53 protein-coding genes and 1 riboswitch are annotated in these 55,411 nt (G+C 56.8%); of the genes, 5 read left to right on the forward strand and 48 right to left on the reverse strand.

Translation table 11 applies throughout. The features are described from left to right. Positions 1-453: 453 nt before the first annotated feature. On the reverse strand, positions 454-1,002 hold the full coding sequence (locus CDO73_RS21960; protein ID WP_088490673.1) for a hypothetical protein: 549 nt from the start codon (positions 1,000-1,002) through the stop codon (positions 454-456). A gap of 102 nt (positions 1,003-1,104) precedes the next feature. Between CDO73_RS21960 and CDO73_RS21965 the strand changes: the two genes are divergently transcribed. Next, positions 1,105-1,698 carry a TetR/AcrR family transcriptional regulator gene (locus CDO73_RS21965; protein WP_088490674.1) on the forward strand — a complete coding sequence of 198 codons (594 nt, stop codon included), beginning with the start codon at positions 1,105-1,107 and terminating at the stop codon, positions 1,696-1,698. Positions 1,699-1,798: 100 nt separating this feature from the next. Here CDO73_RS21965 and lysS read toward each other — a convergent pair whose 3' ends face one another. The 10 genes from lysS to cysK all read right to left on the reverse strand — a co-directional run bounded on the left by lysS (position 1,799) and on the right by cysK (position 12,050). Beyond that, positions 1,799-3,310 (reverse strand): lysine--tRNA ligase, encoded by a 1,512-nt coding sequence (gene lysS, locus CDO73_RS21970; RefSeq protein ID WP_088490675.1) that lies wholly within the window; start codon positions 3,308-3,310, stop codon positions 1,799-1,801. A gap of 223 nt (positions 3,311-3,533) precedes the next feature. Continuing rightward, positions 3,534-4,010, reverse strand: coding sequence for a transcription elongation factor GreA (gene greA / locus CDO73_RS21975; RefSeq protein ID WP_088490676.1), 477 nt, complete (start codon positions 4,008-4,010; stop codon positions 3,534-3,536). Positions 4,011-4,495: 485 nt separating this feature from the next. Then, a complete protein-coding gene (gene dusB / locus CDO73_RS21980; protein ID WP_088490677.1) occupies positions 4,496-5,488 on the reverse strand; it encodes a tRNA dihydrouridine synthase DusB in 993 nt (330 codons plus the stop codon). A gap of 87 nt (positions 5,489-5,575) precedes the next feature. Then, entirely contained in the window at positions 5,576-6,100 is a 525-nt protein-coding gene (folK, locus tag CDO73_RS21985) for a 2-amino-4-hydroxy-6-hydroxymethyldihydropteridine diphosphokinase (protein ID WP_088490717.1), read from the reverse strand. 8 nt (positions 6,101-6,108) lie between these two features. After that, complete coding sequence (folB, locus tag CDO73_RS21990) at positions 6,109-6,483, reverse strand: dihydroneopterin aldolase (protein ID WP_088490678.1); 375 nt, start codon at positions 6,481-6,483, stop codon at positions 6,109-6,111. Between the two features lie 133 nt (positions 6,484-6,616). Further along, complete coding sequence (gene folP, locus CDO73_RS21995; RefSeq protein ID WP_088490679.1) at positions 6,617-7,483, reverse strand: dihydropteroate synthase; 867 nt, start codon at positions 7,481-7,483, stop codon at positions 6,617-6,619. Positions 7,484-7,486: 3 nt separating this feature from the next. After that, positions 7,487-8,413 carry an aminotransferase class IV gene (locus tag CDO73_RS22000; protein ID WP_088490680.1) on the reverse strand — a complete coding sequence of 309 codons (927 nt, stop codon included), beginning with the start codon at positions 8,411-8,413 and terminating at the stop codon, positions 7,487-7,489. Beyond that, positions 8,410-9,006: an aminodeoxychorismate/anthranilate synthase component II gene (pabA, locus tag CDO73_RS22005; protein ID WP_088490681.1), complete on the reverse strand. Its 597-nt coding sequence runs from the start codon at positions 9,004-9,006 to the stop codon at positions 8,410-8,412. The genes CDO73_RS22000 and pabA overlap by 4 nt, the downstream gene beginning before the upstream one ends. Then, positions 9,003-10,760, reverse strand: coding sequence for an anthranilate synthase component I family protein (locus CDO73_RS22010; RefSeq protein ID WP_088490682.1), 1,758 nt, complete (start codon positions 10,758-10,760; stop codon positions 9,003-9,005). Before CDO73_RS22010 ends, pabA begins: the two co-directional genes overlap by 4 nt. Positions 10,761-11,111: 351 nt before the next feature. Then, the gene (gene cysK, locus CDO73_RS22015) at positions 11,112-12,050 is read right to left on the reverse strand and encodes a cysteine synthase A (protein ID WP_088490683.1); all 939 of its coding nucleotides are present in this window, start codon (positions 12,048-12,050) and stop codon (positions 11,112-11,114) included. A 423-nt stretch (positions 12,051-12,473) separates the two neighbouring features. Here cysK and CDO73_RS26860 point away from each other — a divergent pair, with 423 nt between their 5' ends. Continuing rightward, positions 12,474-12,626: a hypothetical protein gene (locus tag CDO73_RS26860; RefSeq protein ID WP_179218790.1), complete on the forward strand. Its 153-nt coding sequence runs from the start codon at positions 12,474-12,476 to the stop codon at positions 12,624-12,626. Positions 12,627-12,778: 152 nt separating this feature from the next. On the opposite strand, the gene hslO is transcribed toward CDO73_RS26860, so the two are convergent. From hslO to pth, 15 genes are all read right to left on the reverse strand, one after another. Then, a complete protein-coding gene (hslO, locus tag CDO73_RS22020; RefSeq protein WP_088490684.1) occupies positions 12,779-13,708 on the reverse strand; it encodes an Hsp33 family molecular chaperone HslO in 930 nt (309 codons plus the stop codon). A gap of 123 nt (positions 13,709-13,831) precedes the next feature. After that, positions 13,832-14,608 carry a type III pantothenate kinase gene (locus CDO73_RS22025; protein ID WP_088490718.1) on the reverse strand — a complete coding sequence of 259 codons (777 nt, stop codon included), beginning with the start codon at positions 14,606-14,608 and terminating at the stop codon, positions 13,832-13,834. Between the two features lie 265 nt (positions 14,609-14,873). Beyond that, positions 14,874-16,907: an ATP-dependent zinc metalloprotease FtsH gene (gene ftsH / locus CDO73_RS22030; protein ID WP_088490685.1), complete on the reverse strand. Its 2,034-nt coding sequence runs from the start codon at positions 16,905-16,907 to the stop codon at positions 14,874-14,876. A gap of 234 nt (positions 16,908-17,141) precedes the next feature. Beyond that, on the reverse strand, positions 17,142-17,681 hold the full coding sequence (gene hpt, locus CDO73_RS22035; RefSeq protein WP_088490686.1) for a hypoxanthine phosphoribosyltransferase: 540 nt from the start codon (positions 17,679-17,681) through the stop codon (positions 17,142-17,144). Between the two features lie 56 nt (positions 17,682-17,737). After that, on the reverse strand, positions 17,738-19,171 hold the full coding sequence (gene tilS / locus CDO73_RS22040) for a tRNA lysidine(34) synthetase TilS (protein WP_088490687.1): 1,434 nt from the start codon (positions 19,169-19,171) through the stop codon (positions 17,738-17,740). A gap of 48 nt (positions 19,172-19,219) precedes the next feature. Further along, positions 19,220-20,158 carry a protein kinase domain-containing protein gene (locus CDO73_RS22045; protein WP_179218791.1) on the reverse strand — a complete coding sequence of 313 codons (939 nt, stop codon included), beginning with the start codon at positions 20,156-20,158 and terminating at the stop codon, positions 19,220-19,222. A gap of 317 nt (positions 20,159-20,475) precedes the next feature. After that, the gene (locus CDO73_RS22050; RefSeq protein WP_088490689.1) at positions 20,476-21,021 is read right to left on the reverse strand and encodes a S1 domain-containing RNA-binding protein; all 546 of its coding nucleotides are present in this window, start codon (positions 21,019-21,021) and stop codon (positions 20,476-20,478) included. Between the two features lie 126 nt (positions 21,022-21,147). Then, a complete protein-coding gene (locus CDO73_RS26560) occupies positions 21,148-21,537 on the reverse strand; it encodes an FtsB family cell division protein (protein ID WP_143536169.1) in 390 nt (129 codons plus the stop codon). 304 nt (positions 21,538-21,841) lie between these two features. Further along, a complete protein-coding gene (locus tag CDO73_RS22060) occupies positions 21,842-22,120 on the reverse strand; it encodes an RNA-binding S4 domain-containing protein (protein ID WP_088490690.1) in 279 nt (92 codons plus the stop codon). A gap of 2 nt (positions 22,121-22,122) precedes the next feature. After that, a complete protein-coding gene (locus CDO73_RS22065) occupies positions 22,123-22,395 on the reverse strand; it encodes an HU family DNA-binding protein (protein WP_088490691.1) in 273 nt (90 codons plus the stop codon). Between the two features lie 284 nt (positions 22,396-22,679). After that, the gene (gene yabN / locus CDO73_RS22070; protein WP_088490692.1) at positions 22,680-24,158 is read right to left on the reverse strand and encodes a bifunctional methyltransferase/pyrophosphohydrolase YabN; all 1,479 of its coding nucleotides are present in this window, start codon (positions 24,156-24,158) and stop codon (positions 22,680-22,682) included. 193 nt (positions 24,159-24,351) lie between these two features. Next, entirely contained in the window at positions 24,352-26,175 is a 1,824-nt protein-coding gene (locus CDO73_RS22075; RefSeq protein ID WP_088490693.1) for a putative polysaccharide biosynthesis protein, read from the reverse strand. Positions 26,176-26,301: 126 nt separating this feature from the next. After that, a complete protein-coding gene (locus CDO73_RS22080) occupies positions 26,302-27,414 on the reverse strand; it encodes a peptidylprolyl isomerase (RefSeq protein WP_088490694.1) in 1,113 nt (370 codons plus the stop codon). After that, a complete protein-coding gene (gene mfd / locus CDO73_RS22085; protein ID WP_088490695.1) occupies positions 27,395-30,928 on the reverse strand; it encodes a transcription-repair coupling factor in 3,534 nt (1,177 codons plus the stop codon). Before mfd ends, CDO73_RS22080 begins: the two co-directional genes overlap by 20 nt. A gap of 90 nt (positions 30,929-31,018) precedes the next feature. After that, positions 31,019-31,579: an aminoacyl-tRNA hydrolase gene (gene pth / locus CDO73_RS22090; protein WP_088490696.1), complete on the reverse strand. Its 561-nt coding sequence runs from the start codon at positions 31,577-31,579 to the stop codon at positions 31,019-31,021. Between the two features lie 136 nt (positions 31,580-31,715). Between pth and CDO73_RS22095 the strand changes: the two genes are divergently transcribed. Then, positions 31,716-31,916 carry a hypothetical protein gene (locus tag CDO73_RS22095; RefSeq protein WP_088490697.1) on the forward strand — a complete coding sequence of 67 codons (201 nt, stop codon included), beginning with the start codon at positions 31,716-31,718 and terminating at the stop codon, positions 31,914-31,916. Between the two features lie 143 nt (positions 31,917-32,059). Here the strand turns inward: CDO73_RS22095 and CDO73_RS22100 are convergent, their stop codons facing one another. The 11 genes from CDO73_RS22100 to CDO73_RS22150 all read right to left on the reverse strand — a co-directional run bounded on the left by CDO73_RS22100 (position 32,060) and on the right by CDO73_RS22150 (position 43,870). Next, positions 32,060-33,010 (reverse strand): ribose-phosphate diphosphokinase, encoded by a 951-nt coding sequence (locus CDO73_RS22100; protein WP_088490698.1) that lies wholly within the window; start codon positions 33,008-33,010, stop codon positions 32,060-32,062. A gap of 165 nt (positions 33,011-33,175) precedes the next feature. After that, the gene (gene glmU / locus CDO73_RS22105; RefSeq protein WP_179218792.1) at positions 33,176-34,567 is read right to left on the reverse strand and encodes a bifunctional UDP-N-acetylglucosamine diphosphorylase/glucosamine-1-phosphate N-acetyltransferase GlmU; all 1,392 of its coding nucleotides are present in this window, start codon (positions 34,565-34,567) and stop codon (positions 33,176-33,178) included. A gap of 310 nt (positions 34,568-34,877) precedes the next feature. Continuing rightward, positions 34,878-35,174 (reverse strand): septation regulator SpoVG, encoded by a 297-nt coding sequence (gene spoVG / locus CDO73_RS22110; protein WP_087801430.1) that lies wholly within the window; start codon positions 35,172-35,174, stop codon positions 34,878-34,880. Positions 35,175-35,463: 289 nt separating this feature from the next. After that, positions 35,464-36,312: a pur operon repressor gene (gene purR / locus CDO73_RS22115; protein ID WP_088490700.1), complete on the reverse strand. Its 849-nt coding sequence runs from the start codon at positions 36,310-36,312 to the stop codon at positions 35,464-35,466. A 107-nt stretch (positions 36,313-36,419) separates the two neighbouring features. Further along, positions 36,420-37,274, reverse strand: a complete 855-nt coding sequence (gene ispE / locus CDO73_RS22120) for a 4-(cytidine 5'-diphospho)-2-C-methyl-D-erythritol kinase (RefSeq protein ID WP_088490701.1) — start codon at positions 37,272-37,274, stop codon at positions 36,420-36,422. A 165-nt stretch (positions 37,275-37,439) separates the two neighbouring features. Continuing rightward, complete coding sequence (locus CDO73_RS22125) at positions 37,440-37,718, reverse strand: Veg family protein (protein ID WP_087801424.1); 279 nt, start codon at positions 37,716-37,718, stop codon at positions 37,440-37,442. Positions 37,719-37,854: 136 nt separating this feature from the next. Continuing rightward, positions 37,855-38,739 (reverse strand): 16S rRNA (adenine(1518)-N(6)/adenine(1519)-N(6))-dimethyltransferase RsmA, encoded by an 885-nt coding sequence (gene rsmA, locus CDO73_RS22130; protein WP_088490702.1) that lies wholly within the window; start codon positions 38,737-38,739, stop codon positions 37,855-37,857. Positions 38,740-38,743: 4 nt separating this feature from the next. Beyond that, entirely contained in the window at positions 38,744-39,289 is a 546-nt protein-coding gene (gene rnmV / locus CDO73_RS22135; protein ID WP_088490703.1) for a ribonuclease M5, read from the reverse strand. A 167-nt stretch (positions 39,290-39,456) separates the two neighbouring features. Further along, entirely contained in the window at positions 39,457-40,899 is a 1,443-nt protein-coding gene (locus CDO73_RS22140) for a ubiquitin-like domain-containing protein (protein WP_179218793.1), read from the reverse strand. Positions 40,900-41,227: 328 nt separating this feature from the next. After that, positions 41,228-41,461: riboswitch (cyclic di-AMP (ydaO/yuaA leader) on the reverse strand. 200 nt (positions 41,462-41,661) lie between these two features. Further along, a complete protein-coding gene (locus CDO73_RS22145; RefSeq protein ID WP_088490705.1) occupies positions 41,662-42,429 on the reverse strand; it encodes a TatD family hydrolase in 768 nt (255 codons plus the stop codon). 139 nt (positions 42,430-42,568) lie between these two features. Further along, positions 42,569-43,870 (reverse strand): HD domain-containing protein, encoded by a 1,302-nt coding sequence (locus tag CDO73_RS22150; protein WP_088490706.1) that lies wholly within the window; start codon positions 43,868-43,870, stop codon positions 42,569-42,571. Positions 43,871-44,172: 302 nt separating this feature from the next. On the opposite strand from CDO73_RS22150, the gene CDO73_RS22155 reads away from it, so the two are divergent. Continuing rightward, positions 44,173-44,427, forward strand: a complete 255-nt coding sequence (locus tag CDO73_RS22155; RefSeq protein WP_037286055.1) for an AbrB/MazE/SpoVT family DNA-binding domain-containing protein — start codon at positions 44,173-44,175, stop codon at positions 44,425-44,427. 392 nt (positions 44,428-44,819) lie between these two features. On the opposite strand, the gene rsmI is transcribed toward CDO73_RS22155, so the two are convergent. From rsmI to CDO73_RS22200, 9 genes are all read right to left on the reverse strand, one after another. Continuing rightward, positions 44,820-45,701, reverse strand: a complete 882-nt coding sequence (gene rsmI / locus CDO73_RS22160) for a 16S rRNA (cytidine(1402)-2'-O)-methyltransferase (protein ID WP_088490707.1) — start codon at positions 45,699-45,701, stop codon at positions 44,820-44,822. Between the two features lies 1 nt (position 45,702). Continuing rightward, complete coding sequence (locus tag CDO73_RS22165) at positions 45,703-46,467, reverse strand: tRNA1(Val) (adenine(37)-N6)-methyltransferase (protein ID WP_088490708.1); 765 nt, start codon at positions 46,465-46,467, stop codon at positions 45,703-45,705. A gap of 107 nt (positions 46,468-46,574) precedes the next feature. Further along, positions 46,575-46,955: a DNA replication initiation control protein YabA gene (yabA, locus tag CDO73_RS22170; RefSeq protein ID WP_088490709.1), complete on the reverse strand. Its 381-nt coding sequence runs from the start codon at positions 46,953-46,955 to the stop codon at positions 46,575-46,577. Between the two features lie 32 nt (positions 46,956-46,987). Further along, on the reverse strand, positions 46,988-47,788 hold the full coding sequence (locus tag CDO73_RS22175; protein ID WP_088490710.1) for a PSP1 domain-containing protein: 801 nt from the start codon (positions 47,786-47,788) through the stop codon (positions 46,988-46,990). 65 nt (positions 47,789-47,853) lie between these two features. Further along, positions 47,854-48,834, reverse strand: coding sequence for a DNA polymerase III subunit delta' (gene holB / locus CDO73_RS22180; RefSeq protein ID WP_088490711.1), 981 nt, complete (start codon positions 48,832-48,834; stop codon positions 47,854-47,856). A gap of 132 nt (positions 48,835-48,966) precedes the next feature. Next, the gene (locus CDO73_RS22185; RefSeq protein WP_088490712.1) at positions 48,967-49,410 is read right to left on the reverse strand and encodes a YaaR family protein; all 444 of its coding nucleotides are present in this window, start codon (positions 49,408-49,410) and stop codon (positions 48,967-48,969) included. A 176-nt stretch (positions 49,411-49,586) separates the two neighbouring features. Next, entirely contained in the window at positions 49,587-49,916 is a 330-nt protein-coding gene (locus tag CDO73_RS22190) for a cyclic-di-AMP receptor (protein WP_037286068.1), read from the reverse strand. Between the two features lie 76 nt (positions 49,917-49,992). After that, positions 49,993-50,658: a dTMP kinase gene (tmk, locus tag CDO73_RS22195; protein WP_088490713.1), complete on the reverse strand. Its 666-nt coding sequence runs from the start codon at positions 50,656-50,658 to the stop codon at positions 49,993-49,995. A gap of 19 nt (positions 50,659-50,677) precedes the next feature. Continuing rightward, the gene (locus CDO73_RS22200; RefSeq protein WP_088490714.1) at positions 50,678-52,366 is read right to left on the reverse strand and encodes an aminotransferase class I/II-fold pyridoxal phosphate-dependent enzyme; all 1,689 of its coding nucleotides are present in this window, start codon (positions 52,364-52,366) and stop codon (positions 50,678-50,680) included. A gap of 200 nt (positions 52,367-52,566) precedes the next feature. Here CDO73_RS22200 and CDO73_RS22205 point away from each other — a divergent pair, with 200 nt between their 5' ends. Beyond that, positions 52,567-53,097 carry a hypothetical protein gene (locus CDO73_RS22205; protein ID WP_088490715.1) on the forward strand — a complete coding sequence of 177 codons (531 nt, stop codon included), beginning with the start codon at positions 52,567-52,569 and terminating at the stop codon, positions 53,095-53,097. 93 nt (positions 53,098-53,190) lie between these two features. Here the strand turns inward: CDO73_RS22205 and CDO73_RS22210 are convergent, their stop codons facing one another. Together CDO73_RS22210 and CDO73_RS22215 are read right to left on the reverse strand one after the other, a co-directional pair. Then, positions 53,191-53,589 (reverse strand): hypothetical protein, encoded by a 399-nt coding sequence (locus CDO73_RS22210; protein ID WP_088490716.1) that lies wholly within the window; start codon positions 53,587-53,589, stop codon positions 53,191-53,193. A gap of 405 nt (positions 53,590-53,994) precedes the next feature. Next, positions 53,995-55,194 carry a DUF4272 domain-containing protein gene (locus tag CDO73_RS22215; protein ID WP_256972810.1) on the reverse strand — a complete coding sequence of 400 codons (1,200 nt, stop codon included), beginning with the start codon at positions 55,192-55,194 and terminating at the stop codon, positions 53,995-53,997. Positions 55,195-55,411: the final 217 nt, after the last annotated feature.

Raw genomic sequence — 55,411 nt, forward strand, 5'->3', positions numbered from 1 at the left:
TCCATTAAAGTTGCGACCCGAAGGCCGGCTTATCAAGAAAGCACCATGTGCTCGTTTAAAACGTGGCGAGAATTTTCATTCTCTATATTCTCACGATAATCTTCATCATCGCGACTCACTTACTGTTCAGTTTTCAAGGAGCAAACTGTGTTTCTCTTGTTTCCGCCGCTCAGTTTTTCTCGCAGCAGCAACTCTTATATATTAGCATGTTCGTTTTCGTTTTGCAAGTCTTTTTTGAAATCTTTTTTCAGGCTCTTTCGAACCGTTCATCCGATTTCCTTTTTCGACTCGCTCGCTTTTTCGAACTGCACCGGCGCTCTCTCAAGGCCGTTCCTAGAATATATCATGCTGAGATGAAGAAAGCAAGCACTTTTTCCAAACTTATTCGATCACGCCAAAACGGACGTCGATAATCGCTTATCCGCAGTATCCCGTACGCTTTGGCATATCGGCTTATGCTTTCCCCATCTCTTTAGACTTTCTCGGCCATAACGTATAGCTGAAGCTTATAACGAAGTCGATCCCGAGTATGAACGCCCAACGAACGATCCATGACTTCAACGCCTCCGATCTCTCCGCGTCTCCGATCAATAGAATCATCCCGATCAACAAAACGCTGCCGACGACCCAAGCCAACAAATGTCTATACCACCCGTTTCTTTGCGCCGCGGCGTGCGCTCGGCCCGTTCTGGGTTGGGATACGGGTTCGGGCCCTCCAGCGAAACGATACGCGAACCTTTCGTCCGCCCACTTGATCATCCGATGTCCGAACGCTACGGTGGCTCCGATATAGACGGCAGCGAGACCATGCATGAAATTGGCTTCGGTACCCTGACGAATATCCAGAACGGTGGCGCCCAATAAGACCAGGTCGACGACGGGCGTCAATAGAAGCAGTACGGCTCCCGCTTTTTTCTTCTTCCATACATATCGCGTCATCAATCCCGCCAGCACGATCACCCAGAATCCGACTTCGCATATGACGATTAACCAACCGATCAATTCGACCCCTCCTTTTTAATACACTCGTATTATATAGGTCATGTTAACACAACTGTACCAAAAAGAAAACCTTTAAAAGTACGACCGTGCTATAATCGAGATATGCCAAAAATCGTCGATCACGAACAACAAAAAATCAAAGTCGCCGAAGCCGCTTGGAGAGTCATCCGACAATCCGGGATCGAAAACGCTTCGGTGCGCAACGTCGCTCAGGAGGCCGGCATCTCGCCGGGGTCGATGCGTCATTACTTTTCCACGCAATCCGAGCTGTTTCTGTTCTCCATGAATTTGGTCTCCGAAAGGGCCAATGCACGAATCGCCGCGTTATCTTTCGACCGCCCCATGCCGGAAGTCGTTCGAGACATGATGCGGGAGCTGCTTCCTCTCAATGAAGAAAAGCGTTCCGAGATGGAAGTCTGGCTTGCCTTCATGTCGAGGTCGATCTGGGATGCCGCGCTGCATGATCTGGCCAACCGCGTATACGAAGAAATGAATCAAGGAATGATCCGCACCGTCGCCGCTCTGGCGGAGCAGGGGTTGGTGAGAAAAGAGCTGGACGCCGAGGAAGAAGGACGGCGCATGCAGGTATTCGTCGACGGGATCGCGCTGCACGGGCTGCTCTATCCCGAACGCATGACGCCGGAATACATGGAACGACTGCTTGATCAGTATTTGGAGGAACTTTATCGAAAATGAACGGAACGGCTCGGAATTCGAATGACGCAGAAGCAGCAAAAAAAAGAGAAGGTGCGAAATGCACCTTCTCTTTTGTCTATCCCGAAAAGACTCGGACGTTCTACAGATTCCGCATATGCGGGAACAGCAGCACGTCGCGGATCGACGGAGCGTCGGTCAGCAGCATGACCAGACGGTCGATGCCGATCCCCAGACCGCCCGTAGGCGGCATGCCGAACTCCAGCGCGCGAATGAAGTCTTCGTCCATCTCGTGCGCTTCGTCGTTGCCCTGCTCTTTCTCCTGAAGTTGGGCTTCGAAACGTTCGCGTTGATCGATCGGGTCGTTCAGCTCGCTGAACGCGTTCGCATGCTCGCGCGCCACGATGAACAGCTCGAACCGGTCGGTAAAGCGCGGGTCCTGCTCGTTCTTTTTGGCAAGCGGAGAGATCTCGAGCGGGTGTCCCGTCACGAAGGTCGGCTGAATCAGCGTTTCTTCGACGAACTGCTCGAAGAAGGCGTTCAGGATGTGGCCGAACGTCATATGCTTCTCGACCGGAACTTTATGCTCCTTCGCCAGCGCGTGCGCTTCTTCGTCGGTCATCCGAACGCCGAAGTCCACGCCCGTTACTTCCTTGACCGCGTCGACCATCGATACTCTACGCCACTGCGGCGCGAGATCGATTTGCTGTCCTTGATACTCGATTGTCGTCGTACCGAGGACTTCCTGCGCGATATGCGACACCATGTTCTCGACCAGACTCATGATATCTTTGTAGTCGGCATAGGCTTCGTACAGCTCGATCATCGTGAATTCCGGGTTGTGGCGAGTCGACGTGCCTTCGTTGCGATAGACGCGGCCGATCTCGTAGACTTTCTCCAGACCGCCCACGATCAGGCGCTTCAGATGCAGCTCGATCGCGATCCGCATGTAGAGCTCCATATCGAGCGCGTTATGGTGCGTGATGAACGGACGCGCGGCAGCGCCGCCCGCGATGGAATGCAGCGTCGGCGTCTCGACTTCGAGATAGCCGAGCGAATCCAGATAACGGCGCATCGATTGAATGATCTTCGAACGCAAAATGAACGTCTGCTGCACTTCGGGATTCACGATCATATCGACGTAACGTTGGCGGTAGCGCAGCTCGACGTCTTTGAGACCGTGATATTTGTCCGGCAGCGGCTGCAGCGACTTGGTCAGAACCGTAAGTTCCGCGACTTTGACCGTCGTCTCGCCGGTCTTCGTCTTGAATACCGTTCCGCGCACGCCGACGATATCGCCGAGGTCGAGAATGGTAAAGGCATCGTACTGTTCTTCCGGAACGCTGTCTTTGCGTACATATAATTGAATACGGCCGGTCAGATCTTGAATATGCGCGAAGCTGGCTTTGCCCATAGCCCGTTTGGCCATGATGCGACCCGCCAATGTCACTTCGATCGCTTTCTCTTCCAGCTCTTCTTTGTCCATCGTATCGTATTTGGCAAGGATGCCCTTGGCCGTTTCGTTACGCTCGAACTTGGCGCCGAACGGATCGATGCCCAGCTCTTTCAGTTCACCCAGTTTCTCCCGGCGTACCTTGAGCAGTTCGCTCAATTCGATTTCCTGGTTTTCCTGGTTTGTATTTTCTTCAGACACGTGTGTTTCAGCTCCTGTCCTTGGCGATCGCCTGCGTTGTCTTGCCGTGCCGGCCCCGCTTATCGTCAACCTATATTATCGTTCCAATCCGTCCGGTTCGTCAACCGCGAAACCCGTCTGTTTGCCGAAGAAAACCGCACCGGGCGCGTATTCGGACATAAAAAAGCTTCCGCTGCCGCTCCGAAGAAGATCGAAGAGGCAGCAGGAAGCCTATAGCCTGCTTTTATTTTTTGATGTCGAGAATTTTGTATTGCATGACGCCGGCCGGAACGTTCACGTCGACCGTCGCTCCTTTGGACTTGCCGAGCAGCGCGCTGCCTACCGGACTCTCGTTGGAAATGCGGTATTCCAACGGATTCGACTCCGCCGAGCCGACGATCGTGTATTCGACTTCGTCGCCGAATTCCAGATCTTTGACCAATACCGTCGAACCTACGCTTACGGCATCCGTACCGATATCGTCGCTGTTGATGATCCGCGCGTTGCGCAGCATTTTCTCCAACGTGATAATGCGGCCTTCGATGAAGGCTTGTTCGTTCTTGGCGTCTTCGTACTCGGAGTTCTCGCTGATATCTCCGTAGCCGATCGCGACTTTGATCCGCTCCGCGACTTCGCGGCGCTTCACGGATTTCAGGTTCTCCAGCTCGTCTTCCAGCTTCTTCAGCCCGTCCTGGGTGAGAATGACCTCTTTATCGCTCATCTGTACCGATTCTCCTGTCATGTGAATAGTAGATTTTCGCACTCTCACATCCGGTTAATTACGAAATCCCTGTAAAGACGGCAACGGCAAAATAGAAACGACCACGCCTTAAACGCAATAGACGTGTTCCGCTTCTCGTTTTAAGAAATATAGTGACGTGCGGCCAGAGCCAAAGCCGTTATATCTCCAAGAACGTGGCGCGCAATCCGCTTATCTTGTTAAAGACTGCCCGAGACAAACAACCGGGCACCGTTCGCGTCTATCTTATGCCGCATCCAGGCAAAGCGTGAATATTCCGCATTTTGGAATTTATGCTGCTGAGGCGAATTTTATACTGACAAATTATAGGTTAAGCCTTACGAAAAGTCAATGCGTTTCCTTGCCCGATTGTAAACGTTTTATTTGGAAGAAAAAGGGCCGTCTAAACGGCCTCTTTTTCGTCGAAATCCTGCGAATTAACACGAAAAATGTTCCACGGGGAGCAATCAGGCTTCGGCGGCGGCGTACTGCGGCAGATTCGCAATGTAATCGTCCAGAATGCGCACCATCTCGTCGCGGCGCGTTCCTTCCATAATGGTATCTTTGATTCGCGCCGAACCTTTGAGTCCTTTGAGATACCAGGCCAAGTGCTTGCGCATCTCGCGCACCGCCACGTCTTCGCCGCGAAGCGCGATCAAGCGGTCCATATGCAGCACCGCGATCCGGATCTTCTCTTCCGGCGACGGATCTTCCACGAGCTCGCCGGTCTCCAGATAATGAATCGTGCTGTACAGCATCCACGGATTGCCGAGCGCGCCGCGTCCGATCATGACGCCGTCGCAGCCGGTCGTATCGAGCATGCGCTGCGCGTCTTCCGGCGTGGCGACGTCGCCGTTGCCGATGACCGGAATCTTGACCGATTCTTTGGCCAGCTTGATCCAGCTCCAATCGGCGGTGCCGGTATAGAGCTGTTCGCGGGTACGTCCGTGCACGCTGATCGCGCTCGCGCCCGCCGCTTCGGCGGCTTTGGCGTTCTGCTCGATAAAGATATGTTCGCTGTCCCAACCGATGCGCATCTTGACGGTGACCGGCTTCTGCACGGCGGCGGTCACTGCGGACACCATCTCGTAGATCTTGTCGGGGTTCAGCAGCCAACGGGCGCCGGCGTCGCATTTCGTGACTTTGGGAACCGGGCAGCCCATGTTGATGTCGATAATGTCGGCGTTGGTCTCCTGATCCACCACTTTGGCCGCTTCGACCAACGATTCCCGATTGCCGCCGAAAATTTGCAGGCTGAGCGGTTTCTCGCGTTCGTCGACGAACAGCATCTCGCGCGTGCGCTTGTTGCCGTGAAGAATGGCTTTGTCGCTGACCATCTCGGCGCAGACCAAACCCGTGCCGAACTCTTTGGCGATCAGGCGGAAAGCGGGATTGCAGACGCCGGCCATCGGAGCCAGCACCACGCGGTTTTTCAATTCGATATTGCCGATCTTCAGCATGGAAAAATCACCTCTTGGATGTGAAAAGTATCGCGCCGAAGCCCGGCATGGAGCCGCAAGCGCAGGACGCGGGATGTTTGCGGCGGGTCAAGGGAACAACGGAGGACCGAAACGAACGATGCCCGAAGCTTCGCCCAATTCGATCAACGAATCGTCTACCAGCGTCCGAAGACCCGAAGGTTCTTGTTCCGGCACGATATCGGCCAGCGGGATCAAGACGAAGAAGCGTTCGTGCATCCGCGGATGCGGCAGCGTCAAAGCTTCGCTGGCGATCGTCAGCCCTTCCATCCAGAGCAGGTCCAGATCGGCCGTGCGCGGACCGAAACGAATGTCTCTTACCCGGCCGAGCCGATCTTCGATATCCTGCATCGCTTCGAGCAGCTTATGCGGAGCAAGCGACGTGCCTACGGCCGCGGCCATATTCAGAAAAGGCGGCTGATCCGCGTAACCGACCGGATCGGTCTCGTATAAGTCGGAAACGCGCAGCACTTCGATCTCCGCATGGGCGTTCAACATCCGCAGCGCTTCGCGCAGCGTCTCTTCGCGCCGGCCGAGATTGGCCCCTAAAGCAATATAAGCCTCTGATCGCTCAGAGGTTGAATTCGAAGTCATGTCCGGAGTCATGTAAGGTCTCTCTTTCTGCTTCGCCGAATCTCCACCGTTACGCCTTCGAAATGAATATCGAACGGAGGATGCGGCTTGGTTACGCGTACCGTCGCCGCGTCCACCCTAGTATACGTGCCGAGCACCGCGGATGCAATACGCTCGGCCAGCGCTTCGATCAATCGAACGGACTCGCCTTCGACCACGCTTTTGACCGTCTCGTGCACTTCGGCATAATTGACGGCCTGCTCGAGATCGTCGGTCAGGCCCGCGGCCGACAAATCCATTTCCAATTCCAATCCCACATAGAACCGCTGACCCAACCGGCGTTCTTCTTCGAATACGCCGTGGCGTCCGTAATACTCCATGCGCGAGATGATCATTTTGTCCATAACTTAGATTCCGCCTTTTGATTAAAAGTCCGGCCGCCGCGCGGGGCAGGCAGCCGGCCGATAGGTTGACCAGTGTCGGTTGCGGCTGCCGATGCATCCGATCGAACGCGTTTTTCGGCAAACAGCGAAAAGATTACATCAGCGCCGTATAAGAACGGCCCGGTTCCGCGTACAGCATCGCGTCGCACATGGCGACGGTGCGTTTGATCGAAGCGACGTCGTGCACGCGCACGATCTGGCAGCCTTCGGCGATGCCGAAAGCGACGGTCGCCGCCGTGCCTTCCGTGACTTCGTTTACCGGAAGATCGAGCACTTCGCGGATAAAACGCTTGCGCGAAGTCCCGAGCAGCACCGGGAAACCGAGTTCGACCAAGCGGTCCAACTGCGTCATGAGCCGAAGATTCTCCTCGCCGTTCTTGGCGAAGCCGATGCCCGGATCGAGAATGATATGTTCGTCTTTGACTCCGGCGGCGCGCGCGATCTGCACGCTCTCCATCAGATCGGCGGCGACGTCGGCAAGCAGATCCGTGTAGTTCGAGTCCGGCCGATTATGCGTCAAAACGACCGGACACCCGGCTTCGGCGGCGACCTCGGCCATGCGGGTATCCGCTTTGCAGCCCCATACGTCGTTGATGATATGCGCGCCGGCCGCCAGCGACAGCCGGGCGACTTCGGCTTTGTATGTATCGACGGAGATCGGAATGCCGGGCAGTTCGCGCCGCAGCGCTTCGATGACCGGAATGACGCGCGACAACTCTTCGTCGAGCGAGACCGGATCGGCTCCCGGACGCGTCGATTCGCCTCCGATATCGATCAGATCGGCTCCGGCCAATACCATCTCGCGCGCATGGCGCACCGCGGAATCCGCGTCGATATAACGGCCTCCGTCCGAGAACGAATCGGGCGTCGTGTTCAGAATCCCCATAATTCGAGTCGCCCGCCCCAGATCGAGGCGGACGTCTCCCCAAGCGTAATGCCGAATATGAAGGGTTGGCTTCATGGTTCAGTTCTCCGTTTCTCTCGTGTAATGGCGGTAGTCTAAGATCAAAGCGGCGGTCAGCGGTCCGGGACGGCCTTCGCCTATAACCTGCTCCGTTCCGTCCGGCTGCCGCAGCAGGCGAACCGGAACGATCTCTTGGACCGATCCGGTCAGGAAAATCTCGTCCGCCCGCTGCAAGTCTTCCGGCGTATAGAACCCTTCTTCGGTCGGAATGCCGGCGCGCTCCGCCAGTTCCAACACGAAGGCGCGGGTGATGCCGGGCAGGATGCCCGTCTCGACGGACGGCGTATGCAGCCTGCCTCCGGCTGCGAAAAAGAGATTGCTGACGATGCCTTCGGCGACGAAACCTTCCCGGGTCAGCATGAGCCCTTCGGCGCCGGCCGCCCCGGGAATGCCGCCGAGTTCGCGGCGGCCGAGGATGCCGTTCATATAGTGGAGCGATTTCAGACGCTCCGCGCCTTCGGGCGTGTTGCGGCGGGTGCGCAGCACCTGAAGCGCGCGCCCTTCGGTATGCCAGAAGGCCGGCGGTTCCGGGACGGCCTTGACGTAGACGATGCGGCGCGGCCGCTCGTAAAGTCCGGCCGGCAGGCCCAGCTCGCCTTCGCCGGCGGTCAGCGTCAAGCGGACATAGCCGTCGGCGAGGCCGTTCGCCGCCAGCAGAGCGGCGATCTCCGCGCGAAGCGCGGCGGGATCGAGATCGTACGCGATCCCGAGCTCCCGCGCGCCGCGGGCCATCCGTTCCAGATGTCGGTCCAAAAGGAACGGTTCGCCGCCGTACGTGCGGAAGGTCTCGAACAGGCCCATGCCGTACATCAGTCCGTGATCCATCACGGACACGACGGCGCGGGCTTGTTCCACGATCTCGCCGTCCAAGCCGAGATAGCCGCCCGCAGGGCGCGGCGCTTCGGCTTCGGAAGCGCGGCCGGTCATGACCGCGCCTCCGCCGCGTAGACTTCACGGCCGCGACTCAAGAAGCGAGCCAGCATTCGGTGACCGTATTCGGTCACGATCGATTCCGGATGGAACTGCACGCCTTCGATCGGATACTCCCGATGGCGCAGTCCCATAATCTCGCCTTCGGCCGTCCAAGCCGTGATCTCCAAGCAGTCGGGCAGACTGTCCCGCTCGACGATCAAGGAGTGGTAACGCGCCGCCGTCAACGGCGAAGGCAGTTCTTCGAATACGGACGTTCCGTCGTGCAGCACCGGCGAAGTCTTGCCGTGCATCAAGCGCTGCGCGCGAACGACGCGGCCGCCGAAAGCTTGGCCGATCGCCTGATGGCCCAGACAGACGCCGAGAATCGGGATTTCGCTTTTGAACGTTCGAATGACGTCAAGGGTGATTCCCGCTTCGTTCGGCGTGCATGGGCCCGGAGACAACAGCAGATGATCGGGTGCCAGTTCCCGGATCTGTTCGAGGTCGATCTCGTCGTTGCGCCGCACGATCACTTCTTCGCCGAGCTCGCCCAGATACTGCACCAGATTATAGGTAAACGAATCATAGTTGTCGATGACCAGAATCAATAGGTTTTTCCCTCCTCCGCTTGCTCGGCGGCAGAAGCCGCGGCACGCTCCGCGCACCAGACGGCACGGCCTACGGAGCGGGCTTTGTTATGGCATTCCCGATACTCCCGATACGGGTCGGAATCGATGACGATTCCCGCTCCCGCCTGCATATGACCGACGCCGCTTTGCACGACGAGGGTACGGATAATAATGTTCAATTCCATATTCCCGCCGTAGTCGATCCAGCCCATCGAGCCGGTATAAGGCCCTCGGCGCACCGGTTCCAGCTCTTCGACGATCTGCATGGTGCGTACCTTCGGCGCGCCGGTGATCGTTCCGCCGGGAAATACGCCGGCGATCACGTCGTACGCGGATTTGCCGGGCGCGAGATCGGCTTCGACTTGAGAGACCAAATGCATGACGTGCGCGTAGCGCTCGATGGTCATCAGTTCCGGCACGGTAACGGAACCGTAAGCGGCGACCCGTCCCAAGTCGTTGCGCTGAAGATCGACCAGCATGATATGCTCGGCCCGTTCTTTGTCGCTGCCCGTCAGTTCTTCGGCCATGCGCCGGTCTTCTTCGCCGTTCGCGCCCCGTCTGCGCGTTCCGGCGATCGGACGCGCGGCCAATCGGCCGTCTTCGAGCCGAACGAGCAGTTCCGGAGAACCGGACACCAACTGAAAATCCGGAAAACGCAGGAAGCCCATATACGGCGAAGGATTCACGAGGCGCATCCATTCGTAGATCTCTTCCGGCGGCGCGGTCAGTTTCCGCTGCTTGCGCAGCGACAGATTGACCTGAAACACGTCGCCGCTGCGAATATATTCTTGGATGCTGCGCACGGCATCTTCGAAAGCTTCCTGCCCGAACGCCGTGGCGAAACCGTCCACGTCGCTGCGTCCGGCCATATGTTCTTCCGCTTCGGCCGCGATCTCGCCCTGCCGCTCCCGGCTCCAAGGCAGCGCGGCGCGCTCGAACTCCCGCCAGCGCGCAAGCATGCGCCGCGCTTCTTCCGCGGCCTGCGCATAAGCCGCGTCCAGCCCCGCTCCGGCGCGCGAAGCCGCCTGCGCCTCTTGCGAACCGTCAGCCCCCGGCGCGAACTCGCCGGCCGGTACGGACACCGAGCAGTACACCGTCTGCTCCTGATGATCCAGTATCCACAGGCGCCTTAGCCGCATGAAGGCGTAATCCGGCAGCCCGTCCTTGGCCAGATCGTCGTCGGCCAGCGCCGGCAGCCTCTCCAGCGAACGCGCGACATCGTACGCGAGAAAGCCCACCGCGCCGCCGCAGAACTTCGGCGCGCCGGGAACGCGGGGCGCCCGGTGCGGCTCCATCCAGCCGCGAAGAGCGTCGAGCGGCGAAGCTTCGAACCGCCGCTCGGCGCCGTGCCTGATCGAAGCGGCTTCGCCCGCTCCCGACGGCGATTCATGCGAATCGCCGTTCGAACCTGCCGCCTGTTCGCGTTCCGCGCGGGCATAAGCCGCGCCCTGCCCCGCTTCGCCGGCTGCTCCCGCGAAGTCCGTCACCGATCCTTCTCCGCCGGTTCCGCGAATCACCGATTCGGCTTCCAAGCCGAGAAACGTGTAGCGGCCTTCTTTGCCGCTCTCCAACACGAAAGCGTACGGCGAAGCTTCCTTCCAAGCTTGAAGCCAAGATTCCGGCCGCCTCTCCAAACGATCGCGCAGAATATAAGGAAAACGGGTATGCTTCTGCCCGTTCTCCGGTTCCGCCCACTGCGCCCACTGCGCGCGGGATGTTAATATTTCGCTCAAGCTGCCGCACTCCTTCCCGCCTGCTCGGGCACGTCGCCCGGCTCCCGCGAAGCGCGTCCGTTCGAATGACGGACCCCCGCTTCGTCAGGCCGTATACGCTTTGCGCCGCGATTTTGGACAACGTAACCTTTCAAATTTTCAGTATCGATTTTTGTCCATTATACGCTGTAGCTTTTCAATCGGATAGCGCAAAAATAGACGGGAAACAGATAAAACCGCCGAGTCCGTCCAAACCATGCCATTCTCCGTCCGTGTTTTCCGCCTCCGGCGTCTGACGCGCAAAAAGCCCCCGCCGATGCGATTGCACGGGAGGGGGCTGTTCGAAGTTCGGTTCGATCGCAAGATCGACGATTAAGATTCGAAGTTGTAAAGCGGCGTGCTGAGGTAACGTTCGCCGTTGCTCGGCACGATCACGACGATGCGTTTGCCCGGACCGAGGTCTTTGGCGATCTTGAGAGCCGCGAAGACCGCCGCGCCCGAAGAGATGCCGGACAGAATGCCTTCTTCTTTGGCGACCGCGCGAGCCGTCTCGAACGCTTCGTCGTTCTCGACATGGATGATCTCGTCATAGATGTTCTGGTTTAGGATCTCCGGAACGAAGTTCGCGCCGATGCCTTGGATCTTATGCGGACCCGGTTTGCCGCCGGCCAGAATCGGGGAAGCCGCCGGTTCGACCGCATAGATTTTCACTTCCGGGAAATTGGACTTGAGCACTTCGCCCGCTCCGGAGATCGTGCCGCCCGTACCGATACCCGCAACGAAAGCGTCCAGCGAACCGCCGATCGATTGAATCGCTTCGACGATCTCCGGCCCCGTCGTTTCGCGATGGATCTTCACGTTCGCTTCGTTCTTGAACTGTTCGGCCATGAAGTAGTCCGGATTTTCTTTGAGCAGTTCTTCCGCTTTGCGTACCGCGCCGTTCATGCCTTCCGCTCCCGGCGTCAGTACCAGTTCCGCTCCGTAGGCGCGCAGCAGGTTGCGGCGTTCCAAGCTCATCGTTTCCGGCATGACGATAACCGACTTGTATCCTTTTGCCGCCGCGACCATGGCCAAGCCGATGCCCGTGTTGCCGCTTGTCGCTTCGATGATCGTACCGCCCGGCTTCAGACGTCCGTCCGCTTCAGCGGCTTCGACCATGCTGATCGCGATCCGGTCCTTGACGCTCGCGCCCGGATTCTGGTATTCCAATTTGACGTAAATCTCCGCGCTGCCTTCCGGCACGATTCGGTTCAAACGGACGAGCGGCGTGCCTCCGATCAGATCGGTGATGCTGTTAACGACTTTGGCCATGGTAAATCCTCCTTCGGAAGTGGGTAAACTGCGGCGTATGCGTCCGTAACGAGCGAGTGGTTCCGTCCGTCGGGCGCGTCGCCAGAAAAGGAAAAGCGGCACCGGCGCTGCTTACCGTACGAGCCGCAAGATTAGCCGAGCGACGTCTGCGGTCCGCTGCCGAACAAGCGCCGTTGCTCACTTAATCCGAGTAGAAAAGTAGGTTTTTAACTTCCTTTATCTTAGCAAATCCCTACGCCTGCTGTCAACGAACGCGGAGCGCGCGCGAACCGCGATATTGAGCAGCGAAACCGGCGCGGTCGGGCGAACGTCGATCTTGCCCGACCCGTTTCGGATTTCGGAGATCGGGTAATTTGAAAATAAGCTCAACCGTTATCAACCCTAAAGGTAATTTATCCGTACATTATGAAGGAGGACGACATCATGAAACGGAAAAACACACTGCTTGGAGTCGCTGTAGGTCTGGGAGCCGCTTATCTGCTGCGGAACAAGGATTCGCGCGGCAAGTTGATGAATCAGCTGCAATCGATGGGAAGAAGCAAGGACGACAAAGCCAGCAACAGCACGGTGATCTGACCGTCGCCGGCGCTGCTCCGACAAAAGCCGTTAAATATTCGAACGATAAACGAAAAAGCCCTTTCCGACAGGTCGATCCAGAGGCTTCTGCCTCGTGACGCTGCCTACCGGAAAGCGGCTTTTTTGCTGTGCTTCTTATCTGACTGCGCTTCTTATTTGCGAGTCTGTTCCAAAATATGTTCCAGATCTTCGCGTTCGAACTGATAAGCCTCGTTGCAGAAATGGCAGACGACTTCGGCCACGCCCTGCTCTTCGATAATCGCTTGAATCTCGTCGTAGCCCAGACTGATCAGCGTCCGCTCCACGCGCTCGCGCGAGCATTCGCAGCGGAACACGATATCCATCGTTTCTTGAATCTGCACGTCCGGGAGCACCCACTTGATCAACTCTTCGGGCGACAGCCCTTGATCGATCAGCGCCGAGACCGGCGGCAGCGTCGAGATCGCGCGTTCGATGGCATCGATCTCGTCGTCGGACAAGCCCGGCAGAAGCTGCACGATCAGACCGCCGGCGCTGATAACCGAATTGTCCGGCGCGACCAGCACGCCGAGTCCGACCGCGGAAGGCGTTTGTTCGGATGCCGCGAAGTAGTAGGTGAAGTCGTCGCCCAGCTCGCCCGAGACGATCGGAACGCTGCCGCGATACGGTTCTTTCAAGCCCAGGTCTTTGATGACGTACAAGAAACCTTCGGTGCCCACGGCTCCGGCCACGTCCAGTTTGCCCATCGCGTTGCTCGGCAGATGGACATGCGGATGATCCACGTAACCGCGTACTTCGCCTTTCGCGTTGGCATCGGCTACGATCTGGCCGAGCGGTCCATTGCCTTTGACTTGAATCGTGAGCTTCTCTTCGCCTTTGAGCATCGCGCCCATCATGGCCGCCGTCGTCAACGTACGTCCCAATGCGGCCGTCGCCGTCGGATACGTGTCATGTCTTTGACGCAGTTCTTCGACCAACTTCGTGCTGCGCACCGCGAACGCGCGGACTTTGCCTTCGAGCGCCGTGCCTCTGACCAGATAATCGCGTTCTTCCGTATGTTCGGCATGAACGTGTTCGTTGTGATGATGCTCTTGATTTTCCATGAGTCGATTCCTCCGCTTCCGGCCGATATTCGCGCGCTTCTCGGCGCGCTTTCGGTCCGTATCTATTTGGATGTTCGGGCTTCCGTTTATCGTTTGCTTCTTATTCGCTTGCCGCTCTTGCGCTTAAGCACGACCGAAACGATTTCGCTCGTAAATCAAACGCAGTCCTTCGAGCGTCAGCAGCGGATTGACCTCTTGCACCGATTCCGTCTCCGCGCAGATCAGCGGCGCGAGGCCTCCGGTCGCCACGACTTTCAAATCGGTATCCATTTCCAGACGGATTCGCTTGACGATGCCGTCTACCTGTCCCGCGTACCCGTAGATGATCCCGGCCTGCATGGCATGAACGGTATTGCGCCCGATCACTTTCTTCGGTTTCTCGAGTTCGATGCGCGGCAGCTTCGAAGCCCGTTGGTACAGCGCTTCGGTCGAGATTCCGATACCGGGAACGATCGCTCCGCCCAGATAATTCCCTTGCGCGTCGATGCAATCGAACGTCGTCGCCGTGCCGAAATCGACGACGACCAGCGGACCTCCGTACAGCTCGACGGCCGCGACGGCATTGACGATCCGATCGGCTCCGATCTCTCTCGGATTTTCGTAACGCAGATTCAGCCCCGTCTTGATGCCGGGTCCGACGACCAGAGGCGTCTTCTTCAAGTACGTGCGGCACATCTGCTCGATAACGCTGACGATCGGAGGCACGACGGAAGAGATCATGACGCCTTCGATCTTCTCGGCATCCACATGGGACATACGAAACAGATTATAGATCATTACCCCGTATTCGTCGCTTGTCGCCTGCCGATTGGTGCTGATTCGAAAATGATGCAGAAGCGTTTCCCCTTCGTACATGCCCAGCACAATATTGGTATTCCCGATATCCACCACAAGAATCACGCCGTTGTTATCCTCCTTTGCAGCCGCTTCGAGAATCTCCGACTGCCCGGCCCTTTCGACCGCCTTCTGCATTGTACCACTATCCGCAAAAACGGACACTACTTCGCGGATCTTCTTGCTTATAACAAAAGACCGGAAAACGAAAAATCGTTTTCCGGTCTCGACCGTGTCGAACAAACCAGCACGCTGACCGCTTAAAATGCGGTCAACTCATTAGCTTGAGAAGAGGTGGTCCGACGATCTCGGGGCGCGAGCTTCAATCCGTTTAGGATTGAGTCGTTCCGCCGCCGGAATCTCCGCGCTTGCTCATCGGATCGTTCGGGATATCGCCGTCTTTGCCGAGATCCACAGGATCGGACTCGTCCAGACGCACGTTCGTTTGGCCGATGCTGTCGAACGTCGGCTCGGAAGCCGGTTCGGAACCTTCGCCTTCCGGCGCGTTCGTCTTGCCGCCGGCCGGAGCTTCGAGCGAACCGTATTCGATCAGGTTGCGGATCTGATCGATCTCCAGCGTCTCGACTTCAAGCAGCGTATTGGCGATCAGATGCACTTCTTTGGCGTGATCGGTAAGAACCTGACGGGCTCTCTCGTACGATTCGTTGATGAAGCGCTGCATTTCCTGATCGATCTCGTGCGCTACGGCATCGCTGTAATTCGGCTCGTGTCCGAGGTCGCGTCCCAAGAAGACTTGGCCTTGACCGGTACCGAACTGCATCGGACCGAGCTTCTCGCTCATGCCGTATTCCATGATCATGCTGCGCACGATGCCGGTCGCTTGTTGGAAGTCGCTGTAAGCGCCGGTGCCGATCTCGCCGATAAACAGTTCCTCGGATACGCGTCCGCCCAAGAGGCCGGTTACGCGGTCGAGCAGTTCCTGCTTGGTGACGAGCATGCGGTCTTCCTTCGGCAGCATGATGACGTATCCGCCCGCGCGTCCGCGCGGAATGATCGTAACCTTATGCACCATATCGGCATGTTCGAGGAAGTAGCCGACGATCGTGTGACCCGCTTCGTGGTAAGCCACGATGCGTTTCTCGCGTTCGCTGATGACGCGGCTCTTCTTCTCGGTACCGACGATGACGCGGTCGATCGCTTCGTCGATTTCTTTCATCGAGATATCTTTGCGGTCGCGGCGAGCCGCGATCAGAGCCGCTTCGTTCAGCAGGTTCTGAAGATCCGCTCCGGAGAAGCCGGTCGTGCGCTTCGCGATCTTGTCGAGCTGAACGTCTTTGGTCAGCGGCTTGTTGCGCGCGTGAACGTGCAGCACCGCTTCGCGTCCCTTGACGTCCGGACGGTCGACCGTAATCTGACGGTCGAAGCGTCCCGGGCGCAGCAGGGCCGGGTCGAGAATATCCGCGCGGTTGGTCGCCGCGATGATGATAATGCCTTCGTTTTCGCCGAAGCCGTCCATCTCGACGAGCAATTGGTTGAGCGTCTGCTCGCGTTCGTCGTGTCCGCCGCCGAGGCCCGCGCCCCGTTGACGACCGACGGCGTCGATTTCGTCGATGAAGATGATACAAGGCGAATTCTTCTTCGCGTTCTCGAACAAGTCGCGAACCCGGGATGCGCCGACGCCGACGAACATTTCGACGAAGTCGGAACCGGAGATGCTGAAGAAGGCTACGCCCGCTTCGCCGGCTACCGCGCGGGCCAGCAAGGTTTTACCGGTACCCGGAGGGCCTACGAGCAGGACGCCTTTCGGAATCCGTGCGCCCAGCGCCGCGAATTTGCGCGGATCTTTGAGGAATTCCACGACTTCGACCAGCTCTTGCTTCTCTTCGTCGGCACCCGCAACGTCGTTGAAGGTGACTTTCTTCTTCTCTTCGTTATAGAGCCGCGCGCGGCTTTTGCCGAAGTTCATCACTTTACCGCCGCCGCCTTGGGCTTGGTTAAAGAGGAAGAAGAACAAGACGAACATCAGAATGAGCGGAATGAACGAAGTCAGCAGCGTGACCCAGATGCTGGTTCCCTGCATCGGTTTCCACGAGACCTGCACCCCGTTTTGCTTCATTTGAGCCGTAAGATCGTTAACCACCTGTTCGGTGGAAGGAATATACGTCGAGAACGTTTTGGGACCGTCTTTTTCTACGGGGTCCTTATACGTACCGGTCACCAAATACGCATAGTTGTCGAATTGGAACGTGGCTTTCTCCACGTTATTCGCTTCAACCTGCTGGACCAGTTCGTCGTATCTTGGAGCTTGGGCCGTATCCCGGCCGCCGTTCAAGAATTGAATAATGCCTACCACGACAAGAAAAAGAATTAAATAAAAGCCAGAATTCCGGATGAACCGATTCATCCCCAACCTCCTCTCAAGACACTGAAGTTATTTTAACATAGTCGGTTCGCACATCACAAATTCGGAACCCCGCAGCATCAGGCATGTTCGAGGTCGAGTTCGCGATCGGACAGCAATCTTTTCCCGAAGGAAACAATCGCGGGATCGTCCGGCCGAAAATCCGGCTTCGGTCCCGCCCGAACGGTCCGGCTTTTCCGCCCGGGCAGAAAGCCCGTTCGGAGTCCGGCCGCCGAATCAGTTCGTGTACACTTCCGGCTTAAGCACGCCGATATACGGCAGGTTGCGGTAATGCTCGGCATAGTCCAATCCGTAACCGACGACGAAAGCGTCCGGCAGCACGAATCCGGTATAATCGGCTTCCATGTCGACCGAACGGCCCGAAGGTTTGTCGAACAGCGTGACAACCTTCACGCTCTTGGCATTGCGGTTCTTCAGCAGCTCGATCAGATGACTGAGCGTCAAGCCGCTGTCGATGATGTCTTCCACGATCAATACGTCCCGACCTTCCACCGTGTTGTCCAAGTCTTTGATGATCTTGACGACGCCCGAAGATTTCGTGGCCGCCCCGTAGCTCGATACCGCCATGAAATCCAGTTCGATCGGCACCGTGATGCGTTTGACCAAGTCCGCCATGAAGATGAACGCGCCTTTGAGCACGCAGATGACGAGCGGATCGCGGCCTTCGTATTCGGCGCTCAGCACCTCGCCCAATTCCTTAATCTTGTTTTGCAGTTCTTCCTCGCTGATCAGCACTTCTTGAATGTCGTTTTGCAACGTGCTTGCCCCTCCTACAATTCTGAATGTTCTTCTATCTTAATAACCCAAAACCGTCAACAAAGAGCCCGATCTATCCGAATATATAGAATCTTATCGCTCCGGGCGTCCACCCATGCATGATCGGAGCGACGCAGGCCCGCGATCCAGAGAACTTGTCCCCGCGCGTCGCATACGACCGGAATGAGGCCGCGCTCGGACGGAGCGATTTTTTCGTCGATCAGCAGATCTTTGACTTTCTTCGTGCCGGCTCCGCGCGGAAGCTCGATCCGGTCTCCCGGAAGGCGCGAACGAACGGTTAACGGGTAGTCGAGACGATCCGCGTCGAAGGCGGCTTCCTCCCGGTCCAGAGCCTTAAGCGCGCTCGAATCCGGAATTCCCTGCTCTTCCCTGAAAATCATCCCGAGACTTTCTCCGAACCGCAAAGTTCGGATGCCCGGCTGCCTGTCGAACGTTTCGGCTCGTAAGAACGCCGGTTCAGGTCTGCCAAGACGGAAAAACGCACGAGTATATTCGCGCGTACAGGTCCGGCCGTATCCGAGGTCCAGCGTCCAAGTCGAATCTTCCGGAGAGAGCAGCTTTCGGCGGATTTGTTCCACCTTAGCAAAATCGGTTTCCGCTCCCGGTTCCGACAGGTAATTTAATATTAATTTAACGAGCCTGCGTTGTAAAGCGAACGGGAGCGCCGCAAAGGCCGCCGTATCAAGCTCGGTACCTCGTTCATCGGACGAACAGCATTTCCCGAAAGCCAGATCGGTCTGTTCCCGAAGATAATCGTCCTCCGAAGCGAGCGTATCGGCCAAACGGTTCAAGGCCTCGACCAAACGTCCGTTATAGGTTTGCAGTTCGGGCAGCGTCTCCAGCCGAAGCCGGTTGCGCGCGTAATCCGTGTGGGCATTGCTGCTGTCGACGACATACCGAATGCCTTCCCGGTCGCAAAAAGAAACCAGCTTCTCTTTCGAAAAACGCAGCAGCGGTCTCACCAACCGCGCGCCTTCCTGTTCGCGTACCCGGCGCATGCCGGACAACCCGCCCGAGCCGCTTCCGCGAAGCAGATGCAGCAGAACCGTCTCCGCCTGATCGTCGGCATGATGCGCCAGAGCGATCGAAGCAGCGCCGCGACGCCGGGCGACTTCGATCAAAAAACGATAGCGCAGCTCGCGCGCGGCCGCCTGCGTGCCGAGCCCGTGCCGCTTCTTGTAGCCGATCACGTCGGGTTCGCCCAATTCGAACGGAATTCCGAGCCGCTCCGCGGCGGCACGCACGTATTCGGCTTCTCCCGCCGACTCTTCGGGCCGCAGGCCGTGGTTGACATGCGCGCAGATCAGACGCAGCTCCTGCTTGAGCGACAGCTTATGCAGCAGATGGAGCAGCGCCATCGAGTCGGGTCCTCCGGACACGGCCGCTACGATCGTCTCGCCTTCCGCCCACATCGCGTATTGGTCGGCTTCTTCTTGCATTCCGTTCATCAATCCATCGACATCGTTCATTGACTAGCCTCCATTATGACTGCCGCCCGTCTCCGGGCGTACTTTCGCTTACAGCGACAGCGCGGCATAGACGACGGCGCCGAGCAGCAGCAGCGAAGCGCAGAACGCGGCGGTCAGCATCCTCGAGGCTTTTCTCGCTCTTCTGCTGCCGTGTCCGGCTGCCGGATATGCCCGGCCGAGCGCTTTCCACTGCGCGTAAGCTTCGCGCGAGCTGCCGAAGCCGCCGCGCAGCGCGCGCCGAAGCCACGGCTCGAACGGCTGCAAAGCGGGAATCCGCCCGGCGAGCTGCACGAGATCTTCCGCTCCGCGCGTCTGCGGCAGCAGAGCGGCGTCCAGCCGCCTAAGCCCCTGCTCGTCGAAGACATGCAGACAAAGCACGGCGAAAGCGAACAAATCATAACCGGGATCGGCCGTACGCGTCCCCGCATTCCAGTATTTCCGGTCGTACCAGCCGCTGTACTGCTTGACGCCGCTGCCGATTCGGCTCGCTCCGCCGTAATCGACCAGTTCTACCGAACCGCTCTCTTCCACCAACACATGGCACGGCTTAAGGTCTCCGAAGATGAATCCTGCCCGGTGCAAGCCGGACAGACGTTCCAACAGTCCGAGTCCCGCGGCGGCGATCTGGCGATACCCGTATTTGCGGATATAAGCGTCGATCGGTACGCCCCGTACAAACTTCATCACGTAAAAAGGAACCGCTCGCCCGTCCGCTTTGAATCGGTCGGCATCCAGCAGGAACGAACGCTGAATGCCGCTTTCCAACTCCCGCTTTCTTAATTCCGCCAGCACTTCGACTTCCTCTTTCAATTCCGGCTTCTCCGGGCCCGCTTTCAGCGCCGCCTGCTGACCGCTCGCCGTTCGAACCAAATAGACGTTGCCGTTGGCGCCGCGGCCGATCAGCGATTGAATCGTATATTGTCCGCCCTGGGACGCCCCGGTCACGACCGTTCCCGGCGTAAATCCCGGCAGATCTGGTGCAGCCACTCGGCATCCCTCCCTTCGGGTGCGATTCCGGCGGATCGATTTGCCCGCATCCCCGCTTGCCGCTGCTTTCGCGGGGATAAACGTTGTCATTTCCGCTATTCGCATCCAGTGTACCATAACGTTTCCAGCCCGACATCCCGCCGAAACGAAGTCGGCGAAGATCTCCTTTCTTTTTATCGGAAAAGCACGGAAATTCGCTGAATCCGCCGAAAAAACACGGCAAAAAACCGCGAACGGCAAGGCCGTTCGCGGTATTCGCAATTATAAGCATCAAACGGACAGCAAATTCGGACGAACTCGCCGGGTTCCGGTTTAAATTACGATCTTTTGGCGCCACGGCCTCCGCGTTTGGATTCCGTGTTTTTCTTGATGGAAGAAATTCTTTCTTCGCTGTCCTTAAGGAAACGAGTCAATTTATCATCGAACGAAGGCTTACCGAACGCGGGCTTGCTACCGAATCCAGGTTTACCGCCAGGAGGTCTCGAAGGTCTGCCGCCGCTTGGGCCGCGATCACGGTTAAATCCACCGCCGCCACCGCCGCTGAAGCGTTCTCCGCTACCGCCACCACTTGGGCCACGATCTTGTCTAGGCGGACGAGAAGATGGTGCAGGCGCAGAGCCAGCCGGTCTGTCCACGGTTTGCTTGATGGACAAGCCAATCTTGCCATCCTTGTCTACGTTAATGACTTTAACCGTCACGACATCGCCGATCTTCAGGTGGTCATTCACGTCTTTTACGTAGTTGTCGGCGATCTCCGAGATGTGAACGAGACCCGTGACACCTCCGGACAAATCCACAAATGCTCCAAAATGCGTGATGCCTGTCACTTTGCCCTCTAATTTGGTGCCCACTTCAATTGCCATAGAATAAAATGATCCTCCCTTAAAAATATACAGCCGGATCTGTCAAATTCCGGCCTGCGGTGATTTGATTATAACGGAAGCGTTAACGCCGGTCAACAAACAAAACCGCATGAAACCGGGGAAAAACTACTCTCCTCCGCCTTCTCCGGTCACCTTGATCGGGATCTCTTCCGGTTTATACATATTGTATTCTTTGCGTGCGATTTCCGAGACATATTCCGGATCTTGCAGACGTTTGATTTCCGCTTGCACGTCGCTCAGTTTGGCTTGGGTTTCGGCTTTGACGCCCTGGCTGGCTTCGAGCTGCGAAGATTTGTTCGCGATGGCGGTCGATTGGCCGATCCATGTATACCCGCCCCAAACGAACAGCACGAGCATCAAGACGGCCCATAAGCGCAGGCGCTTTTTCCCGCTCTGCTGCCGATTCGAAGACGTACGACGGACCTCGGTCCGGGCCTGCTGTTTTCGTTCAGTCTGTTGTTTGTGAGTTTGTTTTGCTGCGGAAGTCGCTCTCATGGAACCCTCCTTCACCGGATCAGACCGGCTGTTATGTATGATTACGGCTGCGAGCCGCTGCGTTTTCGGGAAAAAGAAAATCGGCGCACGGCTCCATTATCTTTATCGGTATGTAAGCAGGCATGCTGGATAGAGCGCCGGAACTATAATTTTTCGACAAAAATCCGGTCAATAGTCTTTACTGCCTAACTCCTCGACCTATCTTAAACATTAACACAAAAAAGTCGCGGCTGACGCGGAAAAATCGAAAATCGTAAAGCAAAAAGACGTTTTTGCCGAAGCAAAAACGCCTTGGTTTGCGAGATCAGAAGTCGAATCCCTCTTCGCGAGGAATCGGCTCTTCTTTCACGACGGTATACATGCCTGCGGCTTCGTCCTTGCGGGTCGTATCGGCAATGCGTTCGACGCGAACGGTGACGAGCTTCTGGCCGAACTGCACGGTAATTTCATCGCCGATTTTCACCGAAGCGCTGGGCTTGGCCTCGCGGCCGTTGATCAGCACGCGCCCTTGTTCGGACACGTCCTTCGCCACGGTACGCCGCTTGATCAGCCTGGACACTTTCAGGAATTTATCGACACGCATAATTACTTAACCGCGTCTTTGAGTTTGTTGCCCGCTTTGAAAGCAGGAACGCTCGATTCCGGAATCGTGATCGGCTCGCCCGTTTGCGGGTTGCGGCCCGTGCGGCCTGCGCGCTTGCGAGTTTCGAACGTGCCGAAACCGATCAGTTGAACTTTGTCGCCGGCAGCCAGAGCTTCGCTCACGCCGTCCATGAAGCCGTTCAGTACCGCTTCGACTTCTTTTTTGCCTACGCCGCTTTTTTCCGAGATGCTGTTGATCAGTTCTGTTTTATTCATTGGTTTCATTCCTCCCAGGATTTTAAGGTCGCGTCTTCCCGCTCCCCGCAGGGAACAGAGCGCTCAATAATAATGATAAGCGGAGCACGGGGATATCCCTTGCTGCCGCGATTATCCGTTCGTCGACTTGCCGAATCGGCAGAGGCTTGACTCGACGGCATCGGCACGCTGTCGATTCCGCTGCCCGTTTCGCTCGGCCGTTCGCCTAACGCCGTCCCTTATCCCTCATATTCTGGATATCGGTCCGGATTCCTGTTGGGCGATCGGCCGCTTTGAAAATTTTGTCACTCCGCGGTTTTGGCTTCGTTCCAAAGCGCGTCCATCTCTTCGAGCGTGCTCTCCCGAGGCGATCGGCCTTGTTCGCGCAGCCGGTCTTCGATATAACCGAATCGGCGTCTGAACTTGAGGTTGACCAGAGACAGCGCTTCTTCCGGATCGATATCGAGGAAGCGCGCGGCGTTGACCGCGGAGAACAACAAATCGCCCAGTTCCAGCTTCAACGATTCGGAATCGGCCCCCTCGGCCAATCCCTGCTTCAGTTCGCCCAGTTCTTCTTCGATCTTGGCGAACACGCTGGAGATCTCTTCCCAGTCGAATCCGACTTTGGCCGCCTTCTTCTGAAGTTTGTAAGCTTTCATCAGAGCCGGCAGATCTTTCGGCACGCCGTCGAGCTGCGAAGCTTCCGCTTCGGAGAGGCCTTTGCGCTTCTTCTCCTCGGCTTTCATGGCGTCCCAGTTCTTGAGCGCTTCTTCGGCGTTTCCGGCCGCTTCGTCGCCGAAGACGTGCGGATGGCGGAACAACAGTTTCTCGTTCAGCCCGCGAATGACGTCGTACACGGTGAACGTGCCGACTTCTTCTTCCATTCGGGAATGGAGCATGACTTGCAGCAGCAGATCGCCCAGTTCTTCGCGCATGTGGTCCGGATCGTCTTCGTCGATCGTCTCCAGCACTTCGTAAGTCTCTTCGATCAGATTCTTGCGAAGCGAAGCATGCGTCTGCTCGATGTCCCACGGACAGCCGCCCGGACTGCGCAGGATCCCGACGATCTCGTGCAATCTGGCGAAACTTCCCGAACGCAGCGAGTCGTCGTCGCTTCGGGGTATGTAGACCAGCGAAAGATTGCCGTACCCTTCCAGCCGGTCAAGCTCGAACAGCGGAACGCGCAGGATCTGCTCCTCGCCCTCCACGCCGAGCGCATGTCCCACGACGACGGGATGATCGTCAGGATACACTTCCATCAATCCGAGTTTAACCTCGGAAGCGGTAAGCGAATCGTAGACCTGACCGATCAGCGTATGCAGGGAAGGACGGATATGCTCCGCCGTCACGTCGGAAGAGTCCAACAGTTGGAACCCTTCGATCGGATCGAAGCCCAGCCGAACGAAAGCTTGGTCGAGGAAACTCTCCCCGCCCAGCACCTTCAGCGGGATTCCCGCTTCCTGCGCGTATTCGCGCAGCAGCAGCACGGTCTTCTCCGCGACCATCGGATGTCCGGGAACGGCGTACACCAGCTCGCCGGCGCTCCCCAGCTCGATGACCCGACGGGCGATCGTCTCGTAGACGTCGCCGAACGAGTCGTTCTGTTCGTAGATCGAATCGAACGATTCGAACGAAATCCCCGCTTCGGCGATTCGGTCCATCACCGGATGTTCCTTGGTTCGCACGTATACGCGCTTCTCGCCCTGAAGAAGTTTCCATATGCCCAGCGTCAGTTGATCCGGGTCGCCCGAACCCAGTCCGACGACCGTAATACCGCTACTCATTGCCTTACCCTCTCCTTCCGCTGCACCTCGCATTTTACCACTATATCACGGGTTTCGGCGAATTGCGAATCCAAAATGCGCACAAGCGTTCCCGCACGCAAAAAAAGAGCGGGACCCGGCAAAATCGGTCGCTTTCGGGCCTGTCCGGGTCGCCGAACCCGGCGGCGGCGAAGGCTTCTCCCCCGAAGCCGCTTCAGTTCTCGCGGCGAAGGCGCCGCGCCAGAGCGGCGAGTCTCGCGCCGCCGGGCAGGGCGGACAGCTCCGCGTCCGATACCGCGCGGGTATAGACCAGCGCGGCGGCGAAGGCGAGCACGCCCGCGGCGACGCCGGCGACGCTCGTCAAGAGCGCGCCCGCGCGGCCGCCCAGTCCCGCGGCGGAGAGCAGCCCGCCGCACAGCAGGCGGGCGGCATAAGCGGCCAGCGCCGTCAGCCCCGCCAGCAGCAGGGGCTGAAGCAGCGCAGCGCGCGCGCCGCCGCGCAGCCCGGTCAACCGGGCGAGCAGCAGGACGCCGAGCAGCGCGGCGACCATGTACGAGATCGCGCCGGACAAAGCGGCGCCGGAGATGCCCATCTGCGGCACCAGCAGCAGATTGAGGGCCAGCTTCAGCGCGGCCGAGACGAGCAGGAACAGCGCGGGGGCGCGGACGGCGCCCATGCCTTGCAGCAGCGCGGCGGACACGATGCCGAGCGTGCCGCCCGCGGCGGACAGCGCGGTCCAGCGCAGCGCGTCCGTGCCCTGCGCGTCGGCGTACAGCATGACGTTGACCGGTCCGGCCAATACGGCGAGACCGGCGGAAGCGGTCAAGCCGAGCAGCCACAGCCAGCGCAGCGCGATGCCCGCGGACGAAGCGATCCGCGCTTCTTCGCCCCGCGCTTTGGCGTCCGCGATCGCGGGCAGCAGAAGCGTGGACAGCGAGGTCGCCAGCATGAAGACGAGCTGGACGAGCGGGATGCCGCGATTGTAGATGCCGAACTGCTCCATCGCCTCCAGATCGCCCCAACCCGCGCCTTGAAGCAGCCGCGGCACGGTCAACGTATCGACCAGCCCCAGCAGCGGCTGGGAAAGAGAACCGACGAATACCGGAACCGCGTAGATCAGCAGCAGCTTGATCCAGCCGCGGGTTCCCGACGCGGAGCGGCGGGGACCGCCGTCCAGGCTTTCGTCCTGCGATCGCCGAGCCGAATCGGCGCTTTCGCCTTCGCGAAGATCGTTCTCGCCCGGGCGCGCCTCCAGAACGCCGCCGCTTCGGGCATTCCCGGCGTCGAATCCGCCGGAAGCTTGTTCGCGCCCGAAGGCTGCCTCGGATGCTTCGGCCGCTTCCAGCCGCGTCATGCCGGCCGCCGGCTCCAGGCCGGCCTTACCGGCCCGCGAACGCGCGTAGCGCCGCCAGAACAGCAGCATGACGCTCAGCCCCGCGATGCCGCCCGCAAGCGATCCGAGCGCCGCGCCCGCGGCGATCCGCTCGTCGGAAGCCCCGGCCGCGCTCAAAGTCAACAGCAGCGCCACCATGACGCCGACCCGCATGATCTGCTCGGACACCTGCGAGATCGCCGTCGGCAGCGCCTGCTGCATGCCTTGGAAGAAGCCGCGCATCGCGGCCATCGGCGGCACGACGAGCAGCGCGAGCGACACGGCCCGAAGCGGCAGCAGCGTATGTTCGCTGCCGATCCAGCGCGAGAGCATCGGCGCGAGCAGCCACATCGCCAGCGCCATGACGAGCCCCGCGGAGCAGGCCGTCAGCAGGCCCGCCCGCAGCACGCGGCGCGTGCCGCGTTCGTCGGCGTTCGCCGTCCGCTCGGCCACGTATTTGGAGATGGCCGCGGGCAGCGCGGCCGTCACGAACACGGCCAAGAACGTATAGAACGAATACACCGTCGTATAGATCCCGAATACGCCGTCTCCGCCGATATTTTGCAGCGGAATCTTCTGGATCGTGCCGATCAGCTTGGACAGAATAGCTGCCGTTCCGAGAATAAAAGCGCCTCGGAGCAGTCCCGACGACTTGGACGTTTTCATGCCGCGACCTCCTTTCCCGCCGATTTCAGGCTCAAAAAAATAGCGCGTATGCCCGCGCTATTTCGAAGGGTGCCTTCGCCTCGCCCCTGTACGAGAGCGCAGGCACCGTATAATGCTGCAAAATCCTCATTTGCCGTCCGTCTTGGTCTCCGTCGAAGTTCCGGCTTCGCCCGATTCGTCGGTCGCGGCGCCTTGATCCGGCGTCGCCGCTTTGTCGGCATCGTCCGTAACCGCGCCGTCCGTCGAAGCGTCTCCGGCAGCCGGCGTTTCTTCGTCCACGAATTCTTCTTTGCTTTTCGTGACTTTCGCCAGCTCGTTCTCCATGAACGCGCTCAGTTTCTCGGAAGCCAGTTCTTTGCGGATCTTCTCTTTCACTTCGTCGGTCAGCGTATCCGTTCTGGATTCGACTTTGATGACGTGGTAGCCGTAATCCGTTTTGACCGGATCGCCGACGACGCCGATCTTCTGTTCCATAGCCGCTTTCTTGAACGGCTCTACCCATTGGCTGACCGCGGCGTCTTCGTACAGGCCGCCGTTCGAAGCCGAACCCGGATCTTCCGACATTTCTTCCGCGACTTTCGCGAAATCTTCGCCGCCGTCGATCTTGGCTTTGGCTTCTTTGGCCAGTTTGAGCGCTTCGGCGTCGGTACGTTCTTTGCCTTCGGCGTCTTTGAGTCCGATCAGCACGTGACGAACGCTGGCCGTCAGGTACGTTTCTTTGTTCTCGTCGAATTTCTTCTGAATATCCGCGTCCGTGATGCCGGATTCGTAATACTCGGCCGCCACGAACGATTTCACCATATAATCGCGAATTTGGGCTTCGGTCACGCCCGCTTCGTCCATAAGCGTTTGAAGTTGCTCTTTTTGGTCGGCGTCGCCGAAGCTTTTCTTCATCCACTCTTCGGCTTGCTTCGTGCCGGCTTCTTTCTGCTCGGCCGTCGCTTTGTTGTTCAGATATCCGTATTCGATCTGGATATCGAGCATGTAGTTCTTGAAGTCGCTGACTTCCTTATACGCGGCATAATCCGGTCTAAGGAATCCGAAGACATTCAGATCGTTGTTGAACTGCTCCTCGGTAATTTGTCCCCCGTCGTACGTAGCCAATACTTTGCTGTCGTCGTTGACTTTCGCGGTATCGTCGGCTTTATCGCCGCAGGCCGCGAGTACGGAGAAAGACAACACCGCTACCGCCCCGAGCGATGCCAGTTTTCCCCATTTTTTATGACTTGACTGCATCATGAAGTTCTCCCTTCGATTTGAACGCTTCTTGTAAGGCGTCCAGAACCCGTTCCAGCGTCTCGAGACGCTCGGATTCCGGCATCCCCTTGCCCCGGATCGTAAACGCAAGCGGCGTGCCCTGTTTGAATTGTACACTTCTTTCGAACTGATTTCCAATCTCCGCGAGCTTGGCCGGGTCGGCCGCTTTCTCCTGACCCTCGTGGAAAGCGACGGTAAAGTCGTCTCCTTTGCGCGCGATGCTCTCGATGCCGTACATCCGTCCGTAGATCTTGAAGCGGGCGACCTGCATCAGGCGCACGACGGCTTCCGGCAGTTCGCCGAACCGGTCGAGCAGCTCGTCTTCGAGCTCGAGCACTTCTTCGAACGTCGTGGCCGCGGCCACTTTCTTGTAGATCTCGATCTTCTGGATGCTGTCGTAAATATAATCGGACGGCAGGTAAGCGTCGATCGACAGGTCGATCATCGTGCTCCAGTTCTTGTCGTCCGCCGGCGCTTCGCCCAGCATCGAGATCTTGCGTTTCTGGATTTCTTCGGCCAGCATCTGCGAATAGAGATCGAAACCGACCGACGCGATGAAGCCCGACTGTTCCGCGCCGAGCAGGTTGCCCGCGCCGCGGATCGACAAGTCGCGCATGGCGATCTTGAAGCCGGAGCCGAGCTCCGTGAACTCTTTGATCGACTGCAGACGTTTCTCGGCGACTTCGGTCAAGACCTTGTCTTTTTGATAAGAGAAATACGCATACGCGATCCGGTTGGAACGTCCGACCCGGCCTCTCATCTGATAGAGCTGCGACAGGCCCATCTTGTCCGCGTCGTGCACGATCAGCGTATTGACGTTCGGAATGTCCACGCCGGTCTCGATGATGCTGGTGCTGACGAGCACGTCCGATTCGCCTTCCAAGAAGTCGAGAATGGTGCGCTCCAGCTCCTGCTCCGTCATCTGGCCGTGACCCACGCTGACGCGCGCGTCCGGCACGAGATCGGAGATCTCCGCCGCTTTTTCGTGGATGCCCTGCACCCGGTTGTACAGATAATAGACCTGACCGCCTCGGGCAAGCTCCCGTTCGATCGCTTCGCGCACGAGCGTCGGGCTGTATTCGACCACGTAAGTCTGCACCGGGAAACGGTTCTCCGGCGGCGTCTCGATGACCGACAGATCGCGCACGCCCAGCATGGACATATGCAGCGTGCGCGGAATCGGCGTCGCCGTCAGCGTCAGCACGTCCACGTTGGTCTTGAGGCGCTTGAGCTTCTCTTTATGCGTCACGCCGAACCGCTGTTCTTCGTCGACGATCAAGAGACCGAGGTCTTTGAACACGAGGTCCTGCGACAAGATGCGGTGCGTGCCGATGATGATATCGATCGTTCCCTGTTTGACGCCTTTGATCGTCTCGTTCTGCTCTTTGCGCGAACGAAAACGGCTGAGAACGCCGATGCTGAACGGATACCCTTCGAAACGTTCGCGGAACGTCTCGTAGTGCTGCTGCGCCAAGATGGTCGTCGGCACGAGGATCGCGACCTGTTTGCCTTCGATCGCCGCTTTGAACGCCGCGCGGATCGCGACTTCCGTTTTGCCGTAGCCCACGTCTCCGCACAGCAGGCGGTCCATCGGACGGCTCATTTCCATATCCTGCTTGATCTCTTCGATCGCCCGCAGTTGGTCGCGCGTCTCTTCGTACGGGAACGTGTTCTCGAACTCGTGCTGCTCCGGCGTGTCTTTGTCGAAACTGTAACCGGCCGAAGCTTGACGTTCCGCGTACAGTTTGATCAGATCGTCGGCGATATCCTGCACGGAAGAGCGGACTTTCGTTTTGACTCTGGTCCATTCGTTGCCGCCGAGCTTGTAGACTTTCGGTTCTTTGTCTTCGGCGCCGACGTATTTCTGGATCAGATCGATCTGCTCGATCGGCACGGACAGCTTATCTCCGCCCGCGTACATGATATGCATGTAGTCTTTATGGATGCCGGCGACTTCGAGCGTGCCGATGCCCAGATACTTGCCGATCCCGTGGTTCTGGTGCACGACGTAATCGCCGACTTTCAGTTCGGTGTAGCTTTTGATCCGTTCGGCGTTGTCGATCTGCTTGGTGCTGCTGCCTTTGCGCATCTTGCGCTGCTTCTGCGCGAACAGCTCGCTCTCGGTGATGACGATCAGATGCGCGGACGGCAGTTCGAAACCGCCTTGGAGATGGCCTTTCATGATCTCCGGCGCTTCGATCTCGTAATCGTCCAGCACGCGGCGAATCCGCTCGGCGCGTTCGTCGTCGCCGGCCAGCATGATCACCCGCATATTGGATTTTTTCCAGCGTTCCATCTCGGCTTTGAGCACGTTCATCTGGCCGTGGAAATCCTGCATGGTCCGGCTGACCACATTGACGACCTGACCCGGATGGGTACGCGGAATCTGGCGGACGAACAGCGACAGGAACAACGTCTGGAACGGACGATGATAGATCGACTCGTCGCCTTCCAGCGCCAGCGGCAGATCCGGCAGGCTTTTGCCGCTCTGAAGCAGATGCAGGTTCCATTCGGCCTCGTCGCGTTCGAGCTGCGCCGCGGTGTCGAGCAAACGCGAAGGTTCGTCCATCAGCAGCAGCGTATTTTCCGGCATATAGTCGTACAGCGTGCGGTTCTCCGGATAGATCAACGAGACGTATTTGTACATCTCCGGGAAATGCACCTGCTCGCGCAGCATCTCGATCTCCCGTCCGATCTCCTGCTGCAAAGCGGCTTTGGCTTTGCGGTCGGTCATGCGTTCGAGCTGTTTCTCCAAGCGCACGGCCGTGAGATCGGCCGCTTTGCGCATCCGTTCGCCGCTCGCGATCAATTCTCGGCTCGGCAGAATGCGGACGCTTTTGACTTTGTCGATCGAACGTTGGTCGTTCGGATCGAAAGTGCGGATCGAGTCGACTTCGTCGTCGAACAGTTCGATCCGGTAAGCGAGCGCGGACGTCATCGGGAAAAAGTCGACGATGCCGCCGCGCACGCTCATCTCGCCCCGCGTCTCGACGCGTTCCACGCGCGAGTAGCCGAGCTCGACCATTCGCGTCAAGAACGATTCCATATCCAGCGTGCCGCCTTCTTCGATCGCGAACTGAGCTTCGCGGATCGACGCCGGGTCCGGCACGAAGCGGCGCAGGCCGGAGAACGGCACGACCAAGACGCCCTTGAATCCTTCGGCGCAGCGAGTCAGCACTTCGATTCGTTGAGCGACGGTCTCGGGGCTCGAGATCGCGGACTCGGCCGCGACCAGTTCGTTGGCCGGGTAGAACAGGACGCTTCCTTCGGGAAGCGCTTCCTGAAGATCATCCGCGATTTTCTGGGCGGAGAAAATATTATGAGTCACGATCAGCAGCGGACGTTCCAGCTCTTGATGCAGGCCCGCCATCATCAACTGGCGCGCCGAGCCTGACAGTCCGGCGACCAACTGCTCCTTCATCCCTGCCGAAACGGCATCTTTGATCGAGACGAAGTCGTGGTCACGGGCTACTTCCTTGATAAGCGCGTTTAACAAAGGGGGCACCTCTCTTATGCTTGTGGAATGAATGGATACAACATAAAGGCCCCGCCGCGCGCCGCGGCACGCGGCGAACGAGGCCTTTGTTTATCCGTTGAACCGGGCCATCGTTTGTTCGAACGTATGGTCCAGACTGTATTCGAGCGCGTCGCACGTCTTCTCGATCATTTCGTCCAACAGCGTCTGCTCGGCTTTGGCGAACGGCGCCAGCACGTAATCCACGACGGCCATTCCGCCTTGCGGACGGGAGATGCCCATGCGCACGCGATCGAACGTCTGCGTGCCGGTGTGCTGAATGATCGACTTGATGCCGTTATGTCCGCCGGCGCTGCCTTGATAACGCAGGCGAATACGGCCGACTTCGGTGTCCAGATCATCGTAGACGACGATCAGGTCTTTCAATTCGACTTTGTAGTAATCCATATACGCGCGCACCGATTCGCCGGACAAGTTCATGAACGTCATCGGCTTGATCAGCACGACTTTCTCGCGTCCGACGAAACCTTCGCCGACCAGCGCTTTGCATTTGCTTTGCGTAATCGAAATGCCGTGCTTCTGCGCCAGACGGTCCAGAGCCATGAAACCGACGTTATGGCGCGTCTTCTCGTAGTTTTTGCCGGGATTGCCCAGCCCAACGATCCATTTCATTTTTCGATAGACTCCTCGCCTGCAATCGTTATGGTACTGATGCTTATTTTTGTTACAATATAAGGATAAAACGCTCGACGCTTCTTATTTCGCGTCGGTACGCCAGCCAGTCCAGCAAAGGAGCTGTAGAAACGACATGTACGAATTCGGAGCCGTGCTCAAAGACAACCGCCATTTCCATGACCACATGAACGCAGGAGTACCGGTCGAAGTCTATCACCAAGATGTGCCGGTAGACATCGGACTGGTAACCGGAATTCACGAAAGCTTTATCGAGATCGGGCAAGCGCTGTATCATCGGGGACGCTACGTTTTTCTTTCCCGTCCCGGATATTGAACCGCTTGTCCTCGCTTGCAGACGCCCGCACGATTCACGCCGAGAAGGGTTACGCTCCTTACGGGAAGGAGGCGTAACCCGCGGCAAGCTTTATCGTAAAGAGCCGTTTCCGGAAGCGTATCTCGGTCCGGCGGGACCCTGTACTAAATTTCGAACAACTTGCTGATCGACAGTTCTTCATGGACGCGAATGATCGCTTCGCCCAGCAGCGGAGCAACGGACAGCACTTTCAGCTTGTTCGTCGGATTCGGGTGCGTGATCGGAATCGTGTCGGTCACGATGACTTCTTTAAGCGGCGAATTCTCCAGACGATCCATCGCCGGTCCCGACAGGACCGGGTGCGTGCAGCAGGCGAAGACTTCTTTGGCTCCGCCTTCCACCAACGCGTTGGCTCCGAGCACGATCGTGCCGGCCGTATCGATGATGTCGTCGATGAGGATCGCCGTTTTGCCTTCGATGTTGCCGATAATGTTCATGACTTCGCTAACGTTCGGTTCCGGACGGCGCTTGTCGATGATTGCCAGCGGAGCGTTCAGCAGATCCGCCAATTTGCGCGCGCGCACGACGCCGCCGTGGTCCGGCGAGACGACGATCGGATTTTCGATCTGCTTCGAGCGGAAATATTGCGCCAGAATCGGCACGCCGAGCAGATGATCGACCGGAATATCGAAAAAGCCCTGAATCTGCATGGCGTGCAGGTCCATCGCGATGACGCGGTGAGCGCCGGCTTTCTCGATCAAATCGGCGACCAGCTTGGCCGTGATCGGATCCCGGGAACGCGCTTTGCGGTCTTGACGCGCATAGCCGTAATACGGAATAACGACGTTGATGCTTTTGGCGGAAGCGCGTTTGAGCGCATCGACCATGACCAGCAGCTCCATCAGGTTATCGTTGACGGGCGCGCAAGTCGACTGGATGATGTAGACGTGGCTGCCGCGAACGCTTTCGGACAATTTGACCTGGATCTCTCCGTCGCTAAAGCTCGTCGTGTGCGATTCCCCCATCGGAATCCCGATATAATCGGCGATTTGGTTCGCCAGCTTAGGGTTCGAATTGCACGTGAATATTTTCAGCTTTGAATCGCAATAAGTCATGTTTTGTAAACCCTCCGTGCTGGTCATTAGTGAGCAGACGCGCCCTGAGCGCCCTGCGTCCCGGTTCTTTGCCGGGCAAAGAACAGATGATGCGGATATCGGCCTGCGTGTCGTCGAATTACCGAAACGGAACGTTCCGGCCTTATGCCGAACGTTCCGTTTTCGTTATTTGCTTCGGTTTGCTTCTTTTTTGGCTTTCGCGCGGGCTTTGATCTTGTCGGCATAACCCGGCTTGTTCTCCTGACGTGCCCGTCCGATCGCCAGATCGCCTTCCGGCACCTGCTTGGTGATCGTGGAGCCGGCGACGACGTAAGCGCCTTTGCCGACATGAACCGGAGCGATCAGGTTGACGTTGCTTCCGACGAACGCGTCGTCTTCGATCTCGGTCAACGATTTGTTGAAGCCGTCGTAGTTGACGGTGATCGCGCCGCAGCCGATATTGACGCGGCTGCCGACTTTGGCGTCGCCGACATAGCTGAGGTGGGAGACTTTGGAGTCCTGCCCGATATCGGCGTTTTTCACTTCGACGAAATTGCCGACTTTGACGCCGTCGGCCAAGTTGGCTCCCGGACGCAGATGCGCGAACGGTCCGACCGACACATGCGCTCCGACTCGGGAATCGCGCACGACGGAATGGGAAACGGACGTGCCGTCGCCGATCTCGGCGTTCTCGAGTTCGCAGTTCGGCCCGATCTTGCAGTCTTCGCCGATCACCGTGCGGCCCGTAAGGACGTTACCCGGCAACAGCACCGTGTCGGCACCGATGACGACGTCGGCGCCGATGTAAGTCGATGCCGGATCGATGACGGTCACGCCGCCGAGCATATGCTCGCGAACGATGCGCTCGCGCATGGCCGCTTCGGCTTGGGACAGCACGACGCGGTCGTTGACGCCGATCGATTCGGTGAGGTCGTTCGTCGCGTAAGCGGCGACTTTCTCGCCTTCGCCGCGCAGGATGCCGACGACGTCCGTGATGTAATATTCGCCCTGAGCATTGTCGTTCGTGACTTTGGACAGCGCGTCGAACAATTTGCGGTTGTCGAAGCAGTAAGTTCCCGTATTGATCTCTTTCACGGCCGCTTCTTCCGGCGTGCAGTCTTTCTGTTCGACGATTCGCAGCACGCCGCCGTCTTCGCCGCGGATGATGCGTCCGAGACCGGTAGGGTCTTCCGGAATCGCCGTCAGAATCGTGGCTGCCGCGCCTTCGCTTTCGTGCAGCGCGATCATCGCTTCGATCGTCTCCGCGCGCACGAGCGGCGTGTCGCCGCAGATCAGAATCGTCGTCCCTTCTTCTTTACCCAGAAGTTCCTCCGCTTGACGTACGGCATGGCCGGTACCGAGCTGCTGCTCTTGAAGCACGTATTCCGCCTGATCGCCCAGATAAGCCTTCACGTCTTCGGCGCCGTGGCCGACGATAACCACCGTACGCTCGCTGTTCGTTCGGCGTACCGTATCCACGACATGCCCGACCATCGGTTTGCCGCATACCGGATGCAGCACCTTATACAGCTTCGACTTCATTCGTTTGCCCTTGCCGGCGGCAAGAACAATCGCCATCCTTTTCAATGCTCCGCCTCCTCTTCGTTTACCCGGAAATAACCGTTGCCTGTGGAGGCGACGGTTATGATGGGTTCGGCCTTAAAACCTTATCCATACGAAAGGTTATTAGAACCGTTTATTTCTGCGTCTTCTGCTGCGTCTATGTCATTCATCCGCCCGCGAAAAACGTCCGCATGCGGCACAAATGCGAATATCGTCCCGATTTCCTTCAAGGGATAACAATCTACCCTACTGAATATATCGCATTCCCGGCAAAAAGAAAAGGGAACCGCGTGTCGGCTCCCCGTTCTGCTGGATTATGTGTGACTTACGCGCCTTCTTCGATCGCTTCTTCCACTTCGGAGCCTTCCACGCCGGCACGTTCGTATTCTTCAAGAACGGCGGCTTGGATCTTCTCTCGGGTTCCGGAAGAGATCGGATGGGCGATATCCCGGAACTCGCCGTCCGGTGTACGCTTGCTTGGCATAGCGACAAACATTCCGTTATTGCCATCGATCACCCGAATGTCGTGAACGACGAACTCGTCGTCGATGGTAATCGAAGCGATTGCCTTCATTCTACCTTCGGAGTTGACGCGGCGGAGTCTCACAGCCGTAATTTGCATCTAGGTTCACCACCTTTATCGTTAGAAGACTTGGTGTATTATTCCACACCTGCGGCCAAAATCCTTCTTTTTGCGGGCACAAATTCGGGAATTTCGGAATTGTTTTTGCTTTTATTCACGAAATCGACAGATAACGTCGGTTTTCGTTGAAACTCATTTTCAATACGGTTCAGCCTACTTAAAGTTTCATTATTTTAGAAGGCATTTAAGCTTTTTTACCTTCATTATGAAGGAGCTGCTCAAATATGCAAAAAAAGGCATATCTCTAAAAGAGAATGCCTTTTGCCGGTTAGACCGAAGCCTGCGTTTTTTTGCGATCGAAATAATTGCCCGGCTTCACGCCGACCGTCCGATTCTTGGAATCGACCGTCTCGAGCGTCGCGAGCGATACGTACTCTTCGACCTGCCGTTCGTCCGAATCCACCGATCCGGAATCGAGCAGCACGCCTACGCCGGCCACTTCCGCGTCGAATTCGGCGAGCAGGTCGATCATGCCGCGCACGGTTCCGCCCGCTTTCATGAAGTCGTCCACGATCAAGACGCGGGACTTCTCCTTCAGCGCCCGCCGCGACAGCGTCATCGTATGGATGCTCTTATGCGAACCGGAGACGTAATTGATGCTGACCGCCGAACCTTCCGTCACCTGATGGTCGCGGCGCACCAGCACCACCGGCAGATTCAGTTTGGCTCCCGTCGCGTAAGCGATCGGAATCCCTTTGGTCTCGACCGTCATGACGACGTCGATATTCTTGCCGCCGAAGATGGTCGCGAAAATATCCCCGATCTCGTTCACCAGGTGCGGCTGTCCGAGCAGGTCCGACATATACAGGTATCCGCCGGGCAGGATGCGTCCCGGTTCTTCCAGCTTGGCGCAGATCTCTTGAATAATGCCTTGCGCTTTCTCGTCCGATACGCGCGGAATATACTTGACCCCGCCCGCGGCGCCTGCCAGCGTCTGAAGCTCGCCCATGCCTTCTTCTTCGAAGACTTCTTTGATGATCGCCAAGTCTTCGCTGATCGACGACTTCGCCGCCCCGTACCGTTCCGCGAAAGTGGTCAACGGAATCAGGGAATGAGGTCTGGCCAGCAGAAACTGGGTTAACTCTACCAATCTTGCACTACGTTTTAATTTTTTCACTAAGGTTTCCTCGCTAAATCCGAATATTTTATAAAAAATATATCACTTATGTACGGGTTTGTACAAGGAGTGTTTGAATGTTTTATAAAATATCCCCAAAAAAGCCCTTATTCCAGCGTCCGCACCGCGTATACTTCTTCGCAGAACCCGCGCAGCCCGTTGCAGATCCGTTTGGCTTTCTCTTCTTTCGCCGCCAACCCGAATACCGTCGGCCCGCTGCCGGACATGAGCACGCCGTCCGCGCCGAGGCGCTGCATGACTTCTTTCAGCCGCCCCACCTGCGGGTACAGCTTCAACGTCACGTCTTCCAGCACGTTGCCCAGACCGCCGCACACGTCCTTGAACGCGCCGCGTTCCAGCGCGTCTCTCATGCCGGACGCCGACGGATGAACGTCGATCTGCGCCGCCCGCAGATTGCCGTACACGTCCGCCGTGGACACGTTGATCGGCGGCTTCGCCAGAATCACCCAGCAGCGCGGCGGATTCGGAAGGCTCTCCAGCTTCTCTCCCCGCCCGGTCGCGAGGGCCGTGCCTCCGCGCACGCAGAACGGCACGTCGGAGCCGATCTCCGCGCCCAATTCCTCCAGCTCGGCCGTGGACAGCCCAAGCTCCCATAACCGGTTCAGGCCGCGCAGCGCCGCGGCCGCGTCGCTGCTTCCGCCGGCCAAGCCCGCCGCGACCGGAATCCGCTTCTCCAGACGGATATGCGCGCCGCGGGTCACGCCGCAGCGCTGCTTGAGCAGGCGGGCGGCGCGCACCGCGAGATTCTTGTCGTCGTGCGGAATATGGCCCGCCTGGGTCGATAAGGAGATCCGGCCGGTTCCCGGATCGCTTAACGTTAACCGATCGGCCAAGTCGACCATCGTCATGACCATCTCGACTTCGTGGAATCCGTCGTTTCGTTTATGTAGAACGTCCAGCATCAGATTGATCTTCGCCGGCGCTTTTTCGTAAATATACAAGCTCTTCACCGCCCCTGCGTTCTGACCGGAGATCCGGCCGCCCTCTCTAAACAGCTTTAGCTATTATATGCAATATAAAGGTCGAAGTCCATTTACCGCAGCCCGCCCCACGCACAAAAGCGGCCCCCGCGAGAGCGAGGACCGCCTGTCTAATCAACGTGCGAATCAGGCGCCGGCGTAAGCGATCGGAGTCTCCGAATCTTCTTCCACCAGCGAGAGTTCAACCGTTTCCGTCAAAACATCGGCATAACTATAAGACACTCGGCCCGAAGCGTGTTCGGCCTCTTCTTCCAGCATGACGGTAAATACCGCCGGATACGTACCTTCGAGGACTCCGGTTTGCTCGACCGTCTTGCGCCGGCCTCCATTGGCACGGAGCATGATGCGGTGTCCTACATGAGCGTCGAGACTGCGTTTGATATCCGATAGCGTTTGATGTGCCATTTTTCTCAACCACCTCTCTCATACACTCAATTGTAACATTTTGAGAGAAAGATGTCAAGGCAAATTAATCATTATATCAATATCAATTATTTATTGTCAACAGGGGTTTTTTGAGAAAAATGACCTTCTTCCGAGCTTAGCGAATCTCTTCCCGAATAAAGATGCCGCTGAGGCGCGCATACTCTTCCATCGACAGCGTTTCGGCCCGCCGCGACGGTTCGATCCCCGCTTCGGCGAGCAGGCTTTCCATGCGCTCGCGTCCTTCTTGAGAGAAGTAACGGGCTTTGAGGTTATTGGCGATCGTCTTGCGGCGCTGCGTGAAAGAAGCCTGCACGAGCGTGAAGAAGTGCTCTTCGTCCGCGACGTCGACCGGCGGCTTCTCGCGCACCTTGAGACGGATCACGGCCGATTCCACGTTAGGCTGCGGAATGAACACCGTGCGCGGCACGATGCAGACCAGTTCCGGCTCGCTGTAATACTGCACGGCGATGCTGAGGCTGCCGTATTCTTTGCCGCCCGGCGAAGCCGACATCCGTTCCGCCACTTCTTTCTGGATCATGACGACGATGTTCTCGAGCGGAAGTTTCTCTTCGAGCAGCTTCATCAAGATCGGCGTAGTCACGTAATACGGCAGGTTGGCGACGACGCTGACCTTCTCGCTGCGAACGAACACCTCTTCGAAAAAGGCTTTTAGATCGACCTTGAGCACGTCCGCCTCGCGTACGGTCACGTTGCCGTACGGCCCCAGCACGTCTTTGAGGATCGGGATCAGGCGGCGGTCGATCTCGATCGCCGCGACCTCGCCCGCGCCCAAAGCCAGCTTCTCGGTCAGCGCGCCGATTCCGGGACCGATCTCGAGCGCGCCTTTGTTCGGAGCCAGATCGGCCGCTTCCACGATTTTGTTCAGGATATTTTGATCGATCAGAAAGTTCTGACCGAGGCTTTTTTTGAATGAAAAGTTATGTTTGGCGATAATCTCTTTGGTTCGCTTCGGCGAAGCGATTCCTTCTCTGTCGTTCATGGGTTCACGATCCTTCTTTGTCGATTTGGGCCAGAGCGTCGGCGAATTCACGGGGAGAGATCTGGAACATGCGCAGCCGGTTATGGAACTGCTTGCCGTTGCAGTACCCGATGCCGAGCAGATTGCCCATCGCCATCCGGCGCGCCGCCGCGTTCGGATGCACGATCAGTCCGGCTTCGATCAGATCCTGCCAATCGATCAAGCTGTCTTTGCCCGGCATCTCCGTGTGCACGCGTTCCAGCGCGCGGCGGATCGCTTCGGGAGAAGCGTTCTCCACGCCGATATCCCCTTTGCGCGTGGCGTCGGCTTCCGGAATAAACGCGTGCTTGCAGCCCGGCACTTTCTGCGCGACGATCTTCCGGATCCGCTCGCCCGCGAAATCCGGGTCCGTCAAGATGATGACGCCCCGGCGTTCCATCGCCATCTGCACGCGCCGGATCACCGATGCGCCGATCGCCGATCCGCCCGTCTCGATCGTATCCGCTTCGACCGCCCGCTTGACCGCTACCGTATCGTCGCGCCCTTCCACGACAATGACCTCTTTAATCATGTTTCCTCTCCTTCGCCTCTCATAACAAAAAGAAGAGGAGAACCTCCTCTTCTTATCTCGTTCATGCTTATGCGGTTAAGTATACCATCCTGCGGCCGTCAGCGTAAACGTCCGCGTCGGAGGAATCGCGATCCGACTGTCGTCGGACCGCGTACCGGCACAGCGCGTTACGGCTTGTTCGGCCCGATCACGTACACCGTCATGCCGGACTTGCGTCCGAAATTCAGCGCCGTTTGCAGGCTGTCGTAGTATACGTCGATCTTTTTGCCTTTGATGGCGCCGCCCGTATCTTCCGCTTTGCGGTAGCCGATGCCTTCGATGTAGACCCACCATCCCAGCGGGATTACGTTAGGGTCGACGGCGATCGTGCGTCCTTCGGTTACGGTCGTGCCTGTTGCCGTACGGGTTCCGATGCCCGGCTCCTGCGAAGAGTAAGCCGTCATGGAGACGCCGGTCAGCACTTTCTTATATTCAAACCCCGTAGAGGAAGCCGGAGCCGCCTCCAGCTTGGCGAACGTCTTCTCGACAACCGGCTCTTTGGTGCCGATCGCGACGATTTCGTCCTGCTTCTCGGTCTTTACCTTTTTGTCCACGACGTATTTCGTAACGAATTCGCCGTCTTGGTAGACTTTCTCGACCGTGTGGACCGTTACGCCGTTGACGCCGGCTTGGACGGTCTTCTTCTTGCCTTTGAGCAGCGCCGAGTCTTCCTTCTCGATCGTCGAGTAAGGAACGACCACTTCCTGCTCCGCGGTGAATTTGTTGATGCGGTATACCGACACGTCGAGGTTCTCCGTCAGCGGAGTCGTCGTACCCGGATAGACTTTATCGTCCGACCCGAGCTTGATGCCCCAATCCGCAAGCGCGGCTTCCACCGTTCTTGCCGTCGTGTAGGTCGTTTTGGCTTCCCCGTCCGCTTTGAGGTTGACAGGGATTGCGGTGTCGATCGCGATCTTGCCGCCTTCTTGGATGTTCGAGCTCAGCGGCACCGAGATTTTGTCGTGTGCGCCGAAATCGATATTCCAGCTTGCGAGCGCGGCTTCGACCGTTTTTTCCGCCGTATAGGCCTGTTTGCTTTTGCCGTCGACCTCCAGCGTAACCGGCACGGCCGTGGTGATGTTGACTGCCGCTCCGTTCTGAATCGCCGAGCTTACCGGAACCGAGATCTTATCGAACTGTCCCAGCTTCACGTTCCAGCCTTCGAGCGCGGCGCCGACCGTTCTTCCGGTCGTGTAACGCTGCTCGCTTTTGCCGTCGACGTTCAGGTTAACGGCGATCGCCGTCGTGATGGCGATGCGATCGCCGTCTTGAATCGAAGCGCCGAGCGCTCTCGATACCGCGTCCTGCGGCTTCACGCTGACCGAATGTTCGTTCAAGAATTCTTGGAGATTGCCTTTATGCGTGGTCAACGTCTGCTCTTTGCCGTCGACGACCAGCACGATCGATTTCTCCGCTTTGGCATACAAGCCCAGCAGAATCATCGTGACCAGCGCGACGACGAATAATGCGACACCCAAAATCTGAAGCCCGTTCTGGCGTTTCCAACGCCAAGCGTAAGTCATGCTGGATGATCGTGAACCATGGGTGTCTTCTTTCGTGAAAATGCCCACTCTTCCGTCCTCCTCCATAGCCCCGCCGTCAAGTAGATCCATAGAAAAGTTGACGTGACTAATTGCTATTTTTTCGTAAAAACGAGCAGCACAAAAAGGCTGTGCCCCGGCATTGCCGGTCGCGTCGTTCCTACGTTCATCCCGTTCTAAAAGCTCAGCCCGTGTTTCACACTTATGTACGCTGTTCCCTCCGGCTTATGTGCCTAAAACAAAAGAAGCCTGGGAAGAGTGCTCAGATCAAAATCTGTAGAGGACTCTTCCGCGGCTTCCCTCTTATTCCAATCGACAAGTTGACGATTCTGAGGAAAACATAAGGCGCGTGGCTGCCTCTCTCTTATTTGTGCGCTTACGAGGTTAGCTGTCGGGTTCGGACGAAGAGAGTCGTCCTATGCCGGTTCTTCCGCTCATGGCGAGAAGACCTGCAATTCACCCCGTAGACCCATGTAAAAAGGAATCGACCACGGCGGTTTACCGACTCGCGAAATCTTTCGTCGGTTCGACCTGCCGCTTCGGGTTCCCCCGTTCTTCGTCTTGATCGACGAAGATTCAGCGAGACGGTTCATGAATTTATCGGATTAACCGAACATACGGCCGATTAATCACTGACAAGATAATAGCTTTTTTCGGAGCGCTTTGTAAAGTCGGAGAGTTTCGCGTTTTAGAGTTCAAAAGGTTAAAACTTTGTAATCTTCTACCCTTTTTTGTAACAAAGAGATTAATATCTCGTAAATCCTCGCTTTTTCGACGCTTTTCCTCGCTTTTTCACTTGATACCAAAAAGCAGTTTCGCGTTTTTCGTTGTCTGATCGGCAATTTCTTCCAGAGAAACGCCTTTTAACTGGGCTGCCGTCTCGGCGACGAGGCGAACGTAACCGGTCTCGTTCCGCTTCCCTCGATAAGGATGCGGAGTCAGGTAAGGAGCATCGGTTTCGATCAGCAAACGGTCCATCGGCGTCTTCTCGAGCACCTCTTTGGGCTGCTTGGCGTTCTTGAACGTGACCGGTCCTCCGAACGACAGATGGAAACCCATATCGAGGCAAATTTTGGCCGTTTCCCAGCTTCCCGAAAAAGCATGCATGATCCCGCCGACCTCGGACGCGTTTTCTTCTTTGAGGATGCGGATCGTGTCTTCGTGCGCTTCGCGGTTATGGATCACGATCGGCAGTTTGACGCGTTTCGCCAACGCGATCTGTTCGCGCAGCACGCGGTGCTGGACGTCTTTGGGCGATTTATCCCAATGATAATCCAGTCCGATCTCGCCGATCGCCACCACTTTCTCGTGACTGCATAGAGACTCGATCCATTCGAGGTCGCCGGGCTGCATATCGATCGCGTCGACGGGGTGCCAACCGATCGCCGCGCAGACGAAAGGATACTTTTCCGCCAACGCGAGCGTCGTCGGAATCGTTTCCCGGTTGAAGCCGATATTGACGAAATGGCCGACGCCTGCTTCGACCGCTCGCGCGATCGTTTCGTCCCGATCTTCTTCGAATTCCGGCGCGTCCATATGGGTATGAGTATCGAATAACATGAAATTCCTCCTTATTTCTTCCGGTTGGGCGAAAACCGCTCGATTCCTTGATCGTTTTCAATATTTTTTTGACTGTTTTTCACATTTGCAAAAAGGCAAAACAGTCGAATTTTTTAGCGAAAAAAACGGATTTTAGCCTTTAATCGGCCGAAATCGGGAAAATTTCCGCAATATCGGCCGGAAGCTGCGAGTGAATGGCACCGACTTTATGATGCGGATAATAGAGGTGATATTTTCCGCGATGCAGCCCGCTGATCGACCTGATGATATCGGAAACTTCGGAAATTTCTCTCAATTTATCCTGTTTTCCGAGCAGCATGATCCGATTCTCGCGTTTCGCTCCGTCGGGACGGAACACGTCGTAAGGAAGGTCGGTCGGGAAGTCGATTTCGAAGTCGTATTCGGGGTGCAGACCGGCTTTGCCGAAGCTCTCGCGAATCCGGTCGATCATCTCCATATCGATCGAATCCACTTCTACATATTTATACAATCGGCGATGGAGGAATCGGCAGCAGAGCTCGCTCAGGATAGGGTCTTTCTCGTCCGTCCACTGCATGAATACCGTCTGAATCAAAGCTTCATCCAGTTTCAGATATTCTTTGACCGTCAGATCGTTGCGGAACAGTCCCGGCAGCGGCTGAGGCAAAAAGGCGAATGCGTAACCTTCCCGGTACAGCTCGCCCGCCCGGCGCAGAATCTGCCGCAGAATGATCTCCGAACTGCGCGTGACCGGATGGAAATAGACCTGCCAATACATCTGGTAACGCGACATCAGATAATCTTCCACGGCATGCATCCCCGACTCTTTGACCACGATTCTTCCATTATAAGGCCGCAGCATGCGCAGGATTCGATCGATATCGATCGTCCCGTAGTCGACTCCGGTAAAATAGGCGTCGCGCAGCAGATAATCCATGCGATCCGCATCGAGCGGACTGGTAATCAGATTGACCACGATCTCTTTCTCGTAGTCTTTGCGGATTACCGAAGCGACCCGGTCCGGCAGATCGGCCGACACTTCCCGCAGCACGCGGTTTACGTCCGTATCTCCCAGAATGATCTTGCAGGTCCATTCTTCGTGGTCCATCTCGAACGCTTCTTCGATCGAATGGGAAAAAGGACCGTGGCCCAGATCGTGCAGCAGCGCCGCGCACATGGCGACCATATTTTCTTCGACCGGCCAATCCGGATAATTGTTGCGCTCGAATTGGGAAATGATGCGCCGGGTGATCTCGTAGACGCCGAGCGAATGGGAGAAGCGGCTGTGTTCCGCGCCGTGGAAAGTCAGATAAGTCGTTCCGAGCTGGCGAATACGGCGCAGACGCTGGAATTCCGCCGTATTGATCAACGACCAGATCGTCCGATCCTGAACGTGAACATAGTTATGCACGGGGTCTTTGAACACTTTTTCTTCGCGCAGCGGCTTGATATAGTTCGGCATGATTTTCACTCCTTTTATGAGAAATAACGCGAAATCAAACGGTTGTCGAATTTTGTCTCAGTACGTTCACAAGTTTCTAATTCCTTGTTTTCCGAAAATTTGCAAGCTGATGTACATTTTCAGCTTAATTTTGACACAAAATCCAAAAGAATTTCATTTTTTATCAAAATTTAAGCAAAATATTGCTTTTCCCCGGTTGACTGTTCTGGGAAACATTGTTATTATGAGGAACATAAAAGCTAGAACAATGTCGAAAATTGACACTTACCTTTTAAATTCACACTTCTGGGAGGCAATATATTATGATGAAATCGACAGGTATCGTAAGAAAAGTAGACGAATTGGGCCGTGTCGTCATTCCGATCGAATTGCGCCGTACGCTGGGAATCGGCGAGAAAGACGCGCTGGAAATTTACGTGGACGGCGAACGCATCATGCTGAAAAAATACGAGCCCGCTTGTATCTTCTGCGGCAACGCCGATAACGTGACTTATTTCAAAGGCAAGATCGTCTGCTACGACTGCGTCTCGGAAATCCCTGCTCCAATTGCAAAATAAGACGATAAAATGATCGTATTCTTTTGCAATCAGGTTGCGAAGTAACTGGAAACGAATTTCTTCCCGTCACTTCGCAACATCGATTTCAAAATACAAGGAACGCCCTACCCTTTTATTTTGAAATCGTACCTTTAAATTTTTAAGTTTTTTGCTTTTAAGTTTTTATTTTTTCGCTTTAAAGGTTTTAAGTTTTTCGCTTTCAATCTTTTCGCTTTTTCCCTTTCAAGCTTTTCCCCTTTACGTTATAATGAAAAAAAGCCTTACCCAAAAACCAACCTTAACACCGTTAATTCTAACCTTTTTTATATCTCCTTGCACCCCGAAGCGCCCTGCACCGGCGTTTCGGGGTCTTTTTTTATCTCTTTTCACTGATTTTCTGAAATTCTTTCCAACTAACTCAGCAGCGCATTATACACATCGCGTTTGGATAATCCCCGATCGGCTGCCGCTTTTTTCATGGCGTCTTTGCGCGACAATCCTTCCTGCTGCTCGTAATGCGCCACGTGATCTTCAAGCTCCAATTCCTGCCACCACGCGTCTTTGCGTTCCTGCGCCTGCTCCGCGCTCTCGCCTTCCACCGCGATGCAGTATTCGCCGAGCGGCGGATGTTCGTTCAGCAGTCCCAGCAGCTCTTCCAACGTTCCCCGCGCAACTTCTTCGTGCCGTTTGGTCAGCTCGCGGGCCAAAGCCGCGCGGCGCGGTCCCCATGCTTCGAGCATCGCCTCGACGGTCTTCATGACCCGGTGCGGCGATTCGTAGAACAGCAGCGTCCCTTCGAGCTGTCCTAACGATTCCAGCGCGGCGCGGCGATCTTTGTTTTCGCGCGGCAGGAATCCGGCGAAAGTAAACCGTTCCGTCGACAGCCCCGACACGATCAGGGCCGAGAGCGCGGCATTCGCGCCCGGTACCGGAACGACCGGAATCCCGGCTTCGACGGCAAGTTTCACCAAGTCCGCTCCGGGGTCGGAAACCGCCGGCAGACCGGCATCGCTGACGAGCGCCAGATTTTTTCCTTCTATTATATAGCGTATCAATTCGGGACCGCTGGCGGCCTTATTATGCTCGTGGTAGCTGAACAATTTCTGCGGCACGATCTCGAAGTGGGTCAACAGCTTGCGCGTCTGCCGCGTATCTTCGGCGGCGATCAGTTCGCACTCCCGAAGCGTGCGCACCGCGCGATACGTCATGTCTTCCAGATTGCCGATCGGCGTCGCGACCAAATACAGCGTTCCGAAGCCGTCCGTTCTGGACTCGAAGCTTTTCTGTACCTGCAACTTAAGCGCCCTCCCCCGGTTTGCCGTAATAAATCGTCATGATTTCTTCGCAATATTCGCCTTTTTCGTTATACACGATCAGCGGCGGCATGATCCGCATCTCCGGCTTCCCGTCCCGCAGCCCTTCGACCAGCACCATATTGGCTTCCATGCCCGCGCGCGGGTGAACGAAGCGGATCCGTTTCGGCTCGATCTTGTACTGCCGCATCAGCGTCAGGATATCGGCCAGGCGATGCGGACGATGTACCATCGACACTTTGCCGCCCTGCTTGACCAATCTTGCGCAAGCTTGAACGACGTCTTCCAGCGTGCAGTGGATCTCGTGCCGGGCGATCGCTTCGTGCAGATTGGCTTTGATATCGCTTCCGGTCAGCGGCGTATACGGCGGATTGACCGTTACCGCGTCGTACATGCCGTGTCCGGCCGTCTCGTGAAACGTCTTCAAGTCGGCGTTATGGACGAGAATGCGCTCTTGCAGCCCGTTCATCGCGACGCTGCGCTGCGCCATGTCGGCCAGCCGCTCTTGGATCTCCACGCCTTCGATCGTCGCTTTGGTCCGGGTAGAGAGCAGAAGCGGGATCACGCCGTTGCCCGTGCACAGATCGAGTACGCGTCCTCGTGCGGGAACCGAAGCGAAACGGCCGAGCAGCACGGCATCCATCGAGAAGCTGAACACCTCGGGACTTTGAATAATATGCAAATTTTGCGTGAGCAGATCGTCGATCCGTTCGCCCTCGCGCAGCGGGATATCGATTTGTTTTTCCATTCTGAACGCTCCTCTTTCAAAAAAAAGCCGCTGGCAAAAAACGCCGCGGCTTTCAGGCTGATCCGTTACCCGACTGGCTCGCAGACGGGCAACGCGGTAACACCGAATTATTTATTCAAAAAAGACAGGCAGAACAAGCAGTCGCCTTCCGTGCGAAGATGGCCGTAGTACACGTTGCAGATATGGAATCCTTCGTGATACAAACGGGCCAGATTATCATAGCCTTCGCCGACCATATCGCTGGCTTCCTCGTTCTTCTTTGCCGGTTCGCTAAGGACGTTGAACGGTTCGGGTTTGGCCGCAGCCGCAACTTCGACTTGGGCTTCCCTTTTCAAAATCTTCCGCAGACGTTCGTTTTCGGTAAGCAGCCGTTGGTTATCTTCCATCAGCTCTTTGACCGCCTGCTTCATTGTACCGAGCTCGTCTTTGAAGCTTTCCACTTGCGTTTCCATCTCGTGTATTTGCGCGAAGACATTTTTCTTCTCCAAGTAAACTCCACCCCAGAGCGGTTCCGATTGACTTACTTGACGACGATGTCGTCCATGGACAATTCTTTGACCTTATTGATCTCGAACAACTGAACGTGTACCATGCGTTTACCCGCATGGATGCCGACGACTTTGCCGTCTCCGAGCGACGTGACGACCAACTTGCCGATCGCCGGAAGCTCTTCCTTGCTGCTCTCGTAATTATCGTGCTCGAATTTCAAGCAGCACATCAATCTGCCGCACAAGCCCGAAATCTTGGTCGGATTGAGCGAGAGATTCTGATCTTTGGCCATCTTGATGGATACCGGTTCGAAATCGCCCAGCCACGACGAGCAGCATAAGACGCGCCCGCACGGTCCGATGCCTCCGAGCATCTTCGCTTCGTCCCGTACCCCGATCTGTCTCAGCTCGATCCGCGTACGGAAGATGCTGGCGAGATCTTTGACCAATTCGCGGAAATCGACCCGGCCTTCGGCCGTGAAGTAGAAGATGATCTTGTTGCGGTCGAACGTATACTCCACGTCCACCAGTTTCATCTTCAATCCGTGATCCTTGATTTTATTCAAACAGGTAGCGAAAGCTTTGCGTGCAGCTTCTTTGTTTTCTTCCACGACGCGCGCGTCCGAATCGCCGGCGATCCGGATGACCCGCTTCAGCGGAAGAACGACGTCGCTTTCTTGCACCTGCTTTTTGCCTACGACGACCTTGCCGTATTCGACGCCTCGGGCCGTCTCTACAATTACGCACTGTTCCTGCTCGACGGCGAATTCCAGAGGGTCGAAATAATACACTTTGCCCGCCTTCTTAAAACGGACTCCGACTACACTGTACAAAGCTAAACCTCCCTTGCGCGCATTCAAAACGTTGGGTCCCAGCTTCTTGTCCCTTCATCTCCCGATCAAGGAACCAGCTCGACTAAGAACTGCTCAAGACAGAGCTGGTTGTTCATGTTGGACTTGAGCTTCTTCTTGCTCTCTGCGGTCATGGACATGCAAGATATCCAATAATCCGTGCTGCGGGAACCTGCCACTTGGGAGATAAACTCCAGTTGATCTATGAAAACGATGTGCTCGCGCCGTTCGGAGTGAACGTAGATCATATCTCTGAACCACAAATGGAAAAGATCGAACAGGCTGTCCAAGTGCTCGCCGAGTCCCGCCTTGAACACTTGCTGTTGGGCGGTAACCAGGCTTGCGCCGTTTCGGCCGATCGACTCCTTCCCTAATTGTATCACTACATTTCTTATTTCTGCAAACCAATTCTCTGCTGCAAGCGCCGCGCATTCTTCCGGTCCCGGCGTCAAATAAGCGGCGCAGCGGGCGGCCGGGGTCGCCAATCCTTGAACGGCAAGATCGGCCAGAATATCTTCCGCGCCCATGGCCGTAAAAGGCACGAGCTGGGTACGGGAGCGAATGGTCGGCAGCAGCGACTGCGCGTTTTCGGCCAACAAAATGGCGACTGCCGGAGCCGGCGGCTCCTCCAGGAATTTCAACAAGCTGTTGGACGCTTGAACGGTCATTTTATCGGCTTCGTCGATGATATATACTTTGCGGCCGCTCGTGCCCGAGCGGTAGGAGAACATCTTCTGGAGTTCGCGGATCTGTTCGATCTTGATCGAGGCTCCGTCCGGTCCGATCGCTTGAAGATCCGGATGGTTGCCGTGTTCGACCTTGCGGCAGCTCAGACACTCGCCGCAGGCGTCGCCCAGCTCCGCGCCGCGTTCGCACAGCAGCGCTTTGGCGAAAGCGTCCGCGGCTCTGCGCCGCGCTCCGCCGCCGGGTCCGCTGAACAGATAGGCATGCGAGACCCGCCCGCCGCGCAGACTGCCGCCGAGCATGCGTTTGGCCGTCTCCTGACCGCTGATCGCGTGTAAGGACATGGGGACAGCTCCTTATTGAATAGAATAATAGCGGACTGCCTGCTGACTCGTCCGCTGACTGCACGGAAGCCGGGAACCTGTGTCGGCTCCCGGCTCTCCGGTAAAATTCGGTTTCCGATGCATCGTCTGCGATCAGTATAACAGATTGATCAGCAGACCGCGTATCTCTCCGATTCGATGCAGCAGATCGATTCGGCCTTCTTCGCTGTTCAGCAGGTCGTCGGCCATGGCAAGCAGTTGGCCGTCGACCTCGTCAAGCAGCTTATAACGTTTGGTTCGGCCGAGCCGATCCCAGCCTTTGGTGTCTTTCATGCCTACGCCTCGGCGAACCGTATCTTCCAGAAACCGCTTGACCATCGTGCGGTAAGATTTCAATTCGCGCACCGTCATCGAACGAGCCAAACGGTCGCCTTGACGGTTGATCTCTTCCATGCGGCGGCCCAGCTCGTCCTGCGTCGCTTTGGCTTCCTGATGTCGGATCGCGTCGGAGAAGCTGCGCTGTTCGACGGGGCGCGTCCCGCTATCCTGCGTAACGGGCGTATTGTTCAAGGGCCTGAATCCCGGGTTGATCTTCATCTTGTATCCCTGCCTTTATGTCCGTGAAGACGAGCGGTCTCCGATTCGGAGACCCCGACTCTTCTTCAGGCCGGCTGTCCGCCGGTGGAATGGTCGTGCAGACAAAACGTCCGGCGGGACAACTTGCGATCCGGCACGCTCCCGGACGGGAGCGCCCGGCTTAGGCCGCGCGAGGCCTAAAAGTGTTCGAAACGGTCGACCGGAAGCACGAATACCGTCGCGCCGCCGACTTGCACTTCGACCGGAAGCGGCAGATAAGAATCCGTCGTTCCGCTCATCGGCGTAACCGGCGTCACAAGCTGTTCGCGCACTTTACAGCTGTTGCGAATGACGCTCATCACGGCTTCAACCTGGCTGTCATCGACACCGATCAGAAAAGTCGTATTCCCTGCTCGCAGGAAGCCGCCCGTACTGGCAAGCTTCGTCGCCCGGAAATTCGATTTGACCAGCTCGCCCGACAAGCGGTTGCTGTCTTTATCCTGTACGATCGCGATAATCAGTTTCATCCGTGTTCCCTCCTTTTCGATAGGTTCTTTCCGCCGAAAGGCGAAAGGATCCGTAACAAAGCTTATTCGACGCGAATCAAGAAAAATCCTGCTCGCTCTCGGCGAAAAGAAGGCGGTCCAGTACACTTTTTATATCGGCAAATACAAGCTCTTCGCTTTGCGAAGCGTCGATCCGCGTGAACTGTCCTTCGTATTCTTCGATCAAACGCAAATACCCTTCGCGCACTTTCCGGTGGAAATCTTCTTCTTCCAGATCGAGGCGATTGATCTCCCGATCGGTCTGCTTCGCGTGAATGCGTCCGAGTCCGACTTCCGGCGTCACGTCGAGATAGATGTTCATATCCGGCCAATATTCCATGCCGTTCCAAGAGATCGCGCGTTTATTGATGTCGAGCACGTCTTGCCCCAGTCCGCGCCCGTAGCCTTGATAACTGAGCGAAGACATGACGTAACGGTCGCATACGACGATCTTGCCCTGCTCGAGTGCCGGAACGACTTTGTTCAGCAGATGCTCCCGCCGCGCCGCCGCGTACAGCAGGCATTCGGTCAGCCCGCTCATCGCGTTGTCCACGTCCAAGATCACGCGGCGAATCTTCTCCGCCACGGCGACCCCGCCCGGTTCGCGCGTCGAGACGAAATCGGCTCCGCGCTGACGCAGGTATTGTTCGATTTTCGCGATCTGCGTCGTTTTGCCGCTGCCGTCCGGCCCTTCCAGCACTATAAATTTACCCGAATATTTCATGTTTGGTTACCGTCCTTCGTTATTTTGTTGCCGAATAGATCTGTATGGTCCTTAACGAAGCGTCGGCGGCCCCTTGAAAACGCGCTCCGGCTTCCCTAAGCCGAAGCAGCCGCGACGCCGCGGACGCCGTTATCCGTTCCCCCGCATAGATCAGCGGAATGCCGGGGGGATAAGGCACGATCATTTCCGCCGAGACGCGTCCTTCCGCATCTTCCGGACGGATCGGCTCCGATTCGCCCGGCGGCCGAAGATCGAACGGCACCGGTTCGGAGACGAGCGACTCGGCCAGGGATTCCGTTTCGGGCGGCTCGACTTTGTCGGCTTCATGATCCGACGGCAATCTTGCTCCGTCGGAGCAAGAAGCCGGATCAGCAGTCGGACGAGCTTCTTCGGACCCGGCAGCCGAAGACGCCGACGACTCTGCGGCGGCGTCCTGTTCATCCAGTTCGCGCTGCAGTTCTTGCAGCGCGGCGATCAATCGTCCGGCGTCTGCCGCGCCGGACCCGATTCCGAGCGCCAGCACCGTGCGGCGCTCGTCGCTCATCTCCGCAATGCAGCCCGCGGCCGCCAGCCGCTGCTGCAGCGCGTAGCCGCTCAAGACTCGCCGTCGGTCATAGACGGCGATCTTGAGCGGGTCTTGTTCGGCGTAGGCGCCGCTCGCGCCGCCGCCGAACGCCGGGTCGTGCCCGTGCGAAGCGGGCACGGGAAGTTCGACGCGGCTTCCCGAAGCCGCCGCGTCTGCCGCAAGGCCGTCCGGCGTCTCCGGCCGGACGAAGCCGAACCTCGGCAGCCGCTCCAGCTCGCGGCGAATCTGCGCCGCGGCTTGCAGAGCCGGGGCGAAAGCCGCTTCGCCCCGGCTCTGCGTCACGCTTCGCGCCAGATCGAGCGAAGCCATGATCGGATACGAAGGGCTGGAACTCTGCACCATCGCGAGACGCCTGCGAAGCAGGCCGCGATCGAGCAGGCCGCCCTGCACATGCAGCATCGCCCCCATCGTCATGGCGGCGAGCATCTTATGCGTCGATTGCACGACGCCGTCCGCGCCTTCGGCCAGCGCGGAAGCCGGCAGCGCCGGATGCAGCCCGTAGTGAGCGCCGTGCGCTTCGTCCACGAGCAGCGGAATCCCGTACGTATGACAGATCCGGGCCGTTTCCCGGATACTGCGACCCATGCCGTAATAATTCGGCCGGGTCACGAACACCCCGCGCGCTTCCGGGTAGCGCGCCAGCGCCGCCTCCAGCGTGCTTTCGCCGGGCAGCACCGCAAGTCCGGTGCCCGGATCGCTTTCCGGGGCAACGAAGACCGCCCGCGCCCCCGCCAGCATCAAGCCGTTCAAGACCGATTTGTGCACGTTGCGCTGCACGATCAGAATGTCGCCCGGCTCCCGGCACACCGTCAAGATCAGCGCCAGATTGCCGACCGTGCTTCCCCCGACGAGGAAGAAAGTCTCTTCCGCGCCGAAAAACGCCGCCGCTTTCCGCTGCGCTTCAAGAATCACGCTTTCCGGATCATGCAGGTCGTCCGTGCCTTCGATCTCCGTCGCGTCGATGTTGAGCACCTCGCCGAACCCGTTCGGCAGTTCTCCCGCGCCGTTTGAATAATAATGCCCGTCTTTGTGGCCGGGCACGTGAAAAGAAGCTTCTTTACGCGCGGCGTAACGAAGCAGCTCCGCATAGAGCGGAGCGTCATTCGGATCGAACCCGTTCATGCCGCGCCTCCCGCATCTGCATTTTTCTTATCTATTGTACCTGATTGTAGGGTATTTCCGACACCCGATTTTCATGCTCCTTCGCAAGACCCAAAAGGCATTTTGATTCTTCCGGTTGACGCTTCGATCAGTTATGATATAAACAGCAGAATTCCCAAATCCGGGAATGCTTGATCAGGAATCAGGAAGGAAGGTCGGACATGCTGGAGCAACAACGCGAGAACGGCAACGCCACGATCTATCAATACCAGCTCATACGCAAATTCTATATCCCCCGGCCTTTACTGTTCGTCTATTGGTTGGTTCCTCTCCCCGTGTTGGCGGTCGGCGTCGTTTTGTTTTCTTGGCTTGCTTTCGTGTATATGGCGGCTGCGTTTTTATTCGTCTTGTGGATTCACTTCGTCGTCTCCAACTCGGTTCTATTGATTCGAGGATCCGTATATCGCAAAAAATGGCGGCTGCGTTTCTCCGGCCCATGGTTCGGTTATCTCCCCGACCAGCATACCGGGTTTTCTATTCTCCGTCAGGTTCTGCTGCAAAGTCTTTGGATCGGATTCGTTTTCATCGGCATCATGGTCGCGTGGATCCCTCTTCCGTTCACGGCAGCTCTGCTGTTCTGGCATTTCTGGTTGATGGCTCCGAGACTGTCCATTCTTATGGGTATGCGGGGGCAGCGCCGCGACGTCATGATCAAGCTTAACGAACAAGACATTTCTTACTACGTCCAATAACATCTTTTCGGCTTAAACAAAGAAAGACCGGCTTCGACGCATTCGTCGAGACACCGGTCTTTTTATTCGACTTTCGTTCTTTTGCTGCCGTCCTCAGTTTTCCCTCGGAACCAATACGGTCAGATAATTGCCTTCCAGCGATAAATGTACCGTCGTTCCGCCTTTTGAAAAAATAAAAATCGGATTAGGTTCTTCGAGATTTTCCTGATCTGTCTGCTCCGTCCAACCCCACGCTTTGATCGTCTCCAGATAAGCTTCCGGAATCTGATCCAGACTGTCGAGCCCCGGTACCGAATAGCGGACATAACTCATCTTTGTATTATTGGCTGTTACGTCTGTTTTGCTGGCTTCTTTAGGCACGGGAAAACTTTCTTCAACCGTTGCACCGTCGTAGACCGCCCAGGACGAAGGCTCTTCCGATGTGCATCCCGTTAGAAGAAGAAGTGAACTGCAGAATAGGCAAAAGGCAAACAAAGCTACCTTCCGCTTCATATTCAATTCCCCCTTACATCGTTCTGCGCGATTCATGAACCCCCATATAGTTCTTCTCTCCCGGTTCTAAATTCCCTGCTTAAAACCGAAAGTCCCCTAGAAAAACCGACGATCCTGCTGTGCAGACTTTGACTTTTCCCTGAGTCGCTCGGCTCCCAGAGCCGTTCAACCCATTTCATCATTATACCGAGGTTGGAAAAGTGAACGGTTACAAAAATGTTACCTAGTCAGAAGCCTCCGGCCTCCTTTTTTCGACACAAAAAGCCCTGACTGTATAAACAGCAGGGCTCGAGCACGCTGACTTAACGACGTGCATCCTTAGCCGCCTTTTTGCCCTCTGCCCTCTACTAGGTCAGCGCCCCTTGAGGGGCCCCGGCAAGCTTTCGGAACCCTTCCATTGGCGTTTTAGGTATCCGTCGTGACATAATCCCATTCTTGATCCATGTAACGGATCAACCAATTCAACGAACGATGGCGCTCGTACACGACTCCGGCGTCCAATCCGGCAGGCGCTTCAAGATTTTGGATCCGGGCATCTACGCATGCCCAATCGTAGCGATAGATGAGATCGGCTTCATCCATAATCTCCTGTTTGCTGCGTATGCGGGAAGCCCGCAGAAAACCTTCGAAATCCTCATGCTGCTGAAGAACGGATACCGAATGGCCGACATCGCAAATTCGATCCGGCCGCTCCAACTTCTCGATAAAACCGAGCGCCCACAGCATGACCCAATACGATTCGTATCCCCAAGAGAAGGCAGCGATCTGCGATCTTTCGGGAGCAGATTCGTTCAGATAAGCCCGTTCGCGTTCGGTGAAAAAAGCTTGGGCTTCGTATTGGTTCGTGATCCGGGCAATCAAATCGCTCGTCTCTTCGGGATTTTCGCCGGCTCCGTCGGATTCGCCTTTGACAGCCGCGATGCAAAGCGCGATGGCGCGCGACGCGACTTCTTCGACGCTTCGAATCCGGGTCTGATCTTCTTCTTCGATGACCGGCAGATGCGCGTTGACCGGGACTCCTTCTTCGCGAAGCCTGCGTTCGGAGCGATCTTTGCGCGCCGAAGCGGAAGCAGACGGCATTGGTTCGTCGTGAAGCAGGCTGCTGTGAGCCGTCACGATAAAATCGTCGACTTCCGAATATCCGTCCAGATCCAGCAGCAGCTTACCTTCCTGAGTCATCAAGTTCCGCGCTCCCATCAGCACGATCGCATTCAGCTTACGAGCCAATTCATAGAGCTGCTGCTGAAACGCTGCCGAAAAAGCTTTGTCCGATTCGACGCCGATCACCATATTCAGCGTCGTGATCTGAATCAGCAGCTTTTCGTGGACTGTCGGTTTCTGCGCCGGAACTTGAGCGAAAAAATGATACATGCCGTTTTTCATTTCTTCGAATTTGTCCGGTTCGGTCTTGCCGGTCATAATACGAAATCCGTATTCCGATTTGCCCAGCCAACTTCCCGTTTTTGCTTTCGCGTATGTACTTTCTTGCTGCATGTTGACCGATTTGGCGCCGAACACTTCGTTCAGAGCTTCGATCACGGCTTCCAGATCAAAGTTCGGGCTGTAAAGCGCCGCGTTTCGAATCACTTCCGTCGTTGATGACATAAGCATATCCTCCTCGCTACAGACAATTGCTCTCGCAAATAGTAGGTTTATGATTGTATCATATCATAACACGTACATTTGTTCTTATTATATTTGTTCAAAAAAAAAAAAAATACATACCACAATTCTATTCTCAAAAACATCATAACATGTACAGTAGCTCTCTAGCCACTACGTCCTGACTCCAGTGTATAGCACCACCGACTCTACTCATATA

Source organism: Saccharibacillus sp. O23 (assembly GCF_002205895.1).
Taxonomy (GTDB): Bacteria; Bacillota; Bacilli; order Paenibacillales; family Paenibacillaceae; genus Saccharibacillus.

Bases quoted from the DNA above. Each gene is read 5' to 3' on its own strand.
- cysK (WP_088490683.1), bottom strand. From the start codon at position 12,050: ATGGCCAAAGTCGTTAACAGCATCACCGATCTGATCGGAGGCACGCCG.
- folP (WP_088490679.1), bottom strand. From the start codon at position 7,483: ATGAAGCCAACCCTTCATATTCGGCATTACGCTTGGGGAGACGTCCGC.
- CDO73_RS21965 (WP_088490674.1), top strand. From the start codon at position 1,105: ATGCCAAAAATCGTCGATCACGAACAACAAAAAATCAAAGTCGCCGAA.
- greA (WP_088490676.1), bottom strand. From the start codon at position 4,010: ATGAGCGATAAAGAGGTCATTCTCACCCAGGACGGGCTGAAGAAGCTG.
- pth (WP_088490696.1), bottom strand. From the start codon at position 31,579: ATGAAATGGATCGTTGGGCTGGGCAATCCCGGCAAAAACTACGAGAAG.
- hslO (WP_088490684.1), bottom strand. From the start codon at position 13,708: ATGGAAAATCAAGAGCATCATCACAACGAACACGTTCATGCCGAACAT.
- CDO73_RS22075 (WP_088490693.1), bottom strand. From the start codon at position 26,175: ATGAAAACGTCCAAGTCGTCGGGACTGCTCCGAGGCGCTTTTATTCTC.
- CDO73_RS22185 (WP_088490712.1), bottom strand. From the start codon at position 49,410: ATGAAGATCAACCCGGGATTCAGGCCCTTGAACAATACGCCCGTTACG.
- tmk (WP_088490713.1), bottom strand. From the start codon at position 50,658: ATGAAATATTCGGGTAAATTTATAGTGCTGGAAGGGCCGGACGGCAGC.
- CDO73_RS22065 (WP_088490691.1), bottom strand. From the start codon at position 22,395: ATGAATAAAACAGAACTGATCAACAGCATCTCGGAAAAAAGCGGCGTA.
- CDO73_RS22125 (WP_087801424.1), bottom strand. From the start codon at position 37,718: ATGGCACATCAAACGCTATCGGATATCAAACGCAGTCTCGACGCTCAT.
- dusB (WP_088490677.1), bottom strand. From the start codon at position 5,488: ATGCTGAAGATCGGCAATATCGAATTGAAAAACCGCGTGGTGCTGGCT.
- CDO73_RS22080 (WP_088490694.1), bottom strand. From the start codon at position 27,414: ATGATGCAGTCAAGTCATAAAAAATGGGGAAAACTGGCATCGCTCGGG.
- CDO73_RS22190 (WP_037286068.1), bottom strand. From the start codon at position 49,916: ATGAAACTGATTATCGCGATCGTACAGGATAAAGACAGCAACCGCTTG.
- CDO73_RS26860 (WP_179218790.1), top strand. From the start codon at position 12,474: ATGAAACGGAAAAACACACTGCTTGGAGTCGCTGTAGGTCTGGGAGCC.
- CDO73_RS22205 (WP_088490715.1), top strand. From the start codon at position 52,567: ATGCTGGAGCAACAACGCGAGAACGGCAACGCCACGATCTATCAATAC.
- CDO73_RS22145 (WP_088490705.1), bottom strand. From the start codon at position 42,429: ATGTTATTCGATACTCATACCCATATGGACGCGCCGGAATTCGAAGAA.
- folB (WP_088490678.1), bottom strand. From the start codon at position 6,483: ATGGACAAAATGATCATCTCGCGCATGGAGTATTACGGACGCCACGGC.
- yabN (WP_088490692.1), bottom strand. From the start codon at position 24,158: ATGAGTAGCGGTATTACGGTCGTCGGACTGGGTTCGGGCGACCCGGAT.
- tilS (WP_088490687.1), bottom strand. From the start codon at position 19,171: ATGAACGATGTCGATGGATTGATGAACGGAATGCAAGAAGAAGCCGAC.
- CDO73_RS26560 (WP_143536169.1), bottom strand. From the start codon at position 21,537: ATGAGAGCGACTTCCGCAGCAAAACAAACTCACAAACAACAGACTGAA.
- glmU (WP_179218792.1), bottom strand. From the start codon at position 34,567: ATGGCGATTGTTCTTGCCGCCGGCAAGGGCAAACGAATGAAGTCGAAG.
- rsmA (WP_088490702.1), bottom strand. From the start codon at position 38,739: ATGAACGACAGAGAAGGAATCGCTTCGCCGAAGCGAACCAAAGAGATT.
- CDO73_RS22100 (WP_088490698.1), bottom strand. From the start codon at position 33,010: ATGACTTATTGCGATTCAAAGCTGAAAATATTCACGTGCAATTCGAAC.
- rnmV (WP_088490703.1), bottom strand. From the start codon at position 39,289: ATGATTAAAGAGGTCATTGTCGTGGAAGGGCGCGACGATACGGTAGCG.
- CDO73_RS22165 (WP_088490708.1), bottom strand. From the start codon at position 46,467: ATGGAAAAACAAATCGATATCCCGCTGCGCGAGGGCGAACGGATCGAC.
- CDO73_RS22060 (WP_088490690.1), bottom strand. From the start codon at position 22,120: ATGCGTGTCGATAAATTCCTGAAAGTGTCCAGGCTGATCAAGCGGCGT.
- CDO73_RS22150 (WP_088490706.1), bottom strand. From the start codon at position 43,870: ATGCCGAACTATATCAAGCCGCTGCGCGAAGAAAAAGTGTTCAAAGAC.
- CDO73_RS22050 (WP_088490689.1), bottom strand. From the start codon at position 21,021: ATGGCAATTGAAGTGGGCACCAAATTAGAGGGCAAAGTGACAGGCATC.
- CDO73_RS22200 (WP_088490714.1), bottom strand. From the start codon at position 52,366: ATGAACGGGTTCGATCCGAATGACGCTCCGCTCTATGCGGAGCTGCTT.
- CDO73_RS22000 (WP_088490680.1), bottom strand. From the start codon at position 8,413: ATGACCGGCCGCGCTTCCGAAGCCGAAGCGCCGCGCCCTGCGGGCGGC.
- ftsH (WP_088490685.1), bottom strand. From the start codon at position 16,907: ATGAATCGGTTCATCCGGAATTCTGGCTTTTATTTAATTCTTTTTCTT.
- CDO73_RS22095 (WP_088490697.1), top strand. From the start codon at position 31,716: ATGTACGAATTCGGAGCCGTGCTCAAAGACAACCGCCATTTCCATGAC.
- CDO73_RS22155 (WP_037286055.1), top strand. From the start codon at position 44,173: ATGATGAAATCGACAGGTATCGTAAGAAAAGTAGACGAATTGGGCCGT.
- holB (WP_088490711.1), bottom strand. From the start codon at position 48,834: ATGTCCTTACACGCGATCAGCGGTCAGGAGACGGCCAAACGCATGCTC.
- spoVG (WP_087801430.1), bottom strand. From the start codon at position 35,174: ATGCAAATTACGGCTGTGAGACTCCGCCGCGTCAACTCCGAAGGTAGA.
- folK (WP_088490717.1), bottom strand. From the start codon at position 6,100: ATGACTTCGAATTCAACCTCTGAGCGATCAGAGGCTTATATTGCTTTA.
- CDO73_RS22215 (WP_256972810.1), bottom strand. From the start codon at position 55,194: ATGTCATCAACGACGGAAGTGATTCGAAACGCGGCGCTTTACAGCCCG.
- CDO73_RS22210 (WP_088490716.1), bottom strand. From the start codon at position 53,589: ATGAAGCGGAAGGTAGCTTTGTTTGCCTTTTGCCTATTCTGCAGTTCA.